The sequence below is a fragment of the Aquiflexum sp. TKW24L genome, from assembly GCF_023502205.1.
In the GTDB taxonomy this organism is placed as follows: Bacteria; Bacteroidota; Bacteroidia; order Cytophagales; family Cyclobacteriaceae; genus Cognataquiflexum.
The window spans coordinates 1-57,671 of sequence record NZ_JAMFLG010000023.1 but is presented as its reverse complement, the minus strand read 5'-3'; the positions used below and the strand labels follow the sequence as shown (position 1 = coordinate 57,671).

At 40.1% G+C, this 57,671-nt stretch carries 53 protein-coding genes and 1 tRNA gene (1 of these 54 running past the window's edge); 25 read left to right on the top strand and 29 right to left on the bottom strand.

Annotated features, from left to right (window positions below; genetic code table 11):
- Positions 1–1,207, bottom strand: partial view of an adenosylhomocysteinase gene (gene ahcY / locus M3O96_RS14985; RefSeq protein ID WP_249721857.1) — the 5' portion only. Its footprint begins 113 nt before the window's first position; only the first 1,207 of its 1,320 coding nucleotides appear in the window; the start codon lies at positions 1,205–1,207; the stop codon falls past the left edge of the window.
- A 78-nt stretch (positions 1,208–1,285) separates the two neighbouring features.
- The gene (locus tag M3O96_RS14980; protein ID WP_249721856.1) at positions 1,286–2,041 is read right to left on the bottom strand and encodes a biotin--[acetyl-CoA-carboxylase] ligase; all 756 of its coding nucleotides are present in this window, start codon (positions 2,039–2,041) and stop codon (positions 1,286–1,288) included.
- Positions 2,042–2,131: 90 nt separating this feature from the next.
- Between M3O96_RS14980 and rsfS the strand changes: the two genes are divergently transcribed.
- The 4 genes from rsfS to M3O96_RS14960 all read left to right on the top strand — a co-directional run bounded on the left by rsfS (position 2,132) and on the right by M3O96_RS14960 (position 6,265).
- Positions 2,132–2,479, top strand: coding sequence for a ribosome silencing factor (rsfS, locus tag M3O96_RS14975; protein WP_249721895.1), 348 nt, complete (start codon positions 2,132–2,134; stop codon positions 2,477–2,479).
- Between the two features lie 59 nt (positions 2,480–2,538).
- Complete coding sequence (ftsH, locus tag M3O96_RS14970; RefSeq protein WP_249721855.1) at positions 2,539–4,596, top strand: ATP-dependent zinc metalloprotease FtsH; 2,058 nt, start codon at positions 2,539–2,541, stop codon at positions 4,594–4,596.
- A gap of 80 nt (positions 4,597–4,676) precedes the next feature.
- Complete coding sequence (locus M3O96_RS14965) at positions 4,677–5,438, top strand: UDP-2,3-diacylglucosamine diphosphatase (RefSeq protein ID WP_249721854.1); 762 nt, start codon at positions 4,677–4,679, stop codon at positions 5,436–5,438.
- Entirely contained in the window at positions 5,435–6,265 is an 831-nt protein-coding gene (locus tag M3O96_RS14960; RefSeq protein ID WP_249721853.1) for a hypothetical protein, read from the top strand. Before M3O96_RS14965 ends, M3O96_RS14960 begins: the two co-directional genes overlap by 4 nt.
- Before the next feature lie 52 nt (positions 6,266–6,317).
- Here M3O96_RS14960 and M3O96_RS14955 read toward each other — a convergent pair whose 3' ends face one another.
- Positions 6,318–6,746: an FKBP-type peptidyl-prolyl cis-trans isomerase gene (locus tag M3O96_RS14955; protein WP_249721852.1), complete on the bottom strand. Its 429-nt coding sequence runs from the start codon at positions 6,744–6,746 to the stop codon at positions 6,318–6,320.
- Between the two features lie 217 nt (positions 6,747–6,963).
- Between M3O96_RS14955 and M3O96_RS14950 the strand changes: the two genes are divergently transcribed.
- Together M3O96_RS14950 and M3O96_RS14945 are read left to right on the top strand one after the other, a co-directional pair.
- On the top strand, positions 6,964–8,346 hold the full coding sequence (locus M3O96_RS14950; protein WP_249721849.1) for a sigma-54-dependent transcriptional regulator: 1,383 nt from the start codon (positions 6,964–6,966) through the stop codon (positions 8,344–8,346).
- A complete protein-coding gene (locus tag M3O96_RS14945; RefSeq protein WP_249721847.1) occupies positions 8,336–9,679 on the top strand; it encodes a sensor histidine kinase in 1,344 nt (447 codons plus the stop codon). Before M3O96_RS14950 ends, M3O96_RS14945 begins: the two co-directional genes overlap by 11 nt.
- Before the next feature lies 1 nt (position 9,680).
- Here the strand turns inward: M3O96_RS14945 and M3O96_RS14940 are convergent, their stop codons facing one another.
- Entirely contained in the window at positions 9,681–10,130 is a 450-nt protein-coding gene (locus tag M3O96_RS14940) for a hypothetical protein (protein WP_249721844.1), read from the bottom strand.
- Between the two features lie 226 nt (positions 10,131–10,356).
- Between M3O96_RS14940 and M3O96_RS14935 the strand changes: the two genes are divergently transcribed.
- From M3O96_RS14935 to rnhB, 4 genes are all read left to right on the top strand, one after another.
- Positions 10,357–11,205, top strand: coding sequence for a UDP-2,3-diacylglucosamine diphosphatase (locus M3O96_RS14935; protein WP_249721841.1), 849 nt, complete (start codon positions 10,357–10,359; stop codon positions 11,203–11,205).
- A gap of 4 nt (positions 11,206–11,209) precedes the next feature.
- A complete protein-coding gene (locus tag M3O96_RS14930; protein WP_249721838.1) occupies positions 11,210–12,352 on the top strand; it encodes a glycosyltransferase family protein in 1,143 nt (380 codons plus the stop codon).
- A gap of 227 nt (positions 12,353–12,579) precedes the next feature.
- On the top strand, positions 12,580–15,252 hold the full coding sequence (locus M3O96_RS14925; protein ID WP_249721894.1) for an MGH1-like glycoside hydrolase domain-containing protein: 2,673 nt from the start codon (positions 12,580–12,582) through the stop codon (positions 15,250–15,252).
- On the top strand, positions 15,227–15,826 hold the full coding sequence (gene rnhB / locus M3O96_RS14920) for a ribonuclease HII (protein WP_249721836.1): 600 nt from the start codon (positions 15,227–15,229) through the stop codon (positions 15,824–15,826). The genes M3O96_RS14925 and rnhB overlap by 26 nt, the downstream gene beginning before the upstream one ends.
- On the opposite strand, the gene M3O96_RS14915 is transcribed toward rnhB, so the two are convergent.
- The 9 genes from M3O96_RS14915 to M3O96_RS14875 form a co-directional block, all read right to left on the bottom strand.
- Positions 15,823–16,368 carry a DsrE family protein gene (locus M3O96_RS14915; RefSeq protein ID WP_249721833.1) on the bottom strand — a complete coding sequence of 182 codons (546 nt, stop codon included), beginning with the start codon at positions 16,366–16,368 and terminating at the stop codon, positions 15,823–15,825. The genes rnhB and M3O96_RS14915 overlap by 4 nt on opposite strands.
- Positions 16,369–16,416: 48 nt before the next feature.
- The gene (locus tag M3O96_RS14910; protein WP_249721831.1) at positions 16,417–17,760 is read right to left on the bottom strand and encodes a hypothetical protein; all 1,344 of its coding nucleotides are present in this window, start codon (positions 17,758–17,760) and stop codon (positions 16,417–16,419) included.
- A 16-nt stretch (positions 17,761–17,776) separates the two neighbouring features.
- Complete coding sequence (locus tag M3O96_RS14905) at positions 17,777–17,974, bottom strand: hypothetical protein (RefSeq protein WP_249721830.1); 198 nt, start codon at positions 17,972–17,974, stop codon at positions 17,777–17,779.
- Between the two features lie 122 nt (positions 17,975–18,096).
- Positions 18,097–18,180 (bottom strand) — tRNA-Leu (locus M3O96_RS14900).
- A 112-nt stretch (positions 18,181–18,292) separates the two neighbouring features.
- Positions 18,293–19,174, bottom strand: a complete 882-nt coding sequence (locus M3O96_RS14895; RefSeq protein WP_249721829.1) for a bifunctional 5,10-methylenetetrahydrofolate dehydrogenase/5,10-methenyltetrahydrofolate cyclohydrolase — start codon at positions 19,172–19,174, stop codon at positions 18,293–18,295.
- Positions 19,175–19,232: 58 nt separating this feature from the next.
- Positions 19,233–19,526, bottom strand: coding sequence for a four helix bundle protein (locus tag M3O96_RS14890; RefSeq protein ID WP_249721893.1), 294 nt, complete (start codon positions 19,524–19,526; stop codon positions 19,233–19,235).
- Positions 19,527–19,690: 164 nt separating this feature from the next.
- A complete protein-coding gene (gene lepA / locus M3O96_RS14885) occupies positions 19,691–21,484 on the bottom strand; it encodes a translation elongation factor 4 (protein ID WP_249721828.1) in 1,794 nt (597 codons plus the stop codon).
- Between the two features lie 66 nt (positions 21,485–21,550).
- A complete protein-coding gene (locus M3O96_RS14880; RefSeq protein ID WP_249721827.1) occupies positions 21,551–21,883 on the bottom strand; it encodes a DUF5615 family PIN-like protein in 333 nt (110 codons plus the stop codon).
- 26 nt (positions 21,884–21,909) lie between these two features.
- On the bottom strand, positions 21,910–22,134 hold the full coding sequence (locus M3O96_RS14875) for a DUF433 domain-containing protein (protein WP_249721826.1): 225 nt from the start codon (positions 22,132–22,134) through the stop codon (positions 21,910–21,912).
- 91 nt (positions 22,135–22,225) lie between these two features.
- On the opposite strand from M3O96_RS14875, the gene M3O96_RS14870 reads away from it, so the two are divergent.
- Positions 22,226–22,771: a DUF4924 family protein gene (locus M3O96_RS14870; RefSeq protein ID WP_249721824.1), complete on the top strand. Its 546-nt coding sequence runs from the start codon at positions 22,226–22,228 to the stop codon at positions 22,769–22,771.
- A 1-nt stretch (position 22,772) separates the two neighbouring features.
- Here the strand turns inward: M3O96_RS14870 and M3O96_RS14865 are convergent, their stop codons facing one another.
- On the bottom strand, positions 22,773–24,695 hold the full coding sequence (locus tag M3O96_RS14865; protein WP_249721821.1) for an AAA domain-containing protein: 1,923 nt from the start codon (positions 24,693–24,695) through the stop codon (positions 22,773–22,775).
- Positions 24,696–24,766: 71 nt separating this feature from the next.
- Here M3O96_RS14865 and M3O96_RS14860 point away from each other — a divergent pair, with 71 nt between their 5' ends.
- The gene (locus M3O96_RS14860; protein ID WP_249721819.1) at positions 24,767–25,360 is read left to right on the top strand and encodes an acyl carrier protein phosphodiesterase; all 594 of its coding nucleotides are present in this window, start codon (positions 24,767–24,769) and stop codon (positions 25,358–25,360) included.
- Positions 25,357–25,818: a hypothetical protein gene (locus M3O96_RS14855; RefSeq protein ID WP_249721817.1), complete on the top strand. Its 462-nt coding sequence runs from the start codon at positions 25,357–25,359 to the stop codon at positions 25,816–25,818. The genes M3O96_RS14860 and M3O96_RS14855 overlap by 4 nt, the downstream gene beginning before the upstream one ends.
- A 60-nt stretch (positions 25,819–25,878) precedes the next feature.
- On the opposite strand, the gene M3O96_RS14850 is transcribed toward M3O96_RS14855, so the two are convergent.
- The 4 genes from M3O96_RS14850 to M3O96_RS14835 all read right to left on the bottom strand — a co-directional run bounded on the left by M3O96_RS14850 (position 25,879) and on the right by M3O96_RS14835 (position 30,136).
- Positions 25,879–26,418 (bottom strand): inorganic diphosphatase, encoded by a 540-nt coding sequence (locus M3O96_RS14850; protein WP_249721815.1) that lies wholly within the window; start codon positions 26,416–26,418, stop codon positions 25,879–25,881.
- Between the two features lie 133 nt (positions 26,419–26,551).
- Positions 26,552–27,643, bottom strand: coding sequence for a hybrid sensor histidine kinase/response regulator (locus M3O96_RS14845; protein ID WP_249721812.1), 1,092 nt, complete (start codon positions 27,641–27,643; stop codon positions 26,552–26,554).
- Positions 27,636–29,750, bottom strand: a complete 2,115-nt coding sequence (locus M3O96_RS14840; RefSeq protein ID WP_249721810.1) for a sensor histidine kinase — start codon at positions 29,748–29,750, stop codon at positions 27,636–27,638. Before M3O96_RS14840 ends, M3O96_RS14845 begins: the two co-directional genes overlap by 8 nt.
- Complete coding sequence (locus M3O96_RS14835) at positions 29,747–30,136, bottom strand: hypothetical protein (protein WP_249721808.1); 390 nt, start codon at positions 30,134–30,136, stop codon at positions 29,747–29,749. Before M3O96_RS14835 ends, M3O96_RS14840 begins: the two co-directional genes overlap by 4 nt.
- A gap of 209 nt (positions 30,137–30,345) precedes the next feature.
- Between M3O96_RS14835 and M3O96_RS14830 the strand changes: the two genes are divergently transcribed.
- Positions 30,346–30,810 carry a response regulator gene (locus tag M3O96_RS14830; RefSeq protein ID WP_249721806.1) on the top strand — a complete coding sequence of 155 codons (465 nt, stop codon included), beginning with the start codon at positions 30,346–30,348 and terminating at the stop codon, positions 30,808–30,810.
- Between the two features lie 3 nt (positions 30,811–30,813).
- On the opposite strand, the gene M3O96_RS14825 is transcribed toward M3O96_RS14830, so the two are convergent.
- The 3 genes from M3O96_RS14825 to porX are packed head-to-tail and all read right to left on the bottom strand — an operon-like array spanning position 30,814 to position 34,018.
- Positions 30,814–32,028, bottom strand: a complete 1,215-nt coding sequence (locus M3O96_RS14825) for an alanine dehydrogenase (RefSeq protein WP_249721804.1) — start codon at positions 32,026–32,028, stop codon at positions 30,814–30,816.
- Positions 32,009–32,452: a tRNA (adenosine(37)-N6)-threonylcarbamoyltransferase complex ATPase subunit type 1 TsaE gene (gene tsaE, locus M3O96_RS14820; protein WP_249721802.1), complete on the bottom strand. Its 444-nt coding sequence runs from the start codon at positions 32,450–32,452 to the stop codon at positions 32,009–32,011. The genes M3O96_RS14825 and tsaE overlap by 20 nt, the downstream gene beginning before the upstream one ends.
- A gap of 6 nt (positions 32,453–32,458) precedes the next feature.
- Positions 32,459–34,018 (bottom strand): T9SS response regulator signal transducer PorX, encoded by a 1,560-nt coding sequence (gene porX / locus M3O96_RS14815; RefSeq protein WP_249721799.1) that lies wholly within the window; start codon positions 34,016–34,018, stop codon positions 32,459–32,461.
- 63 nt (positions 34,019–34,081) lie between these two features.
- Here porX and M3O96_RS14810 point away from each other — a divergent pair, with 63 nt between their 5' ends.
- From M3O96_RS14810 to M3O96_RS14785, 6 genes are read left to right on the top strand one after another with little or no spacing between them, the layout of a single operon-like run.
- Positions 34,082–35,308 (top strand): HD domain-containing protein, encoded by a 1,227-nt coding sequence (locus tag M3O96_RS14810; RefSeq protein WP_249721797.1) that lies wholly within the window; start codon positions 34,082–34,084, stop codon positions 35,306–35,308.
- A 16-nt stretch (positions 35,309–35,324) separates the two neighbouring features.
- Positions 35,325–36,347 carry a UDP-3-O-(3-hydroxymyristoyl)glucosamine N-acyltransferase gene (lpxD, locus tag M3O96_RS14805; protein WP_249721795.1) on the top strand — a complete coding sequence of 341 codons (1,023 nt, stop codon included), beginning with the start codon at positions 35,325–35,327 and terminating at the stop codon, positions 36,345–36,347.
- Between the two features lie 39 nt (positions 36,348–36,386).
- A complete protein-coding gene (locus M3O96_RS14800; RefSeq protein ID WP_249721793.1) occupies positions 36,387–37,781 on the top strand; it encodes a bifunctional UDP-3-O-[3-hydroxymyristoyl] N-acetylglucosamine deacetylase/3-hydroxyacyl-ACP dehydratase in 1,395 nt (464 codons plus the stop codon).
- Positions 37,778–38,557, top strand: coding sequence for an acyl-ACP--UDP-N-acetylglucosamine O-acyltransferase (lpxA, locus tag M3O96_RS14795; RefSeq protein ID WP_249721791.1), 780 nt, complete (start codon positions 37,778–37,780; stop codon positions 38,555–38,557). Before M3O96_RS14800 ends, lpxA begins: the two co-directional genes overlap by 4 nt.
- Positions 38,558–38,569: 12 nt before the next feature.
- The gene (locus M3O96_RS14790) at positions 38,570–39,196 is read left to right on the top strand and encodes an ABC transporter ATP-binding protein (RefSeq protein WP_349630853.1); all 627 of its coding nucleotides are present in this window, start codon (positions 38,570–38,572) and stop codon (positions 39,194–39,196) included.
- A gap of 58 nt (positions 39,197–39,254) precedes the next feature.
- Entirely contained in the window at positions 39,255–39,746 is a 492-nt protein-coding gene (locus M3O96_RS14785; RefSeq protein WP_249721788.1) for a hypothetical protein, read from the top strand.
- Between the two features lie 53 nt (positions 39,747–39,799).
- Here M3O96_RS14785 and M3O96_RS14780 read toward each other — a convergent pair whose 3' ends face one another.
- Positions 39,800–42,187, bottom strand: coding sequence for an endonuclease MutS2 (locus M3O96_RS14780; protein WP_249721787.1), 2,388 nt, complete (start codon positions 42,185–42,187; stop codon positions 39,800–39,802).
- On the bottom strand, positions 42,184–42,513 hold the full coding sequence (locus M3O96_RS14775; protein WP_249721786.1) for a DUF4296 domain-containing protein: 330 nt from the start codon (positions 42,511–42,513) through the stop codon (positions 42,184–42,186). Before M3O96_RS14775 ends, M3O96_RS14780 begins: the two co-directional genes overlap by 4 nt.
- Positions 42,514–42,658: 145 nt before the next feature.
- On the opposite strand from M3O96_RS14775, the gene M3O96_RS14770 reads away from it, so the two are divergent.
- The 3 genes from M3O96_RS14770 to M3O96_RS14760 are packed head-to-tail and all read left to right on the top strand — an operon-like array spanning position 42,659 to position 45,462.
- Positions 42,659–43,537: a DUF58 domain-containing protein gene (locus M3O96_RS14770; protein ID WP_249721785.1), complete on the top strand. Its 879-nt coding sequence runs from the start codon at positions 42,659–42,661 to the stop codon at positions 43,535–43,537.
- Positions 43,530–44,429, top strand: coding sequence for a hypothetical protein (locus M3O96_RS14765; RefSeq protein WP_249721784.1), 900 nt, complete (start codon positions 43,530–43,532; stop codon positions 44,427–44,429). The genes M3O96_RS14770 and M3O96_RS14765 overlap by 8 nt, the downstream gene beginning before the upstream one ends.
- Positions 44,416–45,462 carry a vWA domain-containing protein gene (locus M3O96_RS14760; protein WP_249721781.1) on the top strand — a complete coding sequence of 349 codons (1,047 nt, stop codon included), beginning with the start codon at positions 44,416–44,418 and terminating at the stop codon, positions 45,460–45,462. Before M3O96_RS14765 ends, M3O96_RS14760 begins: the two co-directional genes overlap by 14 nt.
- Before the next feature lie 5 nt (positions 45,463–45,467).
- Here the strand turns inward: M3O96_RS14760 and M3O96_RS14755 are convergent, their stop codons facing one another.
- From M3O96_RS14755 to M3O96_RS14730, 6 genes are all read right to left on the bottom strand, one after another.
- Positions 45,468–46,547: an alkane 1-monooxygenase gene (locus M3O96_RS14755; RefSeq protein WP_249721779.1), complete on the bottom strand. Its 1,080-nt coding sequence runs from the start codon at positions 46,545–46,547 to the stop codon at positions 45,468–45,470.
- Between the two features lie 79 nt (positions 46,548–46,626).
- Positions 46,627–47,256 carry a DUF2189 domain-containing protein gene (locus tag M3O96_RS14750; RefSeq protein ID WP_249721778.1) on the bottom strand — a complete coding sequence of 210 codons (630 nt, stop codon included), beginning with the start codon at positions 47,254–47,256 and terminating at the stop codon, positions 46,627–46,629.
- 154 nt (positions 47,257–47,410) lie between these two features.
- Entirely contained in the window at positions 47,411–48,778 is a 1,368-nt protein-coding gene (locus tag M3O96_RS14745; protein WP_249721777.1) for a cystathionine beta-synthase, read from the bottom strand.
- Positions 48,779–48,877: 99 nt separating this feature from the next.
- Positions 48,878–49,762, bottom strand: a complete 885-nt coding sequence (locus M3O96_RS14740; RefSeq protein WP_249721776.1) for an ROK family protein — start codon at positions 49,760–49,762, stop codon at positions 48,878–48,880.
- Between the two features lie 84 nt (positions 49,763–49,846).
- Positions 49,847–52,177, bottom strand: a complete 2,331-nt coding sequence (locus M3O96_RS14735) for a glucosamine-6-phosphate isomerase (RefSeq protein ID WP_249721775.1) — start codon at positions 52,175–52,177, stop codon at positions 49,847–49,849.
- 265 nt (positions 52,178–52,442) lie between these two features.
- The gene (locus M3O96_RS14730) at positions 52,443–53,900 is read right to left on the bottom strand and encodes a DUF294 nucleotidyltransferase-like domain-containing protein (RefSeq protein WP_249721773.1); all 1,458 of its coding nucleotides are present in this window, start codon (positions 53,898–53,900) and stop codon (positions 52,443–52,445) included.
- Positions 53,901–53,951: 51 nt separating this feature from the next.
- On the opposite strand from M3O96_RS14730, the gene gnd reads away from it, so the two are divergent.
- Both gnd and M3O96_RS14720 read left to right on the top strand, forming a co-directional pair.
- The gene (gene gnd / locus M3O96_RS14725; RefSeq protein WP_249721771.1) at positions 53,952–55,865 is read left to right on the top strand and encodes an NADP-dependent phosphogluconate dehydrogenase; all 1,914 of its coding nucleotides are present in this window, start codon (positions 53,952–53,954) and stop codon (positions 55,863–55,865) included.
- Positions 55,866–56,218: 353 nt separating this feature from the next.
- A complete protein-coding gene (locus M3O96_RS14720; protein ID WP_249721768.1) occupies positions 56,219–57,592 on the top strand; it encodes an amidohydrolase family protein in 1,374 nt (457 codons plus the stop codon).
- Positions 57,593–57,671 lie beyond the last annotated feature (79 nt).

Genomic DNA, 57,671 nt, shown 5'->3' with positions numbered 1-57,671 from the left:
CTGCTACTTTTTCGTCAAGGTGCTTTGGCAAAACATATACGCCGGGCTCATACTGATCTGTATTTACCCAAAGTTCAAGCTGTGCCAAAGTCTGATTGCTGAATGAATTGGACATCACAAATGAAGGGTGTCCAGTCGCACAACCCAAGTTTACCAATCTTCCTTCTGCTAGTACGATGATCTCTTTTCCTTCCAAAGTGTAAAGATCTACCTGAGGTTTGATGACATCCTTGGTATGACCATAGGTTTTGTTGAGCCAAGCCATGTCAATTTCATTGTCAAAGTGGCCGATGTTACAAACTATGGCTTTGTCCTTCATTGAAAGGAAATGTTCCTTGGAGATAATGTCTTTGTTACCGGTAGCAGTCACTATAATGTCTGCTTCTTTTACAGCATCTACCATTCTTTTGACTGCAAATCCGTCCATTGCAGCCTGCAAAGCACAGATTGGATCAATTTCGGTGACGATTACCCTAGCGCCTGCACCTTTCAGTGAAGCTGCAGAACCTTTTCCTACATCACCATAACCTGCCACAACAGCGACTTTTCCGGCCATCATGATATCAGTTGCTCTTCTGATTGCATCGACGAGTGATTCTTTGCAACCATACTTATTGTCAAATTTCGACTTGGTAACAGAATCATTCACGTTGATTGCAGGCATTGGAAGGGTGCCATTTTTCATCCTTTCATAAAGTCTGTGCACACCTGTCGTAGTTTCTTCAGAAAGTCCTTTGATACCTGATACTAATTCAGGGTAGTTGTCCAACACCATATTGGTAAGGTCTCCACCGTCATCCAAGATCATATTCAATGGCTTTTTATCTTCGCCAAAGAAAATGGTCTGCTCAATACACCAATCAAATTCCTCTGCGGTCATACCTTTCCAAGCATAAACAGAAATACCTGCTGCTGCAATTGCGGCTGCGGCATGGTCTTGGGTCGAAAAAATATTGCATGAGGACCATGTCACCTCTGCACCCAATGCCGTCAAAGTCTCGATCAGTACCGCGGTCTGAATAGTCATGTGAAGGCAACCTGCGATTCTTGCTCCTTTCAATGGCTGAGATGGTCCATATTCTTCTCTGATAGCCATCAATCCCGGCATTTCGGCTTCTGCCAATTTAATTTCTTTCCTTCCCCAAGCTGCAAGGGAAATATCTTTCACCTTGTATTGGACAAATTTTTCTGATTTGATTTCAGACATAGTTGTATATTTTAATGTATTGAATTTCAATTTTAAAATGCAAAGTTAGGGTTTTTGTCCCAAAATAAAATTTGCCTATTACAAGAAAATGACTTCTTTCAGTCCATAAAAAGCGACCACGCCGTTTCTTTTTTCGATAATAATTTTTCCGTTTTCATCAATTCCTTTGATTTTACCTTCAAAAATTATTCCGTCATCATAATAAAACCATTCTTCAAATCTATATAATCGGGATAGGTAATCAGATTTAATCTTTTTTATTTCCCCCTTTTTCAAAGCCATGTAACCTTTTTCTATTTTGGCCACAAGCAATCTGATTAATTCCCACCGGTCGACATTTTGACCTGTAAGTAGTTTCAACGAAGTCACTTTTGGAAGTTCAAAAACAGTTTGATTCACATTGAGCCCAATTCCGATCACGGAATGCTCAATTCCCTTTTGGTTAATAATATTTTCAATCAAGATTCCCCCTAATTTACCATCAGACTGATGAAGTATGTCATTGGGCCACTTTATTTTCAGATCTGCGGAATATTCTCCAAGTAGGTCAACTACTGCCAAACTGATAATCATATTAAGGTAAAATTGTTCGGATGGAGCCAAAAAATTAGGCTGTAACAAAAGGGAAAAAGTAATGTTCATATTTGGTTTAGATACCCATTGGTTGCCTCTTTGACCTCTTCCTTTGGTTTGGTTGTCTGTAATTACCATACTTCCCTCGGCAATTTCGCGTCTACGCAATCTTTCTAACACTTCATCATTAGTTGAATGACACTCTGTCAGGAAAATGACATCTTTACCAAGAAATACGGTATTGGCAAGGATTTTATACATCTTAGATTAGCTTATTTGAAAAGCAATGAAGAAATTTGTTAGCTCTTTAACTATTTATAATTTAATTTGCAATATTACCTTAAATAAATGATGACAGCAGAAGAGCTGAGCAAAATTATCGTAAAAGGAATGCAGGAGAAAAAAGCTTCCAACATTGTAGTGATGGATTTAAGAGGTGTAAAGAATGCTTTCACTGATTTTTTTGTTATCTGCTCGGGGAATTCTGACACTCAAATCGAAGCAATTTCCGACTCGGTGGAAGAAGTTACCCAAAATTTCAAAGAAAAACCATGGAGAAATGAGGGTCGGCAAAACAATCAATGGATATTGATGGATTATATCAACGTCGTTGCTCATATTTTCTTGAAGGAACAAAGAGAGTTCTATGGTCTGGAAGAATTGTGGGGAGATGCCAAATTTAAAAAAATTGATTCTTGAGGGTTGTTCAAACCTTAAGGATCTAAAACCGTTTTACAAAAAGTTTGAAACACAAAATAATGGCTGAAAACAAAAAAAGTAAGAATTTCATGCCCAAGACACCTGACAAGCCTAATATTCAGCTTTGGCTGATCGTAACGGCTGTAATCGTGTTGGTGGGAATAACCTGGTTTAACCAGAGGAATACTGTAATCAATATTACAAAAAGTAGGTTTGAGGATGTATATCTAGCCAATGATGTGGCAAAGGTAATGATCATCAGAAATCAAAACAGGATCGATGTGACCCTGAAGCCTACTGCTTTAGAAAATGAAAAATATAAAAGTGAGCTTGAGGCAAATAGCCCATTCTTCAATCCTACCGGACCACACTATACCATTGAAGTGGCAAGTGCGGAAAAGTTTGAAAAAGATTTCGAGGAATTAGAAAGTAAAGTTCCGGAAGATCAGCGTATTGGATATAGTGTCAAAAATGAGGAAAGCTGGTCGAATTGGTTCGGTAGCTTTGGGTTTTTGATCATTCTTTTTGTTTTCTTTTGGATTATGATGAGAAGGATGTCAGGACCAAGCGGTCCGGGCGGACAGATATTCAACGTTGGAAAATCCAAAGCACAGCTTTTTGACGCCGAAAACAAAGTCAAAATCACTTTTGACAACGTGGCAGGTTTGGATGAAGCCAAAGAAGAAATTCAGGAGATCGTAGAATTTCTTAAAAACCCGGGGAAATTCACCAAACTTGGTGGTAAAATTCCTAAGGGAGCATTGCTAGTAGGACCTCCAGGAACAGGAAAGACTTTGTTGGCAAAAGCCGTAGCCGGTGAGGCAGGCGTGCCATTCTTTACTTTATCAGGCTCTGACTTCGTCGAAATGTTCGTCGGTGTTGGTGCAGCTAGGGTAAGGGATTTGTTTAAGCAAGCAAAGGAAAAAGCACCTTGTATTATCTTCATAGATGAAATAGATGCCATAGGAAGATCTAGAGGTAAAGGCCAAATGCCCGGATCCAACGACGAAAGAGAAAATACATTGAACTCTCTTTTGGTCGAAATGGATGGATTCGGAACAGATTCAGGTGTAATAGTACTTGCAGCCACCAACAGACCGGACGTTTTGGATAGTGCACTATTGAGACCAGGAAGATTTGACAGGCAGATTAGCATAGACAAGCCGGACATCGTAGGCAGAGAGGCAATATTCAAAGTTCACCTTGCACCAATCAAAACCGGTGATGACATCGATCCTAAAAAACTTGCTGCCCAGACCCCTGGTTTTGCAGGTGCTGAAATCGCAAACGTATGTAATGAGGCTGCATTGATTGCTGCCAGAAGAAGCAAAACGGCAGTTGACATGCAGGATTTTCAGGATGCCATTGACAGGGTTATTGGGGGACTTGAAAAGAGAAATAAAATTATTTCTCCTGAAGAAAAGAAAATCGTTGCCTATCACGAAGCCGGACATGCTGTTGCTGGTTGGTTTCTAGAACATGCTGATCCTTTGGTCAAAGTAAGTATTGTACCGAGAGGAATTGCAGCATTGGGTTATGCCCAATACCTTCCAAAGGAGCAGTTTCTGTATCAAACGGAGCAATTGATTGATGAAATGTGTATGACTCTTGGAGGTCGTGCTGCAGAGGAAATTATCTTCAGCAAGATCTCTACAGGAGCTTTGAGCGACTTGGAAAGAGTAACAAAAATGGCTTATTCCATGGTATCTGTCTATGGAATGAATGACAAGATCGGAAACGTATCCTTTTATGACAGCAAGTCTGCTGACTACAGAATGACCAAACCGTATTCTGAAACCACTGCAGAGACTATCGATGAAGAGGTGAGAAAATTAGTAGCCTCTGCTTATGAGAGAACCAAAGATTTGCTCAGAGGAAAGAAAGGAGAATTAGAAACATTGGCAAAAGAGTTGCTAGAAAAAGAAATTCTATTCCAGTCTGATCTCGAAAAATTAATAGGTAAAAGACCATTTGCTAAGGAAACCACTTACGAGGCATATACCAAAAAGCCTGAGAAAGTAGAACCAAAGAATGGTAAACCTGAGGAAAACGGACATACCAAGTCTGACTCTCTGAAAGAGGAAACGCCTGAGGAGATAAAAGAAACCGAAGATTAATTCAAAATCAAATAACTAAAAGCCTCCAAATTGGAGGCTTTTTTATTTTCCTGCTAACTTTGCTTCTTACTCTATTACCAATGAATCTTAAACTTCAAGAAAAAAAGATATTTTTTGCCTCTGACTTCCATCTGGGAGCCCCAGATGAAAAAAGCAGTAAGGAAAGAGAAAAAAAGATAGTCAATTGGCTCAACGAAATAGAGGATGAAGCAGCAGCAATATTTTTGGTTGGAGATCTTTTTGACTTTTGGTTTGAATATGAGCATGTAGTCCCTAAAGGCTTTATCCGTTTTTTGGGGAAAATCGCCGATCTTCGGGAGAAAAACATTCCGATTTTCTTTTTTACAGGCAATCATGACCTTTGGATGAATGATTATTTTACAAAGGAACTCGGCATACCTGTATATACCCATCCCATTGAAGTGACAATCGAAAAACACAAATTTCTCATCGGGCATGGAGATGGACTAGGTCCAGGTGACAAATCATATAAAATATTAAAAAAGGTATTTACCAATCCTGTCTGTCAATGGGCATTTAAATGGCTGCATCCCGATATTGGAATAAGGATTGCCAGCAAGTGGTCGAGCAACAGTAGAATCACAAATGTGGCAAAAAACGAAAATGAATTTAAGGGAGATGATGAGTGGCTTTGGGCATATTGCAAGCAGGTAGAGCAAAGCCAACATTTTGACTATTACGTTTTCGGTCACCGACATTTACCTTTGGATTTACAGGTTGGACCTAAATCCCGCTACTATAATCTTGGAGAATGGGTTAACCATTTCACTTATGGTGTATTTGATGGAAATCAGTTTGAAATCAAAAAATTCGGAGCATGAAATTTTTCCCTATCATATTAGCGATTCTTTTGATGAATGGGCCAATGGCTTTTTCTCAAGAAAAGGAATGGGGAAAATATCAAGAAATCAATTTTCCGAGAATAGATAAAGTATCCCTGGATAACCAAGGATTCATTTTTTTGACTGATCCTGAAGGAAATTTGTATCAATACAACAAATCAGGAATCGTTGTCAATAATTTTTCTCCACCTAGACAGGGCCGGGTCAGCCACCTAGAAGCAGCCTGGACGATCAATTTATTCACGTTTTCCACTGACCTGCAAGAATATAGAATCTTGGATAGGTTTATGAATCCTATAGCTGAAAATCGGATTCCTTTGAACTTAATAACCTTAGCAAAAGTCGCCACAATCGGCAACAACAATATCATTTGGGTATTTGATGAAGCTGATCTTTCCTTAAAGCGATTAGATTATATGAGAAATGAAATTCTCCAGAATCAGCCTTTGAATTTGATCCTAGAACGGTCCTCCCTCGAAATCACTGAAATGAGGGAATATCAGAACATGCTCTTTTTAAATATCAAAAAGGAAGGAATTTTTATTCTTGACAATCAAGGAAATCGGATTAGAAAAATCCAGGCTTTTCCAAGCAATAACTTTGGCTTTTGGAAAAGCAACATTCTATTTATAGAGAAAGAAAATGTGATTTCCAAAGATTTTCAATCTGAAAATCAAGAGGAATTTCAGCTACCTGATGATTTCAGAGCTTTGGGAATCCTAATGAATAACCAAATGGTTTTGCTATTTAATTCTACCCAAATCCGGATTTACCAGAGAAGCGAAACACCTTTGGGTGGCAAATAAAAAGGGAAGCATGGATCACTTGCTTCCCTTTTTCAATTAATTAAGTATCGGATTAACCAATTTCTACCAAAGTAATATCAAAAATAAGGTCCTCACCTGCCAATGGATGGTTGGCGTCCAACACGATTTTTTCTTTATCGACATGGACTACTTTCACTGGCATTGGCTGACCTGCCTGATTCTGAAGAGAAAGTTCCATTCCGATTTCAGGTTTGATATTCGCAGGAACCTGATCCATAGGAATATCTAACAACATATCGTCTCGTTTTTCACCATATGCCTCTACAGAAGGAATGGTGACACTTTTCATCTCCCCGATAGCCATACCATTTACGGCGGCATCGAATCCTTTAATCATATTCCCATCCCCAAGTACGAAGCCTAATGGCTCTCTGTTGGAGGAAGAATCAAATACGGTTCCGTCTGTAAGTCTACCAGTGTAATGCACTTTTACAGCGTTTCCTTTAATTGCAACTGACATAATGTATCTTTTTTTTTTACAATCGTCAAAGGTAAGACTTTTTGTTATGGGATAAAAAGCCAAATCAATTTGAGGCGGACAGTGTCCGGTTATGTGATATACCTGTTCATAATTGAACATATTTCTATTATATTTACAGGCTCTCAACCTGATAAAGCCCATTTTGATGGATGGCATCATTTTCTCATACAGCTCCATACCAATAAATTCAAATAATATGGAAAACCAAGCACTAGGAAAAATCCTGATCATAGATGACAATGAAGATTTGCTTTTTGCAGCAAAAATGTTTTTGAAAAAACATGCAAAAGACGTCACTATAGAAAAAGACCCGAGGCGCATCCCATTTTTGGTTAATAACAATTCTTTTGATGTGATTCTTTTGGATATGAATTTCACAGATGATACCACCTCTGGAAAGGAAGGATTTCATTGGCTAAAACAGATCAAGGAAATAGATCCAAAAGCGGTTGTGATTTTGATTACGGCATTTGGTGATGTGGAGATGGCTGTCCGGGCACTCAAGGAAGGTGCTACCGACTTTATTCTAAAACCTTGGCAAAATGAAAAACTCCTTGCCACGCTCAGTGCAGCTTCAAGGCTAAAGGAAAGTTACAATCAAGTCGAAAAACTTTCAACCAAACAAAAGCAGCTTCAGTCCGAACTCAAAAAACCTTATGCAGATATCATTGGTGCGAGTGCATCGATGAAAAATATCTTTTCGATCATAGACAAAGTTGCCCAGACCGATGCCAATATTCTGATTTTGGGAGAAAATGGAACAGGAAAGGAACTGATCGCAAGGGCAATCCACGACAGGTCAAACAGAAAAGATGAGATTTTTGTAGGGGTTGACATGGGATCGATTACGGAGACACTATTCGAAAGTGAGCTTTTTGGACATAAAAGAGGGGCTTTTACAGATGCCAAAGATGATAGAGCAGGCCGGTTTGAAATTGCAGACAACGGAACCCTTTTCTTAGATGAAATCGGAAACCTCAGCATGCCTCTCCAGTCCAAGCTCTTAACAGTATTGCAGCGAAGAGAGGTAACGAGGATTGGTTCAAATAAGGCCCTCCCCATTGATATCCGACTGATTTGCGCTACCAATATGCCTGTTCATGAAATGGTAATGGAAAATACTTTCCGGCAGGATTTGTTGTATCGGATCAATACCGTGGAAATTTTCCTTCCACCACTCCGAGAGCGACAGGATGATATTCCCACCCTTGCCAACCATTTTCTAAAATCTTATTCCCACAAATACCGCAAAGATTTCAAGGGCTTTACTCCAGCTGGGCTTCAACTATTGCAGAAATACAATTGGCCAGGAAATATCCGTGAACTTCAGCATGCCATCGAAAGGGCCATCATCATGGCAGAAGGAGACATGCTTGACAGCAGGGATTTCTTTTTTCTCTCCGCCAAACCAACCAATGAAAAAATAGCCGCCACCGCTACCTACAACCTCGATGAGATGGAAAAAAGCACCATCCAAAGAGCCATTGACAAAAACGGCGGAAATATATCAAAAGCAGCAAAAGAGCTTGGGCTTACCCGGGCTTCTTTGTATAGAAGATTAGAAAAATATGGATTATAAAATCGGTCTCCTTGGCAGGATAATCCTCCTTGCAGTTTCTTTGTTTTTGCTTTCTTACTTCATCCTTAACGGAGCCGGGGTTTTTGCCATTTCCCTCTTTATTATCTTGGTTTTAGCCCAGACTATTTTCCTTTTGGGATATGCCGAAAACTCCTTCAAAAAAGTCCGCCAGTTTCTCAACAACATCAAACAGGACAATTATGCCAATGTCTATCCTGTGAAATTTGACGGAACTGACACAGATGACCTCCATATAGAATTCAATGCTATCCTGGCCAAACTTAAAGAAGACCAAGCAGAAAAGGAGGCTAATTATCAATATTTCAGGTCTGTTTTCCAGCACCTAAGTATCGGGTTGATCACTTTTGATGAAGAAGGCAAAGTACAGATCGTCAATACTGCGGCAAAGAGGATGCTCAGCATTCAGCAGTTGGTAAATATTGCAGACGTTGAAAAGATCAACAAAGAACTTCACATCGCTATCCATACGCTCAGAACAGGCGGAAGTGAATTGATCAAAATCGCCCATCCTGATGGGATCATGCAGCTTTCAGTTTATGTGATAGAGCTTGTGTTGAGGGATGTCAAGTTCAAATTGGTATCACTTCAAAACATCCAAAGTGAACTTGAGGAGAAGGAAATGGAAGCATGGCAGAACCTTGTTCGGGTTTTGACACATGAAATCATGAACAGCATAGCTCCGATTTCATCATTGGCCTCCACCGTAAAAGGAGACATTGAATCCAAAATAGATGCCAATGCTATCATAGATCCCAGCGATCTGGAAGATTACCTGATGGCAATCTCAACCATAGAAAAGAGAAGTGAAGGCATGATCAATTTTGTCAGTGACTTTAGAAGTCTTGCCCACATCCCCACACCAAAATTTCAGGCCATTCGAATTAAATTACTTTTTGACCAATTGGAGCTATTGCTTCAAAACCAATTCGAAGCCAACCAAATCCAATTCAGAAAGAGGGTTGAACCTCCCGATTTAATACTCTTTGCAGATCAGACGCTGATAGAGCAGGTGTTGATCAACTTGATCCAAAACGCCATCCAAGCGGTGGAAGAAACAGTTACCAGAATCGTAAGGATGGAAGCATTTATCGATGAAAGCGGAAAAATAATCATTGAGATCAGTGACAGCGGCAAAGGCATTGAAGAGGAGGCCCTTGGCAAAATTTTCATTCCGTTCTTTACTACCAAAAAGAAAGGCTCAGGTATCGGTCTGAGCCTGTCAAAGCAGATCATGCGGAGGCACAAAGGCAATATTCAGGTGAAATCAAAATTGGGTGAAGGCTCCACATTTAAGTTGATTTTTAACGCTTAGATTAAATTTTTCTGAAAATAAAGCCTGGTCCATCACATGCAGACCAAGAAGTATTAACAAGTAATTTTTCATTGGAAATATAAAGGTTTTCCATGCCAAAATCACAGTTGGCAGCGAGTTCGGGATTGGAGTCAAAAGTCAGAACGACTTCCAGTAAAAAATCCGATTGCGTAGAATTACCTATTTCATATCTTCCCAACGCTTGGACTGGCAATGTGGAAAACCCATCACTGGTCTCGGTTTTTGTAAATGTTCCATCGGTGTCAAACCGATAAGTCACTTTATAATCTGAATCTAATTCTGGATTATCCGGGTATAGTGGAGGCCATGAAACAAAAGTTTCCACTAACTCCCAATTTCCTATCAAAATAGAAACAGGTTCATTGGATTCTTTGTTGCAGCCAACTGTTATAACCACCAAGGTTATTAGAGATAGTAAGTGCTTTTTCATAAAATTTACGTTCGGTATAAATCGCATACGTGAAATGTTAGAGTTAGTTTGAATTTTAATCAAATACCCGGCCTTTTCTTGGATAAACTTCCTTGCCCCATTTTAACCTTCCCTTAACCATTTCTTTACAATCCAAAACTAAAACACTAAAATAATCTCAATTTCATAACATCCTATTCATAACCAATTTATAAGCACTTTTTAGATTTGAAAAACACAAATCCATTTGAAAACAAATTTCAAAACTATCGTTATCTCAGATGTCCATCTAGGCACTAAGGGATCAAAGGCCAAAGAGGTGGCACGGTTTCTCAAGCAATATACTTGCGAGAACCTCATCCTCAACGGCGACATCATCGATGGCTGGCAACTCAGAAAGTCCGGCTCTTGGAAGCGAAAGCATACGCGGTTTTTTAACAGAATGCTCAAAATGATTGAGAAGGACCACACCAAGGTGTATTATCTCCGAGGCAATCATGATGACTTTCTGGATCAGATTCTTCCCCTTCAAATTGGAAATCTTTCGATTCAAGCCGATATGATTTATGAAAGCTGCGGAAAGAAATATTTTATCACACACGGGGATATTTTCGATAGTGTCACTACCAATCTCAGGTGGATTGCATACCTCGGAGATATGGGATACACTTTTCTTCTTTGGCTCAATAGACTGGTAAATTATCATAGGCGAAAAAGGGGAATGCCATACTTTTCATTGAGCCAATTTGTGAAGGGAAAGGTAAAAACAGCCGTGGCCTATGTCGATCAATATGAGGAAGAACTGGCTAAAATGGCCAAAACCAAAGGATGTGACGGAATCATCTGCGGTCATATTCACAAAGCCGAAAACAGGACCATTGATGGAATTACCTACCTCAACTCAGGAGATTGGGTGGAGACTATGAGTGCTTTGGCGGAAGACCATGATGGAAACTGGCAGTTGATTTTCTACAATGAGATAGATTTCAGGGTAAAACCTGAACCTAGAGAAACTCCAACAGAAAACATACCTGAATTGAAACTTGTGGCCTTCCACAGAATTGATAATGACATCAACCTTCCAAATTTCTTCTAGTAAATTGAAGTTCTTATTTATCATCCAAGGCGAAGGCCGCGGCCATATGACCCAGGCGATTTCGATGTCTCAAATTCTAAATGAAATGGGGCACGAGGTCAGTGTAGTATGTATTGGAAAAAGTCAAAGAAGAGAAATTCCTGAATTTGTTTCGAGGAATATCCATGCTCCAATCTACCTTTTTGACAGCCCAAATTTTGTGACAGACAAATCACAAAAGTCAATTAACCTGAGCAAAACCATTTTGGGAAACCTGCTAAAGTTTAAGACTTTTAAAAAAAGCCTTGAGCAAATTGACCAATTGGTAAAAAAACACCAACCGGATGTCATTTTGAATTTCTATGATATTCTTGGCGGCTTATACAATGCCCTTTACAGACCTGAATGCCAGTTTTGGGTGATCGGTCACCAATACCTGATCCATCATCCCGAGTTCCCGTTTGCCTCGGGGCAGCCACTCCAAAAACTGCTTTTCAAGATCAATACCCATATCACTTCACTCGGGGCTGATTCCATCCTTGCGCTTTCTTTCAGAAGCTTGCCATCACATCAAGTCAAAAATCTCCATGTTCTTCCGCCTTTGTTGCGAAAAGAAGTCAAGAACCTTCAACCTCGTCAAGGTGACTTCTTCTTAGCCTATATGGTCAATCCAGGATATGCTGAAGAAATTATTTTGGAAGCCCAAAACAATCCTGAAATCCAAATTGAAGCCTTTTGGGATAAAAAAGGCGAACCAAAAATTCGGCAACTTTTGCCTAACCTTATTTTCCATAAGGTAGATGACAAACTGTTTTTAGAAAAAATGGCTGCCTGCAAAGGAATGCTCACGACAGCGGGGTTTGAGTCAGTCTGCGAGGCGATGTATCTTGGAAAATATGTGCAGATGGTTCCTGTAAAAGGTCAATATGAGCAGGCATGTAACGCCTTGGATGCCAAAATCTCAGGAGCAGGAATCATAGCCAAATCATTTGATATTCAAAAACTTGAGCGGGTTTTGATGTTCAATTCCCCCAATAAAATACAAAATCAAAATTGGATCGATAGTTTTCAATCAAGATTCGAAAATGCTTTAAAGCAATCTTTTGAAAAGGACTTGCAGGAAAATAATTACACCCTTGACCTTAAAAAGGGAATTCCTGCACATTAAGTCTTCAATTAATCTCCTTCTATCAAAATTTAAATGACCTTTTTCTTGAATCAGGTATTTTTTCTACCCAAAAAAATATAATTCCGCTATGTAATTCACTGATAAAGTGTCATTTAAAACGACAACATTAAAAAAGTTTTTTACATATAATCCACTTTGACGTTTTTTTCAGAAGCACAAATCCTAAAAATTGGTAAATTCGATTTTTGCAATTTGGAATGGCATACATGAATACTGAGAAATTACGGCTTGAAGAAGACCGACAAGGTAAAAAGGATTGGAAAAAATGGGGCCCTTATCTGACAGAAAGGCAGTGGGGTACAGTAAGGGAAGATTACAGCCCAAATGGTGCTGCTTGGGACAATGTCACCCACGATGAAGCCCGAAGCAAGGCATATCGATGGGGTGAAGAGGGTATTGCAGGAATATCCGATGACAAGCAAAATTTTTGCATCGCCTGGGCTTTTTGGAACGGAAAAGATCCAATAATTAAAGAACGTCTATTTGGACTGACAGGACCACAGGGAAACCACGGAGAAGACGTCAAGGAGCTCTATTATTACCTTGATTCCACTCCTACCCACAGCTATATGAAAATGCTGTACAAGTATCCCCAAAATGAATTTCCTTATTCCCTGATCAAAGAGGAAAATAAAAAGAGATCAAAAAATGATCCTGAATTTGAATTGATAGATACAGGGATTTTTGACGATGATGCCTACTTTGACATTTTTATAGAATATGCCAAAAAGGACGCTGAAGATATTTCAGGGTATGCTACGATCCACAATAGGGGCAAAGAAGATGCTGAAATATGGGTAATGCCTACTTTTTGGTTTAGAAAAACATGGCATACTGGACACGAGCCATTTATGCCAAAATTATCTCTAGAAGAAGAAAATACGGTCAAGGTATTTTCCCCTAACAATGGCAACTATTTCATCAGCTTGGATGGGGAACCAGAGATTAGATTTTGTGATAATGAGACCAATAGAGAGCGGCTCTACAATATATCAAATGACAGGAAATACCTCAAAGATGCCATCAATGACTATGTAGTCAACAGGTATTCCCAATATCTCAATCCACACGGATTTGGAACCAAGGCGGCGGCCATATATAAATTAACCATTCCTGCGGGGGAGTCAACTGTCGTGAAGTTTAGGATGATGCATCAAAAATCATCCTCTGTCATAGACGAATGTAACGAAATCCTGAAAGAAAGAAAAAAGGATGCCGATGAGTTCTATGCTGATATCCAACACCGTGTCAAAGATGATGACATGAAGATGATCCAACGGCAGGCTTACGCAGGTATGATGTGGAGTAAGCAATTCTACTATTACAGTGTAGAGCGATGGCTAGATGGTGACTCCGGAAGGTATGTACCCCCGAAGGAAAGAAAAAAGGGGAGAAACAGCGGGTGGAGACACTTATATAACCAAGATATTATTTCCATGCCCGACAAATGGGAATATCCATGGTATGCCGTCTGGGATTCTGCATTTCATTGCATCCCTATTTCGAGGATTGATCCTGATTTTGCCAAAGGGCAGTTATTATTGTTTTTGAATGAATCCTACATGCACCCCAATGGGCAGATTCCTGCCTACGAGTGGAATTTCAGCGATGTCAATCCGCCTGTCCATGCCTATGCAGTCCAAAGGGTTTATCAGATAGATAAAAAGACGAGGGATGGAAAAGGAGACCAAGAGTTTTTGGAAAGGGCATTTCACAAACTCATGATCAACTTTACATGGTGGGTCAATCAAAAAGACAGTGACGGAAAGAATATTTTCGAAGGGGGATTTCTTGGATTGGATAATATTTCTGTCATAGACAGGTCGCACGCCCATCATTACAAAGGAAAATTGGAACAGGCAGATGCCACCTCTTGGATGGCCATGTTTGCCCTGAATATGATGCGGATTTCATTGGATCTCTGTGAATTCAATAAGACTTATCAATTCACTGCCATGAAGTTTTTGGAGCATTTCCTACACATTGCAGGGGCTATGAACCACATTTCGGAAGACAATATCAGTCTATGGAATGAAGAGGAAAATTTCTTTTTCGACATTTTCCACCTACCCGGAAAAGAGCCGAAAGTCATGAAGGTAAAATCAATCGTGGGCATCATTCCCTTGTTTGCGGTGGAATCTATCCGCGTCGACATGTTTGACAGCTTGCCGGAATTCAAAGAAAGGCTCGACTTTTTCTTGAAGGAAAAACCAAAGCTTGCCTCACTGATATCCAGCTGGATTCAACCGGGTTTCGAAAAAAGAAGGCTTTTTGCCCTACTCAGAGGACACAGGATGAAGAGTATTTTAAACAAAATGCTGGATCCAAATGAATTTTTGAGCGATTATGGTGTTCGGTCTTTGTCAAAGTTTCATTTAAAAAAGCCTTATAGTGTCAGGTTAAATGGAGACCAACTTACAGTCAGGTACACGCCGGGAGAATCTGACTCGCTGATGTTTGGAGGGAATTCCAATTGGAGGGGACCAATTTGGTTTCCCATAAATCACTTAATCATTGAATCACTACGAAAATTCGATTACTACTATGGGGGTGAATTTTCCATTGAATACCCTACCGGTTCTGGAAATTATGTCACGATGGGCCTGATTGCAAAAGAACTTTCTTTGCGCTGTATCAAGATCTTTTTGAAAGATAAAGACGGCAATAGACCTGTCTATGGTAAGTATAAAAAGATGCAGGAAGATCCTCATTTTAAAGACTATATATTATTCTACGAGTATTTTCACGGGGACAATGGAAGCGGGATTGGGGCTTCACATCAAACCGGATGGACAGGATTGGTCGCTGAGATGATCTATAAATATTATAAACCTGAAATACAAAGGACGGAAAATGCTGATTCCTTTTTTAGAATCTGATAGACTTGAAGCAGGTTGCGATGAAGTAGGCAGAGGGTGTCTCTGTGGGCCAGTAGTGGCCGCAGCAGTAATTTTGCCTTGCGATTTTGCAAATGAATTGGTCAATGATTCGAAAAAACTGACAAAATCGAATCGTCAAACCTTGGTGTCGGAAATTAAATCCGCAGCCCTAGCCTGGGCAGTTGCCGAAGCAAGTGTAGAGGAAATTGACACAATAAATATCCTTCATGCTTCCTTTTTGGCGATGAGCAGGGCTGTGGAGCGGCTGAATACCAAGCCTCATCATTTATTAATTGATGGCAACAGGTTTAAATCCAACCTTGACATTCCCTATACCTGCATCATCCAAGGGGACGGCAAATTTGCAAGCATTGCGGCAGCTTCTATACTTGCGAAAGTTTACCGTGATGAAATGATGGAACAATACTCCCAAGAATATCCCGGATATGGATGGGAAACAAATGTGGGTTACCCCACGAGAGTACACCGCGAGGGAATTTTGAAAATGGGCTTGACCCCATTGCATAGAAAATTCTTCAGACATTTGCCTGAGCAATTGGTCTTGGATCTTTAAAATCGTATCAACATGTATCCCTGAGGAACGTAGGTGGTAAGGGTGGTGAGCATGGACAGGGCGATTTCTGTCCCTTCCCACATATCGGTTGTCTTCATGTTCCTCGCAATCAGCGATTGACCACAGATATAGAATTCAACTCCCGCATCCTTCAAAGCCTCAAAAACCGGCAAATTTGGATTTTTTACACCATTAATTTTTTGATATTCCTCATCATTAAGGATGCTGAAAATAGCACTTCCATGGACTGCAACTTTCACTTTGATGTTATCTTTTGGGACTCCGGCTATTCCATGTAGATTGACCATGCGGGCGATATTGTCTACCATCCTGTTGATTTGCTTTGGATCGTCTGCAGCTGAAACAAGGTCAATAATGATTTTATACTCTGCTGTGGGATCAGGTCTTTCTGTCGCTTCGGGAATTTCATATATTCCACCAAAACCTTTTACAATCGGAAATTGTGGTGTTTGGCAAAATGCGGATATTGAAATGAAAGTCAGGATTAAGGTGGTAAGAAAGGTTTTTGCAGATCGGAACATGATGGTGGGGTCGTTTATTCTGAAAAAATAAGCAAAAAGCAATCCCCCTCAAACTTCTATTTTTCGGATCACGTGCTTGGATTGACCATTGATAGTTTCGATTCCCGATACGATAAACTTATTCTCCTTCCAATGGTAATATTTGATCTCAACCCATTCAGAATCATTTGGCTTCACTTGCAGATAATCTTGAGCCTTTAGTAACCCTGTGAGTTGGCCATCTTTTACCTGATAAAATTTGTAACCCGGCAAAACGTTGATTTTTGGGTTTCCTTCGAATAGGAAGTACAGGTCCTTATCATTCAAGGCCAGTGTGCTGTTGTCAAAAGCCCCTCCAAAATCATAAAAAACCTTCACTGAAGTATCATAAATATGTGATCCATTTTTGTCAAGCACGATAAAATGGACAAACTTCCTTGAAACTTCAGGTGAACTTGCAGCCAATGCGACAAACTCCCTACTCGAATATGTCTGGTATACCTGCATGTCTCTTCGGAGATTTTTGGCGTTTTTTCTTAGACGTGGATTTTTCTTATAATCAAAAAAACCTTCCAAAGATCGCATCGGATGCATTGTTGTACGTTGCTCCAAAAAGTCATTGATCCCAACATGGTAATATCCCGAAAACTGCTCCCCTTGTTTCTTGGCATAGGTGCCCGCTATTCTATAACCTGTATCACCGGATGGAATCAACTTTGCCGACTTGAAAATAAGTTTTTTTGTTCCCGGGGGTAAAATCTCCGTCTCGTACAACTTTGAGCCTGCAGCATTAAATCCAACCATTTTAAGGGATTGGTTTCTGAAGTCACCTTTTTTATGAACTAGGATGTCAAAAATCCCATCCTTAATCTGTACATCCCAAATCCGGGTTTTAGGATAATACAATTCCGATAAAGAAATCAGTACGCCAGTTCTGTAATCATACAGTTGGACAAAATCCCCTGTATTTAGCGATTCTACTACCAAAATCGAATTTCCAAAAATCTTGAATCGGCCTATTGTTCCAAGGCTTACTGAAAAAGGAAAAAACTCAACTTCACCGTTTTGTGTATTTATTTTTGTTAAAAATTTAAAATTACTGCTATTTGTGATTAACAGGTAAACTATGTCGCCTTCTACCTCATGATGGACATTATTGAAACCCCTACCGATGCTATATTGCTCAAAATGCCTGTTATTGAATTCCCCATCCTTAATGGAAAGTGTAAGGAGGCCTAAATTGGCATCCAAAGCGTAAGAAAGTACAAAATCTTGAGAGGGAACCACGCCAATATTAATCCCAGGCCATGGTGAACTGTTTGGAGGAATAATATAATCCTGCCCAAATGCCATTGACGAAAACAAAAGCAAAAAAAACTGAATCCTAAAAAACGTGGTAATTTTTTCTGACATATTGGAATTTACGGTTTCAAAACAAAATTGTTTTTAGGTAAATTTTTGAATCAAGAACTAGGCGCTGGACTTTCTTCAGTTTTTCCTTGGGGCCTTGGTACAAAAAGGGGGACACGCGCTTGATAGCCTCTATAGGCAGGATATTTAGAAGCGCTGATTTCTTCGCTGAAATTGGAGCTTCCATCAGAAGAATCGCCGTTTGGAGAATTTTCATAGAAAAGGATTTTCTTTTCAAAAAAAGAATAAATTCAAAAAATAAAAACAAGGTTATCTTCTAAAATTAAATCGAAACGAAGATCAAAATGAAAAAAGCCCCGGAAAAAATCCGAGGCCATGTGCGCACGAGAAGATTCGAACTTCCACACCCGTAAAGGCACCACCCCCTCAAAGTGGCGTGTCTACCAATTTCACCACGTGCGCGTTTTTTGAGGTCTGCAAAAGTAGAAAGGTTTGCTATTCCCTGCAAGGGTTAATTTAACTTTTAAAGGGTTTTTGGCTAAAATTTAAAACACCAATTACCTTCAAATTGAAATTAATGATAGATTTTCTTTTCGGCTGCCAATAGAGTATTGTAAAGCAGAGATGCAATGGTCATCGGCCCAACTCCACCAGGAACAGGAGTAATAGCAGATGCTTTTTGGGCAACTTCAGCGTATTTGACATCACCGATCAACTTAAATCCTGACTTTTTTGAATTGTCTTCGACTCTATGGATGCCAACATCGATCACCACTGCGCCTTCCTTGACCATTTCGGCAGTGACAAATTCAGGTTTTCCTAAAGCTACGATCAGAATATCCGCCGTCTTGGCGATTTCGGGCAAGTTCTTGGTTCTGCTATGGGTGAGGGTTACAGTGCAGTTTCCCGGATATTCATTTCTAGCCATCAGGATACTCATCGGCGAACCTACGATATGACTTCTACCAATGACAACGCAGTGTTTTCCGGCAGTTTCAATTTTATACCTTTTCAAAAGCTCCACGATACCATAAGGAGTAGCTGCTACATAAGCCGGCCATCCCAAAGCCATCCTGCCGACATTGGAAGGAGTAAAACCATCCACGTCTTTTTCAGGCTTGATTTTGTCGGTTACTTTCTCCACAGAAATATGCTTAGGTAAAGGCAGCTGCACAATCAAACCATCAATATCAGGATTTTGGTTGATGTCCTCCACGACTTGAAGCAACTCTTCTTCGGAGACATTTTCATCCAGTCTTACTAAGGTAGATTGAAACCCAACCTGCTCGCAGGATTTGACTTTGGCTCCCACATAAGTTTGGCTGGCACCGTCACTGCCCACGAGAATGCCTGCCAAATGGGGGATTTTTCCACCCTCATTCTTTATTTCTGCCACCCTTTGGGCAATTTCTGCCTTTATCTCCTCGGAAGTTTTTTTACCATCAATTACAATCATTGATTTTACGAATTACGATTTTGGATTTACGAGGCCTTTGAGAAATTTTAAAGTAAAATTATGACCTTGAAGTTTTTAGACTTGCCACTATTATTGCTACAATCTCATCGGCTTCTTTTATCAACCGTTTAATCTCAGTTGTTAATTCCTGATTGGAATTAATTTCTTCAATTACTTCAAGAAAAAATTGACTTTCATCCCATTCCTCCTCTACAATTTTCAATTTATTAATAAAATCCGCCTTTGACTTTGCTCTACTAACCGCCCGATAATTAGCAGCACCCGAACTTGAACACCTGATTAATTGATTAACAAAACTGTTATATTCTCTCGAATGAGGCAATTGGAACATAATCTCCAAACGTCAATGGCAAATTGCTTTGTCCTCTGTTTCATTTCGAGCTTCATTGTCATCCTAAATTATTTAGTCAATTTTTTAAAAAAAACTCAACGATAACAAATCACCAATGAATTCCAATTCAACCCCGTAAATCGTAATTCGTAAATACTCAATAGTTAATCAAGCTTCAGTACCGCCATAAACGCTTCCTGAGGGATTTCGACGTTTCCGACTTGCCTCATACGTTTCTTTCCTTTTTTCTGTTTTTCGAGAAGCTTACGCTTACGCGAAATATCACCTCCATAACACTTGGCCAAAACGTTTTTACGCATCGCTTTCACAGTCTCCCTTGCAATAATTTTGGCACCTATGGCAGCCTGAATTGCAATCTCAAACATCTGTCTCGGCACCAATTCGCGAAGTTTTTCGCAAAGCCTTCTCCCCCATTCGTATGCCTTGTCTCTATGAACGATGGCAGATAAGGCATCAACAATTTCACCGTTAAGCATCACATCCAATCTCACCATTTGGGACTGCTTGAATCCGATCATTTCATAATCGAGCGAAGCATATCCTCTAGATATGGTTTTGAGCCTGTCAAAGAAATCAAAAACAATCTCAGCCAAAGGCATGTCAAAAGAAAGTTCAACACGGTCGGAAGTCAGGTAAACCTGGTTTTTGATCAATCCTCTTTTGTCCATACACAATTGGATCACCGGACCGACAAACTCCGCCGCCGTAATGATGATGGCTTTGACATAAGGTTCCTCGATATGCTTGAAAAGCGTCGGATCCGGCATGTCAGAAGGTGCATTGATCAGCTTGTATTCGTTGTTGTTCATCAGGGCTTTGAACTGAACAGACGGCACGGTTGTGATGACTGTCATGTCAAACTCACGCTCCAAGCGCTCCTGAATGATCTCCATGTGAAGCATTCCCAAGAACCCACAACGGAATCCAAAACCCAAAGCTGCAGAAGTCTCCGGTTCCCAGACCAAAGAAGCATCATTGAGTTGGAGCTTCTCCATAGAAGCTCTCAATTCCTCAAATTCGGTAGTTTCGACAGGATAAATCCCAGCAAAAACCATTGGCTTCACATTTTCAAAGCCTTTGATAGATTCAGAACAAGGATTCTTTACATGGGTGATCGTGTCGCCCACTTTTACCTCCTTGGCTACTTTGATACCGGATATCAGGTAACCCACATTTCCCGCATACATGGTTTGTTGCGGAATCTGATTGATCCCCAAAATTCCTATTTCATCGGCAAAATACTCTTTGCCTGTATTGACAAATTTGATTTTATCGCCCTTGTTGATCGTACCATTAAAAATCCTAAAGATAACCTCAACTCCTCTAAAGGAATTATAGACCGAATCAAAAATCATGGCCTGAAGCGGTGAATCGATATTCCCCTTTGGAGCAGGGATTTTTTCAATCACTGCATTGAGGATGTCTTCTATTCCAATCCCTTCTTTTCCTGAAGCCAACACAATATCTTCCCTGTCACATCCAATGAGCTCTATGACTTCATCTGCCACCACTTCTGGATCTGCTCCCGGAAGGTCAATTTTATTCAGCACCGGGATGATTTCGAGGTCATGACCGATCGCCAAGTAGAGATTGGAAATAGTCTGGGCTTCAATGCCCTGCGAGGCATCCACAATCAAAAGCGCTCCTTCACAGGCAGCAATTGACCTCGATACTTCGTAAGAAAAATCCACGTGTCCCGGGGTATCGATCAGGTTGAGGGTGTATTCCTCACCTTTGTAATTATACTTCATCTGGATCGCATGGGACTTGATGGTAATCCCGCGCTCTCGCTCGAGGTCCATGTTGTCCAACAACTGATCCTGCATCTCTCTGTCGCTCACCGTATTGGTAAACTGCAGGAGACGGTCTGCCAATGTACTTTTCCCATGGTCAATGTGGGCAATAATACAGAAATTCCTAATTCTTTGCATATCCATTCAGGGCGCAAAAATAGATAAAATTGTGGGTAAAATTGGTATAGAAATAAACTATCCAAAAGAAAATCAATTTATCTCGAGGTAACAGTCTTCATCTTGTTTTAAAAACTCTTGAATCAATTCTATGTTTGAAATTATTTTTTGAATAATAACTTGGATAGACATGTTACCAAATTTTAATCGGATTACTTTAGGTGGACATCCATTTAGCACACTCAAAAAATAAAAATCTGAATCTTTTGTAAGGATGGAATAATTCGATTTTCGAGACCAATCCCAGATTTGCTGATCGGATTCAGTCAGTTTCTTAAAATCAGAAATATGGGTGATCTCAGTAAAAAACTGAATTAACGGCTTTTTTATTCGCCAGCTTAGATTTTCATCAATTAGAATTTTCATTTTTTGGTCAAAAAGAAGGAATGAATCTAACCTGAAATATGAATTTTCTTTTCGGCATCTGCGGCGTATGCCAAACTTGCCATAACATCTTCCCTAGTCAATTCAGGAAAATCATCCAAAATTTCTTCGATAGACATGCCTGAAGCTAAGTATTCCAAAATATCATACACGGTGATCCTCAATCCCCTTATACAGGGTTTCCCGCTTCTTTTCCCAGGTTCGATGGTGATGAATTCCCTATAGTCTAGCATAACGATTTTTCTTAAATGTACGCACTTTCTCATTTATTGTAAAAAACCAACCTTTCTTATTTTCTTTGCAACATCAATTAACACTTGAAAAATGAGAGCAGTTGCAGAAAAGAAAAAAGCCCAAAATATTCCTGAATACATCATTTATATGTACCAAATGGAGGATTTATTGCGGGTCTATAATTTCAACATGGAGGATATCCGGCAATATGTGATCTCCCACTACCCTATTTCGGAAGGAGAAAAAACAGAGGCGGCGGTTTGGTTTAGCGATATGGCATTCGATATGAAAAATGCCAAAGTGGAAGAAACCGGCCATCTACCCCAAACCCAAGAATTGGTAGACAAACTCGCCGCCATTCATTGGTCTTTACTCAAAACCGACAAGGATTACTTTGATCTGTTTCAAAAAGCAAAACCTCATTTCATCCGTCTCTTCCTCGAAGCCGGAGAAAATGCCCCGAAACATGAGATCCAAATTGCCTTGAATGCCATTTACGGACAGCTATTGGCAAGGCTGAGAAGTAGGGAAGTTCCTACCGAGATACTGGAAGCTACGGATACTTTTGGTGATTTGCTCAGCTATTTGAACTGGGTATATTTCAACCAAGAACAATTTAAAACAAGACAAAACTGATTTAATCCAAGTATTCATAAACACTTTTATAGCAACCATTCGCATCAATGTAATCAAAGAATGAGTTGTAAAATGGATGGATGCTCAGCGTCGCGCTGTCCCCTACAACTATCAATTTTCTTTTTGCTCGGGTCAGCGCCACGTTCATTCTTCTTGTATCCGCCAAGAAACCGATTTCTCCTTTTGCATTGGACCTGACAAGGCTGATGACGATAATATCCCGCTCCTGTCCTTGAAATCCATCAATCGAGTCGATGGTCAACAGTTCAGAGAAAGAGCGCAGGTTTGGGAATTCATAGGATTCAAATACCAGTTCATTAAACCTTCTGACCTGGGCGCGATAGGGTGCGATGAGTCCGATATTCCATTGTTTGGTTTTGATTTCTGCGATTCCGGTTCTTTTGAGGAGATTTTCTAGGTATCGTAATGAAAATCTAGCTTCCTCCAGATTGAAAGTACTGAGTGACTCTTCCTCTTGTTGTTCTGTAAATCCACTCCCTGCTGTATCAATAAATTCTAAAACCGGTTCATCGGGAGTAAGAAAATGTTGGAGTGTATTTTCGGCGGCCCTCAATCCGCTATGATAAAAGTACTTGCTCGAAAAACCCATGATCAGTTGTGGCATTCTATATTGAAGGGAAAGCATTTTGGAAGCTTCGGGTTTTCTTTTGATCACTTTTTCAAATAGTGTTTCGCTTAATCCATTTTTGGCAGCTTCGTAAGATTTGATCGTAGGTGGCAGCTGACAATGGTCACCTGCCATCACGACCTTTGCCGCTTTTTGGATCGGAATCCAAGTAGCTGCCTCTAATCCCTGTGCAGCTTCATCTATAAATACAATCGGGAAACTCATCCCCTTTAGAGCCGAGTTGGCCGCTCCGACAAGCGTACAAGCAACCACTTGGGTATCTTGAAAAATATCATACATAATATAATCCTGGAGACTTTCTGCTTCATCCTTACAGCGGTTGGCTTCATCAAACATCCGCCGCCGTTGCATCCTTTCCTCTGGTCCAAAAGTCCGTTTATGTTTTTGGCCAAGCTTTCTATAATCATCCGCTGACTTTTTGAGCCGCTTCAAATCTTTATAGCTATCGTGTAGGGCAATTTTGGCATCTAAAGTTTGAGACAGGATGTGATCCTCCACCCTTGCAGGATGACCTATGCGAAGGGTTTTAACGTTGAGTTCCAATAATTTTTCCACCAAATAATCCACAGCGGAATTGCTAGGCGCACAAACCAATACCTGTTTGTGTCCTTCTAGCGCCTGGACTATTGATGCGACAAGCGTAGTGGTCTTTCCAGTCCCTGGAGGTCCATGGATAATGGCAACATCTTTGGAGGCGCTGACTATGTTTAATGCTTCGTTTTGGCTGGAATTAAGTTGGTCTACTTTTTTTGAAACAATTGGATTCAGATCTGGAACTTTCTCCCCTAATAAAACTTCTTTTAATTCTCCCAATCTTCCTTTTTCCGATTTGATAACGGCCTTCAAAGCTGATTCCATTTCCCGGTAGCTCGCCTCATCAAAAAGTAAATCCACACCCAATTTACCTTGATGCATCCATTCAGGTACATCTTCAGCTTGTAAAGTCACTATCATTATGTCTTTTTTCACCTGATTGATCACACCATTGATTCGTTGATTTTGAAATTGGGCCTGGTTTGAAAAAATCGAAACAGACTTTCCTGATTGGAAAACATGAGGTGTGCCCATGTCAAATCTTTCCAGTTCAATTATCAGCCTTTCCCCAAAACCGATTTTAGATCTCTTTAATTGGACAGGATACCAACAAACCCCTTCTTCCTTTTTATCTGAAATTGAAGTGTACAAAAACTTTTTCTTGTACTGAATCAAGTCTTCTTCCCATTCCTGTTTCAAAAGTTTTAAAGAATTTTTTAATTCTTCCTGAATATTTCTCATCTATTATTACATTTAAAACTGAAAATAACTTATAATCTATCTCTCAATCCAAACAGTCTAAACATAATTACGTGAATTTTCTAGCCCATGCTTATTTGTCCTTCGGGGATCCCAAAGTCCTTGTCGGAAACTTTATCGGAGATTTTGTCCGTGGAGATATTGAGAACACCTATGACAAGGACATTGTTGTCGGCATCAAACTTCATTGGAGTATAGATAAATTTACCGATTCACATCCTGTGGTAAAAGAAGCCCAAGCGATATTGAGACCCGAATATGGGAGATATTCCATGGTAATCACGGATATGTATTTTGATTATTTTTTGGGTAGGTATTGGAAAAACTACCACCATGTGCCCTTGGACCAATTTGCTGAGGAGGTTTATACCACCATTGATGAATACGCGGATTCTTTGCCAGAGAAATTTTTGCAGACTTTCGGCTATATGAAGTATTACAATTGGCTAGCAGGATACGGAGAACTTGACGGCATCAGAAGAGCCATGACAGGAATGGCCAAAAGAGCCAAATTCAATTCCAAGATGGAAACTGCCCATGTTTTCTTGGACCAGCACCATGAATACCTGAAAGTTCATTTTGGTGATTTCTTTGAAGATATTGTGGCACACTCCAAGAAAACGCTCAAAGAATTACGTGAGACATGATCCAAAGCAGACCAAAATCAAGTACTCTTTTTGCGCTGGGACTGATTGTAATTGTCCAGATTTCTGGCTTGATATATATTCTCAACCATTTTGCTACCAAAAGGACATTTGCACTTGCCATTTATCTGATTGCAACGGTCATTCTTACCTTGGTAATTGTCTTGCTTTTGGTCAAAATGATGGCTGCTTATAAATTCATTTCTATCGGAAATGACAAAATCATCACAAAAATTCCGCTTCAAGGCAAAGAAAAAACTTATACCCTTGCCCAGGTTTTGGTTTGGGAAGAAGAATCGGTCATCACCAATAAAAAAGAATTTAAGCAACTTACAATCGTGTTTGAAGACAAAAGCTCATTTACCATCAGTAACCATGAACATCTCAATTACGATGAGTTTTCGAAATACCTACACAAAAAACTCCCTAAGAAAAAAATAGCTGAGCGGAAAAAATCGTAATATTTTATTTGGCTATTTAAAAAAATTAAAAAAGCCCGGATTTGACACCCGGGCATTTTATTATCTTTTGGTTCTAAAATTCAAATCATAAAGGGCAATGCTTTCATGTATAATTTTGAAAGCTTCCTCTTTACCCAAAAAATCCTCCACCTTAACTTCCTTATTTTCTAATTTTTTGTAATCCTCAAAAAACCTGTGTACCTCCTTCATCAAGTGGGGAGGAAGTTCATCGATATCATTGATATAATTGACAGACTGGTCTTCAGAAGCTACAGCAATGATTTTGTCATCAGCTTCTCCACCATCCACCATCCTCATGACACCAATCACTTTTGCTTTGACCAAAGTCATGGAAGGAATATCTATCTGGGAAATAATGAGGATATCCAAGGGATCTTTATCATCACAGAAAGTCTGTGGAATGAAACCATAATTTGCAGGATAATGGACAGCAGAAAACAAAACCCTGTCCAACAAAAGCATTCCGGTTACTTTATCCAGCTCATATTTACCTTTACTGCCTTTGGGGATTTCTATTACGCCCATTACAAATTCTGGCGCATCTTTACCTATGTTGACATCATGCCAAGGATTGATCATATCTAAAAACTTTATTGTGTGGAAAATGAAATAAAAACCAAAGAAACAGGAAAATCGCGTTTAATTCAAACAAAATTAACCCAACCCAGACTTATACTCTTCTTTAAAAAAAAAATTGATCTATTTTCAATGTTTAGTCTAGAATCAAACTTGGTAATGTCACTGTCACTTTTGTCCCGATGTCTACAGTTGATTCCAATTTGACCTTACCTCCCATCTGAATAGCCGATTCCTTGACCATATATAACCCAAGTCCTGAACCTACATTTTTTTGAGTAGCTCTTTGGAACAGGTTGAATACATCATCAATCAACTTATCCTCGATTCCGACTCCATTATCCTCCAAAATAATGGTGGCAATATTGTCCGCCACATTGATATCAACATTGATAAATTTTCCTAAACTGTTTTCTTTTTGAAATACTACTGCATTATGAAATAGGTTGTTTAAAATCACACGGATTTTGGAATCATCAGAATTAAATGTTGAGTTTTGGTTGATGTTGATATTGATCGCAATTCCTTCCATATCCCATTTTTGCCTGTAGATTTCTAATTGCTGTGTCACGACTTCGTCAAAATCAATTTCGCTGACTTTATTTTCAATTTTTGTCGACCTGTAGAAATCCAGCATTTTGTAAATAAATTCATCAAGCTTATCTGTCGCAGTATCTATCAGATCGAAATATTCCAAGACGGAAGGATCTTTTGCTTCCATTTTTGCAAGCTTGGACACACCTGAGATGCTCATCAGCGGCCCTCTCAACTCATGGGAAAGCGAATACACAAACTGGTTCATCTCAGAATGAATTTTCTGCAGACGCTCATTTTTATCTTTTAGCTCCTTCCTCGCAAAATAAATGTCACCGGCAGTTTTGATAGCATTTCTTATCTGCTCAATATTCCAAGGCTTGTCTATAAACTTGTATACCTGCCCCCTATTTATGGCATCGATGACATCGGCGATATCAGAATACCCTGTAAGAAGGATCCTGACAGGATCAGGATTGATTTTCATCAACCTTTCAAAAAACTCCACCCCATCCAATCCCGGCATTCTCTGATCGGCGATCACCACGTGTAGTTCCTCTTTCTCTGCGATTTTCAGACCTTCAAATGCATCAATGGCTGTAATGACCCTATATTCTTTCCTCAAACTTGCCTTGAAGGAGTTCAGGTTATTGTCTTCGTCATCAATATAGAGTACTATAATCTTGTCAGTCATTCTGCTCGGTATTTTGATAAGTTGGAAGGGTAATGATAAAATTGGTTCCTTTGCCTTGCTCCGTACGAACTTCAAGTGTCCCTTTGTGGTTTTCGATGATGGTGTAGACAATTGAAAGGCCCAGACCTGTACCTTTTCCTACTGCTTTGGTTGTAAAAAAGGGTTCAAAAATCCGCTGTTTAACTTTAGCCGGCATGCCAAACCCATTGTCTTCTATTTCTATTCTGATTTTTTCTCCGGTGTGAATTGTTCTAATCGTAATCTTTGGTTCTGAAATTTTATCCAGATTATCCAATAAGGCATGAATGGCATTGGTGATGATATTCATAAAAACCTGATTGAGTTTCCCGGGCAAGCATTCAATGATCGGGATATTTCCAAATTCCTTGTAGACTTGGATTTTCCCTGCCATCGAGCTATTGAGCAAAATCAAAGTACTGTTGATGCCGTCATGGATATCAACTCTTTTGACATCTTGTTCATCGACCCTAGAAAACAGCCTTAATCCTTTGACAATCTCCACTGTTCTTTTTGCTCCTTCTTCCATTCCCCTCAACAACTGATCTATCTCCTTCAGAATATAATCAAACTCTATGTCTTCTTCGATTTGCTGAAGATCTTTTTTGGCGGAATCTGTGAACTCAAGCTTTCCTTTCTCCCTGTAAGCATTCACTATCTCCAGCAAATCGTTGATATCTCTCTTCAGTGGAGAAATGTTTGAGCTTACAAAGTTGATCGGATTATTGATTTCGTGCGCTATTCCTGCTGTCAATTGTCCCAATGAAGCCATTTTTTCTTGGTTGACCAACTGGGTCTGGGTATTTTGGAGATTGTGGAGGGTATGTTCGAGCTCTTCTGTCCTTTGCTTTACTTTTTCCTCCAGAAATTCATTTTGCTCAATTATCCGGCTCTCATGTTCTTCCAATAATTTGAGTTTTTTAATTTGCTCAATATCATTTTCCTTTTTTTGGTCATTGATCCTATCAGCCAAGGCAAATGACAAAAGAATCACCCCCAAGGTGGCTCCAAATGGCATCAAATAAAAATAAGGCTGAGAAAAGGGAATCAACCCCATCTGAGTAAGTACATAGAGGTATATACCTACCATAAAAACGGACCAAGCTATCAAGAAAAACCTTGCCGGCTTAAATCCACTTTTTAGGATGAAAATTGACATTAAAAATACATATGGAATTACAATCGCTTGCGTGACCAAAAATACAGCATAAGAAATAGCCAATAAGCCCAAAATATTACCGATCAAAATCAACCCATAAACTCCATAAATTATCGACAGCCCCTTATCCAATTTGGGTAGGTATTTCTTTGTTTTAAGAAAAGACTGGACAAACCAAATCGCACATATACTCCCAGTAACTGAGAAAAGCACATTTGACCTCAAATTCATCCAAACCCAATTTGGCCAAAGCCATTCTTGTGCAAAACCCAAAATGGCTGACTGCCCTACCCAAACGAGTAAGATATACGACACATAAATGAGGTAAGTATTGTCATTGAGAGAGAAATAAAGAAATAGATTGTAAAAAAACAGGCCAAAGAATACTCCTGTAAATATTCCAAAAATGATATTCTCAAAATTAAGCAGGTCATTGAGGGTCTGCACATCTGCTATACTTGCTGAAACCATCCTCTTGCCACTACTCCTTATTTTTAGGTAAATTTCATCAGACACGCCCTCTTCTATTTCAAGGTCAAAAATTACTTTCCGTGAAGGAATGATCCGATCATAGAAATCATGAATTCTGCCACTTACCTGATTTATTTTCACTTCCCCGTCCCTGACCAAATAATAATAAACTTCATCTATATTTGGATTATTGATCACGAGGTACTTTTTCTCATTCTGTTTGCCAAGTGATTCAAATTCAAACCTTAACCACACTGTCTCTTCTCCCAAACCGAAGTTAGGGTTTTTGGAGTAGATCGGAAAAAAGTTTGTATTGGAAATCACTTCTGAGATGTTATAATCACCATTTGGATCCATCAAAAATTCAAAATTGGAAACATCCACCATACCGGGAGTATTATCCAATTGAAGAAGCGGATTGCTCAAAAGTAGTAATATATTAACGAGGAAAACGATCATAAATTCAAGTTTGGAATTGGTAGTTTTAAATCACTTCCAAAGCTGATTGTATGTCCAGGTGTTAATTCCTTATTAGTCCATTGATTATTAGGGCTAAAATAATTCCATTTATCATCTTCCAAAAAAGAAACAAACCAGGCAGAATCAATCTTTTCGGCCCTCCTTATGAAAAGTCGGTAATACTTAAAAATAAACTTTAATGGTTTCATGAATTTTATAAAAGCGATGGAAGACGATATTGATTTTAAAAACATTAACAGACCAGTTTGTGTCCCATTCCAAATCCAAGATAACCTCATTAACAAAATCCAAAAAGAAGGAAAATGCAAACTCATAAATAAAATTTCATTCTGAAGGTGTAAATCAAGCATTGAAGCCAATCTCATGTAGAGGCAGTAAGGGTGGGTATCAGCAGTAAAGTTATGTGAATCAACCAATAATCATAATAGAAGTGTAAAAAAAATTATAAAAAAGGAATTTTATACCGACATTTGGACAATTCCTTAAAAGGAAAAAATTTTTTTGATTAAAATTAACATTAAGTTGAATATATACTTAAACTTGTACCTAAAGTTTCACCACAAGTAAATATTAAATGCCCGAATCACCCAGCGATAAAATCAGGATACTCTATGTAGATGATGAAGAAAACAACCTTCAGGCATTCAAAGCTACATTTAGAAGAGATTACAAAATCCACCTTGCGCTTTCGGCCCAAGAAGGTAGAGAATTATTAGAATCCAATGAAGTGGACATTATAATTACTGACCAAAGGATGCCTGACGAAACCGGGGTGGATTTTTTGGCTTCTGTTATTCCTGACCATCCTGAACCTATTCGGATCCTCTTGACAGGTTACACTGATATACAAGCAGTCATTGATGCCATCAATAAAAGCCAGGTTTACCACTACCTGACCAAACCTTGGGAAGAAGATTACATGCGGACGGTCATCAAAAATGCCTTTGAGGTATTTTCGCTAAGAAAAGAAAACAAAAAGCTTATGGAAGATCTTGTTGAGACTAACAAAAATCTTGAGGTGATGATTCAGCAAAAATAATTTTTAGTACCGTGCAGCAAGGAGCAATAACAACTCCTTGTGTGTCATGGAAAATTTCCTTGCTAAGTAAGCATTTGTTAAGCTTCCTCTATAGGTGTAAACTCCTTTCATAAACCACTTATAATTAAAAATCATTTCTTCTGCCCCTCCCAGATCAGCCATATGAAGCAAAATGGGTGTAAAAATATTGCTCAGCGCACAAGAAGCAGTTCTTGACACCCTGGATGCGATATTGGGTACGCAATAATGTATTACTCCGTATTTGACAAATGTAGGGGCATCGTGGAAGGTCATTTCTGAAGTTTCGATACAGCCTCCCTGATCGATAGACACATCTATGATAACGCTACCTTCCATCATCGCCGCCACCATTTCCTCACTAACCACTATTTTGTTCCGGCCTTTTTCGGCTCTCAGGGCACCGATGACTACATCTGCTTCTTTGATTGCATTTCCTAAAGTATAATTATCTATTGTGGAAGTAAATACTTGCTGACCAAGTAAGTGCTTGATTCTTCGGAGCTTATAGATGTGATTGTCAAAAACCTTGATACTCGCTCCCAATCCCAAAGCCGTCCTTGCTGCATATTCAGCTACTGTTCCGGCACCGACTATAACCACCTGAGTAGGCGGAACTCCCGTAATGCCTCCCATAATCAATCCTTTCCCATTGTTGACACTGCTTAGGTACTCGGCTGCAATGAGCATCACTGTACTACCCGCAATTTCACTCATGGCCCGGACTACCGGCATACCTCCTACCTTATCCTCAAGGTTTTCGTAAGAGACCGCAGTAATTCTTTTTTTATTTAAGGCATGTATGTAATCAGCATTTTGCTTTCCCAATTGGAGTGCAGAAATCAAACACGAACCTGATCTCATGAAATTAATTTCTTCTTCTGTGGGAGGTTCTACTTTGATAATAACCTCTGCATCGAATGCTTCCTTGGCAGAATAAACAACTTTGGCACCCGCATCGGAGTACTCTTTGTCCGTAAATTTTGATTCTTTACCTGCATTGGTTTCTACCAATACCTGAAGACCATTATTGACCAAGAGCGCAACAGCATCAGGGGTCAAAACCACCCTTTTCTCTTGGGCAGCCGTTTCCATCGGCACGCCAATGAGTAATGAATTTTGAGATTGCTTAATTTTCGCTACTGCTTCTTGGGGATAAATCCCAACTTCTTCCCGTATTTCAACCATTTGCTTCCCCATTAATAATCCTGTTTAAGGTAATCACCCTTCCTTCCAAACTATCCACTTCAATTTGGACATGGATGAAGTCAGAAGGGATGTATTCTGCGATTTTTTCAGCCCACTCTATCCAACAAAGCCTACCACTGTACAGGTAGTCATCAAGACCTATTTCCAAAACCTCCTGAGGATCTTCGATTCTATAAAAATCGAAGTGGTAAAAAATGTCTCCGCTTGTGCTTTGATATTCATTGACCAGTGAAAAAGTAGGACTGTTCACCCTGTCTTTCACTCCGAGTATTTGTGCTATTTCCTTGATAAGAGTAGTTTTACCGGCTCCTAGTTCCCCCTTGAAAATCCAGATTCTGTCAAAACTGCCAAACTCTATAATTTTAAGGGCGGCTGTATGAATTTCTTCAATACCGGAACAATAATGCTTTTCCAAATTTAATTAAATATTCTTTGGTACGAGTCGGATAAATGGAACTATCATTTCTTCAAGAGATACACCCCCATGCTGGAAAGTATCTTTGTAGTAATTTACATAATAATTGTAATTGTTTGGATATGCAAAGAAATAATCTTCCACCGTAAAAACATAGCTCGTAGAAACATTGATCCTTGGAAGTTTGGCATCTTCAGGTCGGGCAATTTCAAATACCTTCCCACTTTCGAAATTCAGATTTTTACCTTGTTTGTACCTAAGATTGGTTGTTACATTTTTGTCACCTATGATTTTATAAGGCCTGTTGACCCTTTTTGTACCATGGTCAGTGGTGATAATCACATCCGCTTTTGCTCCATGTATTTTCTTAAATAAGTCAAATAAGGTAGAATGCTCAAACCAGCTTTTGGTCAAAGACCTGTAGGCCGACTCATCAGGGGCAAGTTCCCTCACCATTTTGATATCCGTTCTGGCATGTGACATCATGTCCACAAAATTGTAGACCAAAACATTCAGGTCATTGTTTAATAGCTGATGAAAATGATCCAAAATAGCTTTTCCTTGATACACTTGAAGGATTTTATTATAGCTGAATTTGATATTCATTTTATTACGGTGAAGGTTTTCAGACAAAAAATCTTCCTCATGGTTATTTTTTCCTTCATCTGTTTCTTCCCCTTCCCAGAGTTCGGGATGAAATCTAGCCATTTCAGAGGGCATCATGCCACTAAATAACGCATTTCTGGAAAAAGCTGTAGTCGTAGGCAAAATACTGTAATAGGTGCTTTCTTCAGTAGTGTTAAAATATTCAGAGATCAATGGCTTGATCACTTCCCATTGATCAAGCCTGAGGTTATCAATAACAACAAAAAACAGAGGTTTTCCCTGTATTACATGGGGAAAAACCTTCTCTACCATTAACCTGTTAGAAAGGATAGGTTTTTCAGACTTTGGATCATTGATCCAGTCGATGTAATTGTTTTTGATGAATTTTGCAAAGGAGGCATTTGCCTCTGTTTTTTGGGTGTCAAGGACATCCTGCATGCTTTTATTCTCAGTTACATCAATTTCCATTTCCCAATAAGTGAGACGTTTGTAAATATCCGTCCATTCCTGATGGGTGGAAGCATCACCGCAGGCCATACTTATATTCATAAAATCCTGCCTGTAGGACAAGTTGGTTTTTTCGGTGATCAGCTGCTTATTTTGCAAGATTTTTTTAACTGAAAGCAGAATTTGGTTTGGGTTGATGGGCTTGATCAGGTAGTCTGCGATTTTTCCCCCGATGGCATCATCCATGATATGCTCTTCCTCACTTTTGGTGATCATCACGACAGGAACCTGTGGTTTGAGCATTTTAATCTGCTGCAAAGTTTCCAGCCCGGTCATTCCCGGCATCATTTCATCCAAAAAAATCACATCATAATTGAACTTCTCGACCATTTCTATGGCATCAACACCACTGTTGACAGTAGCGATTTCATAGCCTCTTTGCTCTAAAAATAAAATATGGGGTTTCAATAGATCTATCTCGTCGTCCGCCCACAGGATTTTGAACCTTTGCATAATATTTGGTTTACTTCTTTTAAATTTATAATTACTTTTGAGACCTATCAAATGTCAACGACATTGAAACGCCATAAAATTCTGAATGATCCTGTTTATGGATTTATTACCATACCCAGCGAATTGATTTTTAGCATTATTGACCACCCTTACTTTCAGAGGTTACGTCGTATCAAGCAACTAGGTTTGACCGATTATGTCTATCCTGGCGCATTGCATACCAGATTCCATCATGCCATAGGAGCCATGCACCTGATGAGTATCACCCTAGACAATCTCAGACATAAAGGTATCGAAATTAGCGAGGAAGAATACGAAGCCGGCCTGATTGCTATTTTGTTGCATGATATAGGCCATGGCCCCTTTTCGCATGCACTGGAATTTACCATCCTTCAAAATATCCCTCATGAAGCCCTTTCGCTCCTTGTGATTCAGAAGCTTAACAAAGAATTAAACAACCAACTTGACCTCTCCATAAAAATATTTAAAGGAGAATACGAAAGAAAATTTTTCAATCAACTTGTATCTAGCCAGCTTGATATTGATAGGCTGGACTATTTGCAAAGGGATTGCTTTTTTACAGGAGTATCAGAGGGAGCGATCGGTGCGGACAGGATTATCAAAATGATGGACATCAAAGATGACCGGCTTGTAATTGAAGAAAAAGGAATTTATAGCATTGAGAATTTCCTGAGTGCACGCAGGCTGATGTATTGGCAGGTTTATCTTCATAAGACTACTGTAAGCGCCGAAAAAATGATGATCAGTTTGATCTCCCGGGCAAAAGACTTGGTTCAAGATGGCGTAAAACTATTAGCTACCGAAGAATTGCTTTATTTTTTAAACTCGAATTACACTTTAAAGGATTTTGAAACAAATGACAATCCATTGGAAAATTTCCTGGTACTGGATGACTTTGATATATGGGGCGCTATCAAGCTTTGGAAAAGCCATGGCGATTACATTTTGAAAAATTTGTCAAAAATGTTTCTGGAGCGGAATCTTTTCAAAATAAACCTTCGAAATGATGAATTCTCATTTTCCGAAATCGAAGAAGAAAAAATGCGCTTGATGAAAAAGCTTTCGATTCCCGAAAGCGACCTTTCTTATTTTTTTAACCATGGGGTTTTGAGCAATCATGCCTACATCAATACTGAACAGATTTTTATCTTAACCAAAAAAGGGAATATCATTGATGTAGCGCTGGCAGCGGATCTTCCAAATATCAAAGCAATGAGCAAAATAGTAAAAAAACACTACATCTGTCATGCCAAAAGTTTAACTTTATAAGCCCTAAATCTAAAATATGGAATTTTCACTCGGTCAAATAGCAGAATTAATAGGCGGAAAAGTAGAAGGAGACAGCACCCTGAAAGTAAGTCGCCTAGATAAAATACAGGAAGGTTTGCCGGGCGGAATCAGTTTTTTGTCCAATGATAAGTATGAGTCTTTCATCTATGAAACCAAATCAACTGCAGTCATCGTATCTGAGAATTTTGAACCACAGAAGCCGCTTGAAACCAATTTGATCAGGGTAAAAAATGCCTATGAAGGCTTTACAATATTATTGGAAGCTTATGCTTTATTAATTAAATCCGGGAAATCGGGAATTGAAGAACCTTCATTTTTTGATAAATCAAGTACGATTGGCAAAGATTTTTATAGGGGAGCTTTCTCCTATGTAGGTAAAAACTGCGACATCGGGAATTCAGTAAAAATCTATCCCAATACATTCATCGGTGACAATGTGAAAATCGGTGACAACACCATCATTCATGCCGGAGTCAAAATCTACGACAATACGCAGATTGGTAAAAATTGTGAATTTCACCCCGGTGCTGTCATTGGAGGAGACGGTTTTGGATTTGCTCCTTTGCCGGATGGTAGCTATAAAAAAATTCCCCAATTAGGGAATGTAGTCATTGAAGACAATGTCAGCATCGGTAACAACACTACCATTGACTGCGCCACAATGGGTTCAACATGGATTAAAAAAGGAGCAAAAATTGATAATCTTGTCCAAATCGCACATAACGTAATCATTGGAGAAAACACGGTAATAGCAGCCCAGACGGGTATTTCCGGTTCCACAGAAATAGGCAAAAATTGTGTTATTGCAGGAAAGGCGGGAATTGTAGGACATATTAAAATAGCCGACAATACCACAATTGGTGCTAATACAGGTGTTTCCAAAAATATAACCCAGTCAGGACAGACTCTTTTTGGTTATGTAGGATTCGATATCAAAGATTTCTTAAAATCTTACAGTCTTTTTAAAAAACTGCCCGAACTAAACGACAGAATCAAAGAACTCGAAAAAAAACCATAAATTTACGCTTCGCAAAATGAAGGAGATTAAAAGGATCGGATGAGAGTCAAACAGCATACTATAAAAAAACAAGTTACCGTATCTGGAGTTGGCCTCCATACAGGGGTGATTTCAAACATGACATTTTTACCTGCCCCACCAAACCATGGATATAAATTCCAAAGAGTAGACCTTCCTGGTATGCCGGTTGTGGATGCTGATGTAGACAATGTTGTGGATATTTCCAGGGGTACCACCCTAGAACAAAACGGAGCAAGAGTATTTACAGTAGAGCATGTCCTAGCTTCTCTTGTTGGATTGGAAATCGACAATGTCATGATCCAATTAGACGGTCCGGAACCTCCCATCATGGATGGTTCCTCTATTCAGTTTATTGAGGTTTTGGAAGAAGTAGGCTTGGAGGAACAAAATGCCCTTCGCAGATTTTTTGAAGTACCGGAAAGTATCACCTACAGAGAGCCTTCCAGAGAAGTCGAAATGGCTGCTTTGCCGCTAGACGACTACCGTGTCACCGTGATGGTGGATTATAACTCCCCGGTTTTGGGTAGTCAGCATGCATCTATCACCAGTATCAGCCAATTCAAAACCGAGATTGCATCCTGTAGGACATTCTGTTTTTTGCATGAACTTGAAATGCTCTACAACCAAAACCTCATCAAAGGTGGTGACTTGAACAACGCCATAGTAGTAGTTGATAGAGTAGTTGAAGAAAAAGAATTAGCGCATCTCGCAAAGATGTTCAATAAAGATAAAGTAGAAGTCCGCAGAGAAGGAATACTCAACAATGTAGAGTTGCGTTATAAAAATGAGCCTGCCCGACATAAATTGTTGGATGTGGTCGGTGATCTTGCTTTGGTCGGAAGACCATTAAAAGCGCAGATCCTGGCAGCGAGGCCTGGTCATGCGGCTAATGTTGCATTTGCCAAAAAGATCAAAAGAGCGATGGAAAAAGCAGGGTCGGTTCATATTCCCCATTATGATCCCAAATTGCCTCCTGTGATGGACATCAATCAGATCAGTAATATTTTGCCACATAGATATCCCTTCCAATTATTGGACAAAATCATTTATCTGGATGAAACAGTGGTGGCCGGCGTTAAAAATGTCACTATCAATGAACCCTTTTTCATGGGACATTTCCCAAACAACCCTGTAATGCCAGGTGTTCTCCAAGTGGAAGCAATGGCACAGACGGGAGGGATTTTGGTTTTGAGCACTGTGGATGATCCGGAAAAATATTGGACCTATTTTTTAGGTATAGAAAGTTGCAAATTCCGTAAAATGGTGCTTCCTGGAGACACTTTGGTCTTCAAATGTGAGTTGCTTGCTCCCATCCGTAGAGGAATTGCAAAAATGAAAGGAGAAGCTTTTGTGGGAAACACCCTTGTTTGCGAAGCAATAATGACAGCAAGTATAGTCCGAAAAGAATCATGATCAGTCCTCTATCCTCCATACACAAAAATACTATCCTGGGCAAGGGTGTGCATATCGATCCTTTCACGATGATTCACGAAAACGTAGAAATCGGAGAAGGGACATGGATCGGTTCGAATGTAACCATTTTTTCAGGAGCAAAAATCGGTAAAAACTGTAAGATATTTCCCGGAGCTGTCATCGCAGCTATACCACAAGACCTTAAGTTCCAAGGTGAAGAATCGACTGTGGAAATCGGGGACAATACTACAATCAGAGAATGTGTTACCATCAGTAGGGGCACCATTGATAAAAGGACAACAAAAGTCGGCAGTAACTGCCTTTTGATGGCTTACGTGCACATCGCCCATGATTGTTTGGTGGGAAACAATGTAATCATCGCCAATGCCGTCCAGGTAGCAGGTCATGTTTCTATTGACGATTGGGCTATTGTAGGTGGAAGCAGTGCCATCCACCAATTTGTAAAAGTCGGAATGCACTCCATGATATCTGGCGGATCTTTGGTGAGAAAGGACGTTCCTCCATTTACCAAAGCTGCCCGCGAACCATTAAGCTATGCCGGTGTAAATAGCTTGGGATTAAGAAGAAGAGGGTATTCAAGTGATTCAATTAGCCATATCCAAGAAGTATACAGGTACTTATTTTTAAATTCTTTGAACAACAGTCGTGCTCTCGAGGAAATCGAAATCAACCTACCTGCTACCAAAGAACGGGATGAAATCATCAACTTTATCAGATCCTCCGAAAGGGGTGTGATGAAAGGATATATCAGCTGATCCGTCATGGAGATGAAGCTGAATCAGGTATCCAAAAGATACCAGTTTGAATGGATTTTTAAAGACATCAACCTTCATATTCCATCCTTTTCCCATTGGGCCATAACCGGAAGTAACGGTTCCGGGAAATCAACTTTATTGAAATGCCTTTCAGGGATGAATCCTCTCACCCAAGGATCAATCTCTTATTTTTCGGAAGGAATGGAAATCAATGGAAATGAAATATATAAGTCCCTCGTCATGAGCGCGCCATATATGGAACTCCCTGAAGAGTTTTCATTGCGTGAACTCCTAGAGTTCCACTTCAAATTTAAGAGTCCGGCCGGCAATCTTAACTTGGAAGAAATGATGGAAATCATGTACCTGAAAAGCCACCATAACAAACCTATTTCTCAGTTTTCTTCGGGAATGAAACAAAGATTAAAGCTTGGTTTGTGTTTTTTTTCAAAAAGTAATTTGGTTCTTTTAGACGAACCGACCTCCAACCTTGATGAGCAGGGAATATCCTGGTATTTGGAGTTGGTAAAACAATTTTCGAAGGACAGAACACTTTTTATTTGTTCTAATGATCCAAAGGAGTATTCCTTTTGTCGCCATGAAATCAAAATTGAAGATTTCAAGATTAAACAAAAACTTTGATTATTAGACTGATTTATTAATTTTACAGAATTCCATTCATTTACATTATATGCAGAATATGCAAAAACAAATATCTCGCTTCCTACTTTTAGGATTATTGACCTTTGGAATATTTTCCTGCAAGGACAAAAAAGACGATCCGACCCCAAACAAAACCCCTGAAGAATTGGCAATTGAAGAACTCACAGGCGGTTCATCTCAGATTTGGACAGTTGCGGGTGGTGGCACAGTAATCCGTGACGGAAGGTCTGAAACCAATATCTATCAGACTTTCGAATTGACACTTGCTGCAAATTCATCGAGCAAAACTTACACTACAATCAATAGCAATGACCTTTTTGATGCCAATGGAAATTGGTCTTTTGTTGCAGGGGGACTTGATAAGATTTTGCTAACAGGATCAAAACCTGTGGCCAATAACCAAATTTCATGGACCCGAACAGGAAACGACTTAATCTTAAGATTCAGTATCGTAGCTCCAGGAGCCCGTCAGTTAGGCACAGCTGCTGTATTGGGAAACTATGTATTTACGCTCAAAAAGAAAGCATAAAATACCTCATAAAATTCAAAAGGGCATCCCAAAAAAAATTGGAATGCCCTTTTTTATGCTTTCAGGGTTACCAATGTCACGCCTGCACCTCCCCGGTCAGCGTGTTCATCTTCAAGCTTAGCTACCTGATTCATATTCCTCAAAAGGTTGCGGGAAATCTCTTTCAGAATTCCGTTGCCTTTGCCATGGACAATTCTCAAGTCTTTTAGTCCAAGCATATAGCCGTCATCGACAAACGCCTGAACCAAAGGCAGAATCTCTTCTCCTCTCAATCCCCTAATATCCAAGTTGGGTGAAAATTCAAGCATTTTGCTATTTGTATCAAATCCGGTCCTGCGGGCAAGGGTTTTCTTTTCCTTTTTCACTTCAGATAGAGAAATCTTTTGAAGTCTGTTGAGTTTGACTGTGGACTTTAAGTCTCCAATACTGATTTCCGCTTCCTTTTTCTTCAAAGCCAAAACCTGCGCTATAGCGCCATTGTCAATCAATCTCACAAAATCACCAACCTCGATTTCTCCCTCCAAGTCTTTGATTTCAGGAACTACCACTACTTTTTTCTCCGGCTTGACTTTGACTTTCAAGTCTTCAATTTCTGTACGGAGCTGTTTGGTGATTTCCTTGTCTCCTTTGCTTTTTTTAATATCAGAAATCGTGTTTTCAATTTTTTTATTTACCTCATCCAAAAGCGTTTTGGCTTCAGCTTTTGCTTCCTGAATGAATTTCTTCTTATTCTGATCAATGTTATCTTTCAGGTCTGTATATTCTTTGACTTTCAGATCCAGAACCCTTTCTTTCTTTTTATTTTCGTTGACCAGTTGTTCATAGTTAGCAAGTTGGTTTTCGAGCTTGGTAAGCATCTTGTCGTATTTGACACGGTCTTCCCCAATATGGGTTTTTGCATATTCGATGATATCCTTTGAAATACCAATTTTGGATGCGATTTCCAAGGCAAAGGAACTTCCCGGTTTTCCTAGATCCAATTGGTACAGGGGCTCCAGTTTATCGACATCATAGCGCATGGCGCCATTTACCAAGCCTTGATTTTTGGAGGCAACCTGCTTCAGATTTCCATAATGGGTTGTCAAAACACCGTATGCCCCAGTTTTATTCAATGCTAGCAAAATTCCTTCGGCAATGGCTCCGCCAAATTGCGGTTCGGTACCTGTTCCGAATTCATCGATAAAAAGAATGGTCTTCTTATCGGCAAACTCAGTAAAATACTTCATGCTCATCAGGTGCGAGCTATAGGTACTGAGGTCATTTTCGATATTCTGCTCATCTCCGATATCGATGAAAAAATTATCGAACAGCGAACAGGTAGAATGGCCGTCCATTGGAACCAAAAGCCCGCATTGCAGCATGTATTGGACCATGGCTACGGTTTTCAACGTGACGGATTTACCACCTGCATTTGGTCCGGATATTACCAGTAACCTCCTATTATGGTCTAAGGTGATGTTGAGCGGAACAACTTTCTTATGCTGCTGCTTCAAAGCAAACTCCAGCAATGGATGTCTTGCATTACTCCATTCCAATTGTCTCTCCTTTTTCAGAAGTGGCCGGGAGGAATGGGTCTTGATCGCAAACTTGGCCTTAGCACGGATGAAATCCACCATTCCGAGGAAATGATAAGCTCGCCGGAGTTCAGGAATATTTGGCCTCACCGTATCGGTAAGCTTGGTCAGGATCTTTTGGATCTCCCTTTTTTCCATGTATTCCAAGTCCTTCAACTCATTGTTGATATCCAAAACCTCAGCAGGTTCGAGATAGACCGTCTGCCCCGTGGCAGATTCATCATGGATAAATCCCTTTATTTTTCTTTTGCTTTCAGCCAAAACTGGAATCACCATCCTGCCTCCACGGATCGTCACAGAGGCATCCTCGGGAGTCAATCCTTTGGCTTTTGCATCCTTGAAAATCCTGTCCAAAACCTTTCTCAACCTGTTTTCTTCATACAAAATCTGGGACCGGATCAGGGAAAGTTCTTGTGAGGCATTGTTGCGGATTTTTCCTTTTTCATCGATTATCCGCTCTATGGCTTTAAGGATTGTATTGTCCAAAGCCACCAATCCAAGCAAATTAAAGAGGTTGGGATAGGTTTCTTCATGTTCTCTAAAAAACTCAATGCAGCGGCTTAAGGTGAAAAGTGAAAGCCTCATTTCATGGAACTCCTCTTCGTAAAGAAAGCTACCTTCGATTTTTGCCTTCTCGAGGTAAGGATAGATATTGGTAAAATTGGAAGAGGGAAATAATTCTCCTGATTCGAGGATGGATTTGAATTCGGATGTTTGGTCTAGAAGCTTTCCGACCAAGTTTGGATCCTTCGAATAACCCATTTTATCCACAAAATCCATCCCAAGGGGGCCGGTACATGCTTCTTTCAGCAATTCACGGATTTTTGTAAAATTGATTTTCTCTTCGAGATTTTTAGGGTAAATCATTGGTTGGGATTAGGTGTTATTGCTTTTTCTACGACATGAAGGGAGTCAATCGTCCTGGCATATAACCTGTCCATCGTCTTTATGTCCAACATGTAATATTCCAAGCTCTTTCTGAAAACAGAATCTGGGATATGATGTTTCAAAAAAACCTCACTTTCCAAATATGGGTATAATACCCTGGCGGAATCATAATGAATCGGAAACGAAGAAACCAACCCTTCTGCCAAATGGATGTCGATGAGCACTTCTACCATTTTATCTTCAGATAGGATCCCTTCGGGGACTTCTTGCTTGCTGCAGGCAAAACCTACAAAAAACAAAAACATTATAAACATTTTATTTTTCACAGCCCAAAATTAATCAAATCTAACAATGCACAAGAAAATTGATTGGTTTACCTTTCGTCTGATAGTCACATATCGTTTTTTAATTCAATTATCAACCTTAATTTAGGCCTTTGAAAACTCAGCCATGAACGAACTGCTCAAAAAACTCAGAAGATACGAGATTATGATCCGGAAGGTGGTCAACAACCAGCTTCAGGGTGACTATCAATCCATCTTCAAAGGAGCAGGATTGGAATTTGATGACCTGAGACCATACCAATACGGTGATGATTTCCGGACGATTGAGTGGAAAGTATCTGCCAAAGGGCATGGCACATTTGTCAAAACATTTAGGGAGGACAAAGACCAATCTGTCTATTTCCTCATAGACATCAGTGGGTCGCAGGATATCGGTCAGGAAGGGAAAAAGAAAATAGATATCGGAAAAGAGATTGCAGGCGTTTTAACTTTGGCTGCTGTATTTGAAGGAAGCCAAGTCGGTTTGATTTCTTATTCTGACCAAAAAGAAAAAATCATCCTTCCAGGAAAAGGACCAAAACAAGGAGTGAAAATCATTCAGGGCATCTTTGGGCACAAAAACATTTCCCAAAAGACCAACCTGACCGAAATGTTCAACTTTGCGCTGAACCTCATCAAGAAAAGAAGTATTATCATCGTCATTTCTGATTTCATTGATGAAGGCTATGAAAGACCTTTCAAAGCTTTGGCACAAAAACATGATTTGGTAGCCGTACAAGTGACCGACCCAAGAGAATCGGCACTACCGTCACTGGGTATTATTCCTGTGTATGACAAAGAAGAAGGCAGGACCACTTGGGTAAATACTGCTTTTGGAAGTTTTTCCAAAAAAATAGCTGATACATTTACTTCCGAACGGGAGCATCTCAAATCAATTTGTAAGAAAAACCAGATCAATTATTTGGGCATCAGTACCAAAGAGGATATCGTTATTCCTTTGATAGAATTATTCAAAAACCGTAATCGGACAATGAAACGTGGGTAAAGTATTCCTATTCCTAAGTATAATCAGTTTCTTTTTATTGCCACTGAAAGTCCACTCTCAGGACCTTGAGGTGGAAGGGTATTTCATGCAGGATTCTGCCATGCTTGGCGAAAGAGTCGCTTACATCCTTAAAGCAAAATCAAAACCAGGAGTAAATATTGTTTTCCCGGATTCGACACATAATTTCTCCCCATTTGTCCTCTTAGAGAGAAAATCATTTATTTCGTCTACTCAAGAGGATGTCACTGTAGATTCGGTTGTTTATTATGTAAGCAATTTTTCACTTGATCCTGTAGCCCAACTTTCTTTACCGGTGTATGAAGTATTCAGGTTCGACAGTTTGGTTCACAAACCGTTGGAAGCTGGCTTGGCATTGAAGCTAACTATAGATCCCTTGCCGGAAGAGCTAGGATTTAAGGACAACAACGTCTATCAGCCCATCCCAACTGAGTTCAATATGGTGGTTTTGCTCATTGTATTGGGTGTGATCGCAGTTGTAGCAATCATTGTCATGGTCATTTTTGGTAAAACGATCAAAAGACAATGGGAGAATTGGAGAGAAAAGCAAAAATATAAGCGCTTTGTCAAAAGATGGAATGCCGCCGAAAATTCATTTGCTGCCACTCCAGATATGGCCCAAGCAGATGAACTTCTTGGTCTTTGGAAGACCTACATGGAACACCTCAATGACGAGCCTTTCAGAGAGTGGACTACGACTGAGATTTCCGAATTCCTTGATAACAAGGAAATCATCAAAGATTTTAGAGCCATCGAAATGGTAATCTATGCTGGCAAAGAAGGAAAAGACATCACCGAAACCTGCAATAACCTGAAAGATATCTGCACAGATTCTTTCAAGAAAAAGATAACAGAACAAGATGAATCCAAATAATATCGCTGACTTTTTTTCTTGGTTCTGGTTTTTGCCTGAGACCTTCAAGACTTTTGAATGGGAAAATCTTTGGGCGCTGCACCTCTTATGGATCGCACCATTGATAATGGGTTTGAGAAAGTTTGTGAAATTCCTCAAAAACCCTGTTCTCGAACTTTCATTGCCGGGTACAGTATCGCAAAATAACCCTTGGACCTACCTCCGGTTGATTCCAGGACTGATGTTTATCCTTGCGGTATGGATGATCGTCATTGCATTAGCCCGACCGCAAAAAAGCAATGAAAGGGTTGAGCAATCCACCGAGGGGATTGACATCATGATCGTATTGGATATTTCAGAATCGATGGACCTTCAGGATTTCAAACCCAACAGGCTTGAAGCCGCCAAAGAAACCGCAATTGACTTTATCAACGGGCGTTTTGGAGACAGGATCGGGATGGTGATATTCTCAGGAGAAGCTTATTCGCTAGCACCATTGACCACGGATTATGCCCTACTGACTGACCTGGTCAAGGACATTTCATTCAATATGATGGATGCAAAAGGCACTGCCATCGGATCTGCTTTGGCTGCCGGCACCAACCGGATGCGGGAATCAGAATCCAAGAGTAAAGTCATGATCCTTCTGAGTGACGGTGAGAGCAACGCCGGTAATGTCGATCCACTTTTTGCTGCGCAATTGGCTGCGGCTATGGATATCAAGATCTACACTATTGCGGTGGGCAAAGACGGCATGGTTCCTTATGGCGTGGACTTCTTTGGAAGACCTCAGATGGTCGAAAGTTACTTGGATGAATCCACCCTTCGGGAAATCGCAGGAATCGGCAGCGGAGAGTTTTTCAGGGCTTCTGATGACAATGCCTTGGAGCAGATTTTTGACCAGATCAATGCCATGGAAAAAGCTGAAATCCTCGAATCTAGGTATAAGGAAACTACAGATTACTACCGGGTATATCTCTTTTGGGGAATCCTGTTGTTCCTAGCTTGGCTTGGATTGAAAAGTACCTTCTTCAATAACTTCTTGCTGGATTAAAAAACTCAAACCCCCACTTTCTCCTTCCAATCTTCCAACCTCCTATCCATCACTTTAAACCACAAAGGTGGAAACAAAGCCAAAATAATCATGGCCGAATAGCCTTGAGGCAATTGGGGACTTTCGTCATAATGGTTCAAAACCTGATAGCGCTTATACGCAAAGGCATGATGGTCAGAATGCCGCTGTAGCTGGAACAATAAAAAATTGGAGACCAAATGACTTGCATTCCAAGAATGCAAAGGAGTTACTTTTTCATACCGGCCGTTCGGCAATTGCTTTCTTGCCATCCCATAATGCTCAATGTAATTTACCAATTCCAATAAACTGAATCCAAAGAAACTCTGGGCAAAAAAGAAAACAGGCACTTCCCACACAAACCTGTCCTGCATGAATGAAAACCCAAGGGTAAAGATCCCAACAAAAGCCAATGGAAGGAGTATAAACCGGATCATCTGATTTTGGCTTGACCATACAGAAAGTCCTTTTTTGTGAAGTCTTTCCTTCTCCAGATCAATGGCGCTCAAATAACCGTCTTTGACAGACCTCCACCAAAAGCTGTAAAAAGTCTCGCCAAACCTGCTTGTAGCCGGGTCATTCGGAGTTGCCACACGGACATGATGTCCCCTGTTGTGCTCAATAATAAAATGCATGTAACAGACAGTCATCAATAAAACCTTGGCGTAAAACTGCTCCAAAGCTTCGGCTTTGTGGCCCAATTCATGGGCTACAGTAATTCCTATTCCCCCGGTTACCAAGGCCATCCCGGTGGAAAAAGCCAACCATTCAGCCAAAGACAAAGGATTATTTGCCACAGCATAAAAACCCCACATCAAAACCGCCAGCTGCACATATACCCAAATGAATGTCACAAAGCGATAGAACCGCTCTTTAGAAACATCTGAAATTTCATTTTCGGAGATATTGACACGATCGGTGCGGATGAGATAATCTAGAAAAGGAACCAAAATAAAAACAAATGCATGGATCATCATCAAATTCCACCCACCCAAATAAAACCCGCCAATCAATAAGACAGGCAGAATAAAGGCTGCGTAAAACCCGACTTTCTTGAGGTGCTTCATAGGCGGAAGTTAGGAAATGGGAAGTGAAAATAAAACACATTCATTCTACCCAATCTTAGAAAAGAATTAATTCCGATGATTATTCTGAAAAAATATCCTTTGTCAAATCTTCAAAAAGGATGTAGGTAGCATAGAAAGTAATGGGAATAGTCACAAACAAACCAACAAAAAGGGTTACAAAACCTAATAAGTTGAGGACAATCAGGATTAAGGTAAAAACAAAAAATTTCCACCATCGGACAGTGATCAATTTCCTACTTTCTTCCAATGCTGTCCAAAAATCATAGCCTCCAAACAAAGCCATCAAAACTGCAAAATTGTACGCAACAGCGAGGTAAATCCCTGGAACCAAAAATACAAACAATCCCAAAGCCACCAAAATCTGCCCAATCAGCCATATGGAGAAAACAGGCATGTAAAAACTAAAGCCTTTGAAAAAATCCGGATAGATTACCGGCAATCCCAAACTGATCCTATTGGCTGCAAGGTAAAAACCTGAATACAACGGTGGTGCCAAAAACAGTGCAAAGACAAAGGTAAATTTCTGAAGATATATGACAGCCATCAACTGCAAAGAAATGATGAGCATGGTATAAGCCACACTCAAAATCGGTTGCTTGAGAAACATTTGCCAAGCCCTTTGAAATATGTCTTTGAGATCAAAATCGTAGCCTTTAACCCTAAGCTGTTCTAATTTTTCCTTACTCATTTATTAGACAAGAGATGTGAGATATGAGACTTGAGATTTGATACTTGAGAAAAATTCGTACCTGAGTATGAAGGAGATTATTCAATTATTTAAATCCATTGATCATCAAGAAACCGATACAATTAACCAAATAACCAATTAATCATTCACCCCCCTACTTTGTCATCGCTTCCAAGATATCATGTTTGGTGACGATATGGATCTGATGGTTATCATCTCTTACCAAGACGGCTTTCTCTTTATCCAACATCGAACTCAACACATCCAAGGTGCTGTCCAAAGCCACAAATTTCATGGAGGCTTCCATCACATCGGCGACTGTTGCGTCTTTGAGTTCAGGGTTCTCAATTATTTTTGTCAACAATTTGCTGTCAGTCAGTGAACCCACGACTTGACCATCCTCCAAAACAGGGATTTGAGAAACGCTTTTCCCATTCATCAAGTGGATAGCATCCTTTACCTTGTCATTCTTGTGGGACACCACCAATTGGTAGCTGCCATTTCTCGAACCGATAATATCTCGGGCTGTTCCAAAAGTTTTATTTTCAAGGAAACCATGGTTTCTCATCCAATCGTCATTGTAGATTTTGCCAAGGTATCTTGTCCCATGATCAGGAAGGATAATCACCATGCGGTCTCCCTCTTTCAGGTTTTCTTTAGCATATTCCAAAGCGCCATGGACGGCAGATCCACAAGACCAGCCGACAAAAAGTCCTTCTTCCCGTGACAGTCTTCTTGTCATGACTGCCGCATCTTTATCTGTTACTTTAATAAAATTGTCGATGAGCGAAAAATCGACGTTTTTTGGTAAAATGTCTTCACCAATACCTTCTGTCAAGTAAGGGTAAACCTCATTTTCATCGAAGATTCCTGTTTCTTTGTATTTTTTGAAAACTGAGCCATAGGTGTCAATTCCGACAGTAATGATATCCGGATTTTGCTCTTTGAGATACTTCGCAGTACCGCACATAGATCCTCCAGTTCCCACGCCCGCTGCATAATGCGTGATTTTCCCTTCTGTATCACGCCAGATTTCGGGTCCCGTAGTCTCGTAATGAGCCAAAGAGTTAGACAGGTTATCGTATTGGTTTGGATAGTAGGAGTTTGGAATATCCTGATTCAATTTTTTGGCTACTGAATAATAGGACCTTGGATCCTCAGGCGTGACATTCGTCGGGCATACAATCACCTCCGCACCAACTGCCTTAAGGATATCAATTTTTTCTTTGGACTGTTTGTCAGCCATGGTAAAAATGCACCTGTATCCTTTGGCAATGGCTGCCAAAGCCAAACCCATTCCGGTGTTACCGCTTGTACCTTCTATGATTGTTCCTCCAGGTTTCAAAAATCCTGCTTCTTCAGCATCTTCGACCATCTTGATGGCCATTCTGTCTTTCATCGAATTTCCGGGATTGAAATATTCAACTTTGACGAGAATTTCACCTTTGATGCCTTTGTTCAGTCTGTTCAACCTTACCATTGGGGTGTTTCCGATGGTTTCAATAATGGAATTATAAATCATAATATTCAGGTTATAAAGCCCGAATTTACGAATATTTTTAAACCTCAACCATTTCTAACCGAGGTATCCAAATTTTATTTCGAAAAGATCAAGCGTAAATCAGGTGGCTTTGGCCACAGGTTCGACTTGGGCAGCATATTCATCCACCAATGCAACAGCACCGTGAATGGCTGTCTCATCAAGATCAGAAATTAAAATCTTGAGGTTTTGGCTGACTGAAGGATATTTGAATGTGGCGATGGTGGCCTTCATACTTTCTTGAAAATAAGGATATGCCTTTCTTATAGAACCGCCAAGCACAATCGCCTGGGGAGCCAAAGTGTATAGGATATTTTTGATCAGTTCTCCCAAATGATGCCCATACTCTGCATAGGCCCTGATGGCTTCGGGATCACCTTCCTTGGCTTTTTTTGACAAAGTTTTGGCCTTAGAGCCATATTTGGCATTGAAAAATTTACTGCTGCAATAAAACTCAAAGTCTTGGTCAAGGTAGGGTGCTGAGCACCATTCTCCTGCAGCACAATTGAATCCACAATATAAATGGCCGTTGGCAATGATTCCTGCGCCTAAGCCGGTACCAAGGGTAATACCCACCACATGCTTGTACATTCCTGCTGCCCCAAATTTGTATTCACCCAAGGCAAAGCAATTGGCATCGTTGTTTATGTAAACTGGTTTTGAAAATCTTTGTTCCAAAAAATCCCTCAAATAGACCCTTCTGAAGGAAGGTATATTCTCCAGGTTGAGCACAAGTCCTAGATCTGTATTGATCAATCCCGGAATTCCTATTCCAATGGCATAAAAATCATGATGACTGTAGGATGAAATCAATTCTGCGATAGTCTCCAAAATAAAATTCTGGCTTTCCTGAGAGGGAGTGGCAATCGTCCGGATATCTATCAATTCAGAACCAACAAGAACTCCTGCTTTGATGTTGGTGCCTCCAATGTCAAGTCCAAGAATAGGTTTTTCAGTTTTCAGCATAGGTCTAAGGTTTTTAAGCTTTAAACAGAAAAAGAAGAATGATTCTTTCATTCTCCTTTTTCCAAAATATAGGTTTGCTATCGGTTAATCTAGCATACCCTCTATGGATTTTTCAAGTTCACGTGCGTGGGCCAAAAACTCTTCCACATTCATGTCTTTGAAAAAGATCAGCCCATGACTGGATCTGACTTTTGCTGTTTCATGAAGGTAAAAATAATTTTTTCCCAAAAGTAGCTGAATATCGTCAAGTTGTCCTACCCAGGTCCGTTTCGCAACAGTTGAAAATTTCCCATTATGGGAGTAGCTTGGGAAAGAGGCATTCACTTGGCTGAGATAACAGTTGGAAAATGAGTCCTCCATGACAGACATGTCTCCCAAAGAAACGGGAACGATCACATTGGCTTCATGAGGCTCAAACTTAAACCATACGTTTCGATACCCGATGATCCTCAACTTGCTCAAGTCTTTTTCTTCACTCCATTGTCTGACAGCCTCGGCGGTCGCCTGAAGCACTTTGTAGTGTGTATCCGGACCGGAACCTTCTGGATCAAGAGTCAGACTTATTTTGGTGGGATTGACTTTTCTGAACAATTCCACTATAGGAACCACATCTCTTTTTTTGTCAGGTTGCTCTGTGAAAATATCTCCTGTATAGAAACCTAATCTCAAATGGTGGACATTTTTGACCTGCACACCAAAGTGCGCCCAAACCAGTTCCTCTTCAAATTCCCTGATCATTCCTTTCAGTTTTTGGATCTTGGCAGGGTTCTTTTCCCCGTCATAAGAGTTGCGAAGGATGCTGATGATGTCATTGATCGTCTCTCTCAACTTTGCGGCGGACTTGACTTCAAAGACATCGACTACGGCACGCACGACCCGGTGGCAAAGTCCTCTGATCCTTTCATCCAAATCTTCTGAGGCCACATTGGTCAGGAAATGATAGACGTCTTTGTCTGTCTTCAATTTATATCCCACCTCAAAGAAATCTTCAAACCTCACCATTTGGATTTTACCATCATCCAATAATTTCTTGGTCTGAAGAAGCGTATCAATCACGAATGTATTGGTGACTGCCGTGAACCCGGATGTCAAAACTGAGAAATGTGCCTCATTGGTGTTTTCGTGAAGCTGATTGGTAATATGTGGCAAAATCCCCAAAGAGATATCATCATGGTGGGGTCCTGTATGCAGCAGCACCTCATCCTTTTCTTGGGTCGTACCTCTTTTCAATTTGGCAATAGTACTTTCCATTACCTGATTGACAGTCTCTTCAGACAATCCCGGGATCATCGACGTGTATTTGTCAGCCTTCAGGTCTTCCATTTTGAGACGGTGACCATATTTTTTTATTTTTTTGCAAAGGTCAACAATAGATCTCTCTGTTTTCTCCCAAGTCCATTCACCTTGTCGGTAGTACGAATCCACAGAATCTGTTAACTTTACCGCAGCACCTTTGGTCAGATAAAAACGACCATTTTTCAGCTTTTGCAATACCGTAGCCGGGTACACATTGTCCAGAGGCGTCTCCAACGAATCTTTTACAATCTGTGCCTTAGACTCTCCTGCTGCAATGATGATTCCAACGGCATTGGGATTATAGACAATGGTGTCCAAACCGATGGTAATCACCAATCGATTTGCCGAAACCTCAATTCCACCCAAGTCTCCAGCTGCTACTGCCTGAGTTTCAAAATTGGTTTCTGTCAATCTTGTGGTAGAGAAAAGGTGAGAACCACGGGTATTGAAAGCGATGTGACCGTCAGGCCCGATACCTCCCAAAAAGAAGCCTATCCCACCAGCATCTCTTATCCGCTGCTCGTACTGCCCACACCAATGGTCAATTTTATAAATCGACTCTTGTTGTATTTTTTCTAGATTATTGATTGGATCCCTGAATCTAAGAGAAAGGTCCACTTTCAAGTCAGGAAAAACTTCCCTGAAATGTCTCTCTCCAGCTAATGGAATCTCATCGGAATTGATCAGGATGGCTTTTTCTTTGCTCAATCCAAATCCTTCGAGGTAGAATTTATTTACATAATCGAAAAAACTGTTCTTTTGCTTGGAAGAAATCGGATAGAATTCGTCAATCTGCACAAAAGTCAAATCCTTTAGAAACGGCTTTTTGACAGCTCCAAGTCCATATTTCTCTCTAGTCTCTTTCCCTTTTTTGGTATCCCAGTTCTCGAGCAAATATTGAGTCCATTTGATGAAGTACTCCGGAGTTTTACCTGTAGGCAAACTGATGACTCCCTGCGGGTTTTGAGAAACCCATTCCAAAAACCTGCATGCGGTGATAAGCCCTAGCTTTGGGAAATTATCAACCATAAGATAGGGAATCAGCGTACTGATTTTGTCAACACCGGATTCTTTTTGGAAAGCTTTTTCTACTTCTGAAAGTGGATAGTTGCTGAGCATAGGACTGTTTTTTGTTTCAGACTTTTTTGAAATTATTGATAATTTGAGTAACGCTATTTTTTGGACATCAAAAGAACTATAGCCAATTTTAATTTGGTATATTTTTAATCATGTAGAATAAATCTTCCAACTCGATGAAATTACCTTGTGTATTAAACTTAATTAATTATAATACACCCGATGACTCTTCTACGCAAAAATAAAAAAACTTTTACCTTAAATCATAGACTTTTATAAAAATTTTAAAAAAGATATACAAATTTTGCTAAAATATATTTTTAGTAAATTCAATTTTAATTTTCAATTGAAATTCCTTGATGACTTTAAATATTTCCACCAAGGTCACCATTTGGACTTTGGTCAGCTCATCGATACTGACATGGTTGGTCGGATTTTCCTTGTTTTCCATCAATTGGAGAGATTGCTTTTCTAGCCTCAGGCCCATGAGGTAATAATAAGCATGCGAAAGTTCTTTTGCTTCTCTGTCTGTAAAGATTTTTTGCTCCTCCAGCATTCTGATCCTATCTCCGGTATTGGTTTCAAAAATCCTGTATTTCAAGGCAAAAATCCGGACAAGATCCACGATCGGAGTCATTGTTTTCTTAATATTGAAATGCTTCTCCCCATCAATTTTATAGGTTTTTATATTTTTGAAAAAAGTCAATGGCGGCTCAAACTGAAGTGCATTGGTCCCCATATTGATATAAAACTTCTCGGAGGGATTTTCAAGTTGGAGGTCCATGAATTTTTTCAAATCATCCAATAGTCCAAATTCACCAAAAATCGGCCTGCAATCAAAAAAAGTTGAATACTTCATGACAGTTTCAGGAGTGGATTCCTGAATCCAGCTTTCATAATTCCGCTTCCAATGCGATAAAGAATGCGTCCATTTAGGGTTTTTTGCCATAAATCCTCCTTTACAAAACACAAAACCTACCTGATCTAAGGCGAAAGAAACCCTTTCAGAAAAATCCAAAAAATACTCCCTCACCATTTCCCGATGTTCATTTGCCTTATCCTCATAGATGATAGCATTATCCTGATCGGTTTTGAGGGTTTGTTCGGCGCGTCCTTCACTTCCGAGTACAAAAAATACAAACTTGGCTGGAGGCTCTCCGATTTCTCTTATGGTATTTTCGATAATTCTCAGTGCGATGGTATCCGCAACAGTGGTGATGATCTGATTGATGATCTGTGATTTGAGCCCTTTCTCGATCAGCTGATGGATAAGTTCAGGTACTTGCTCCCACTTTTCTTTCAGTTCATCTGTATCAATGGATTGCTTCACAGATTGTATAAATACAAATGGTCCTTGGGCCTGTTCGGCGAGGATTTTGTTTCGGCTGATCCATCCGACAAAGGTCTCTTTCTCTTTGACCAAAAGATATCGGGTCTTAGTTCTGAACATCATGAGCAAAGCCTCATATAGAAAGGCTGAACTTTGGATATACACAATATTTCTGTCCATTATTTCACCCACATGGGTATCAAACGGTAGCTGATGAGCGATAACCTGATCCCGAAGGGTGATGTCTGTAACAAATCCAATGATCTCATTGGGTGATTCACCGATAAAAAAGCAGGAAATCTTGTCCCTAGCCATCAGTCGTGCAACCTCAAAAACAGGTGTAACGACCGGAAAAACTGATAAATTTCGGAAATGCAGATCTCCTACTTTTTTGCTGTAGATGTGGTCAATATTATTTTCAGCTATGGTTATCATTCCTTCCAAAAGTCTTCATGGTGAAAATAATTAAATTTCTTAATTTCGGCTATGATAATTATTGTAACAGGTGTCTCGGGAAGCGGAAAAACAACTTTGGGCTCCCAACTAGCTAAGAAACTTAGGCTGCCTTTTTTTGATGCGGATGACTTTCATCCAAAAGCAAATGTAGACAAAATGACACAGGGAATTCCCCTGACAGACCACGACAGACATCCTTGGCTGACGCACCTTGCTGACAACATCAAAACATGGGAATCAGCAGGCGGCGGAATCCTCGCCTGCTCTGCCCTACGGGAACACTACAGGCAAATCCTCCAAGTAGTTCCTTCAATAGTATGGCTACACCTCACTGGCAGTAAAGATATTTTGACTGAAAGACTTTCGCTCCGCAAAGGCCACTACATGAATCCGGACTTATTGGATTCCCAATTAGATACTTGGGAAGAACCCGAATATGGACATCGAATTGACATCTCAAAATCTCCAGATGAAATTGTGGAAGAAATAATGAAAATTGAAGATATCAATAATACTCCACTTCATTTTGGAGTCATCGGAATGGGCGTAATGGGAAAGAGCCTTGCCCTCAACCTTGCTGATAATGGAATCCCGACCGCCGTTTATAACCGTCATGTTGATGGAAAAGAAGAGAAAATCGCTTCGACATTTGTAGCTGAAAATTCAAATTTTCCACTTCTGAAAGGTTTTGATGGTTTGGTGGAATTCGTCTCTTCTTTGGAAAAACCTAAGAAAATCCTTTTAATGATCCCTGCCGGCAATGCGATTGACATGCAGATCGCCCAATTACTCCCTATGCTTGAATCTGGAGACATCATCATTGACGGGGGAAATTCCTACTTTGAAGATTCGAAGAGAAGGTACGAAGACCTAAATGCTAAAGGTTTTCATTTTATTCCTATGGGAGTTTCCGGAGGGGAAGAGGGAGCGAGAAAAGGACCGTCTTTGATGCCAAGTGGCAATCAGGAAGCCTATGACTTGGTATCCCCTTACCTCAAAAAAATCGCCGCCAAAGACAATAACGGCGCGCCCTGTGTAAGCTTTATCGGCAATTCGGGTGCGGGGCATTTTATCAAAATGGTCCATAACAGCATCGAATACGGGGAAATGCAGACTTTGGCAGAAACTGTCCACTTGATGAAATATGGGCTGAAACTGTCCTATCCTGAAATTTCAAGAACACTAAAGTCCTGGACCAATGAAGGTCTGAAAAGTTACCTGCTAGAAATTACCGCAGACATCCTCCTTGCCAAGGAAGGTAAAAACTTTCTCCTCGATCAGGTTTTGGACAAAGCCGGACAAAAAGGAACAGGCTCCTGGTCCTTGACCACCGCATTGAAATACAATGTTGCCTATAGTCCCCTCTCAGAAGCTGTCACAGCAAGGATGCTGTCCGGCAACAAAGAGGAACGTGAAGAATTGGCTGCTTTTTATGGTCACCGCTTCGGGGCTTTTGGAGAAGACAAAGTCATCCTGATCGAGAAATTGAAAAACGCTTACGCCCTCACCCGTATCATCAACCATGAAGTGGGATTTGAATTGATGAATCAGGTCTCCCTGACTGAAAACTGGAACCTCAATATGAGTGAGATATCACGGATTTGGACCAATGGATGTATTATCCGTTCGACGCTGATGGAAAACATGGTTGCTTTGTACAAGGAAAACAGTTCCTTGCTGAAGGCCAAACAGATGAGAACCAAAATCAAAGAACTCCGACATGACCTTTCTTATATCGTTGGATTGGGACTGCAGCACAACTTTGCTTTGCCTGTGATGTCCGGGGCGATCAATTATTTCTATGGGAGGATTACTACCGATTCATCCGCAAACCTGATTCAGGCACAAAGGGATTACTTTGGCGCACACACCTATCAGCGAAGAGAGGATCCCAACGGACCTTTTCACCATTCAGACTGGAAGGAAAGTATAGGGAAGGGGTAGGTGGTTAATAGGTTAATGGTTATTTGGTTATTTGGTTATTTGGTTATTTGGTTAATTGGTTAAATATCCATGAATTCAAGAAAACCGGATATCTATTGAGATAATGGGCAACTTGGCCTAGGAAGGGAGGAAAATGCGGCGCAGCCACATTTTCCTCCCTTCCACTGAAAAATAAACAATCGGACACCGAGCGAAGTCGAGGTGTTATTTAAAATAAATTCTGCTACTGTTGTCATTGCGGACAATCATATTGGTGTTCTAAATAATAGATTAAATTTAATCAAAGCTCCAAATCAGCGCTCCAATATCCATGAATATCTTAATATCAACTAGAATCAATTAATGATCAAATCATGAAATCAATCCAAAAATATTTCCTAACCCTTTTTTTGGTACTAATAGTATTCCTTCAGGCAAATGCGCAGGAATTTATCGTCACCAATGTCCATGTCATCAGCATGCAAAATGACAAGGTGCTCAAAGACCAGTTTATACATATCAAGGGAGATAAGATAGTCGGCATATTCTCCAAAAACGACTTAAGTAAATTTGAGAAAATAGAAAAGATCGACGGCAAAGGTGCCTATGCATTCCCTGGTTTGGCTGAAATGCATTCGCATATCCCCATAACAGAAACGGGCGATTTTTCATATATGCAGGATGTCATGTGGCTTTACCTTGCCAATGGAATTCTCAATGTCCGCGGAATGATCGGCCATGATTCCCACCTTAAACTCAAAAAAAAAATAGCTTCGGGAGAAATTACCGGACCGAGGATTTTTGCAGCGGGACAATCTCTCAACGGCAATTCCGTCGCAGACCCTGAAAGCGGTGCCAAAATGGTCCGTGACCAAAAAGAGGCAGGTTTTGACCATCTCAAATTACACCCCGGTTTGGATATGCCCAAGTTCCTCGCCATTGCCAATACCGCCAAGGAAGTGGATATCAAATTTGGCGGACACATTTCCCTGGATGTTGGCTTGGTCAACTCCCTGAACAACGGCTACCGATCTGTAGAACACATGGATGGCTATATCGAGGCTTTGGTCGCTGACAAGTCCAAACTTGATCCACAGGTAGCCGGATCATTCAGTATGCTCGCCCTGAAATATGCGGACATGTCAAAGATCCCTGATTTGGTGAAGTTATCTGTGGAGAAAAAAGCTTGGATCGCTCCTACGTTGACTTTGTTTGAGCGCTTCTTTGGATACATTCCGGCTGATGAGTTTCGCCTGGAATCGGACATGAAATACATGCCCGGCCTGCAGGTACAGCAGTGGGTCAACCAAAAGAAACTCCTCGAAAACCAAGGCATGCTCAAGGAAGAAAATGTCAAACCCTATCTTGAATTCAGAAAAACCATGCTGATGGCCTTGCACCGTGGCGGGGTGCCGATCGTCATGGCCTCAGATTCTCCGCAGGTATTCAACGTTCCCGGATTTTCAATCCACAATGAAATCTCAGCGATGCAGGATGCCGGGATGAATCCTTATGAAATCCTAAAAACCGGATCTGTAAACGTGGCAAAGTATTTTGAACGGGAAGGGGAATTTGGGGTGATAGCAAAGGGTGCCTCAGCGGATTTTGTGTTGGTGGAAGGAAATCCCTTGGAAAATCTGTCCAATCTCCGAAACGTCCAAGGTGTCATGGTCCGCGGAGAATGGATTCCAAAAAATGTCCTCCAACAGGAATTGAATAGGATTGAGACAAAGAATTTGAGAAAATGAATTCATGAAACAAATATAAAAACTAGTCAGGAAAGCAAATCAAAAAATAAAGAAATTGGATATCTGATAGATATTCATA

Excerpts from the sequence above, each read along its gene's own strand:
- M3O96_RS14980 (WP_249721856.1), bottom strand. The coding sequence starts at position 2,041 with ATGTATAAAATCCTTGCCAATACCGTATTTCTTGGTAAAGATGTCATT.
- rsfS (WP_249721895.1), top strand. The coding sequence starts at position 2,132 with ATGACAGCAGAAGAGCTGAGCAAAATTATCGTAAAAGGAATGCAGGAG.
- ftsH (WP_249721855.1), top strand. The coding sequence starts at position 2,539 with ATGGCTGAAAACAAAAAAAGTAAGAATTTCATGCCCAAGACACCTGAC.
- M3O96_RS14965 (WP_249721854.1), top strand. The coding sequence starts at position 4,677 with ATGAATCTTAAACTTCAAGAAAAAAAGATATTTTTTGCCTCTGACTTC.
- M3O96_RS14960 (WP_249721853.1), top strand. The coding sequence starts at position 5,435 with ATGAAATTTTTCCCTATCATATTAGCGATTCTTTTGATGAATGGGCCA.
- M3O96_RS14955 (WP_249721852.1), bottom strand. The coding sequence starts at position 6,746 with ATGTCAGTTGCAATTAAAGGAAACGCTGTAAAAGTGCATTACACTGGT.
- M3O96_RS14950 (WP_249721849.1), top strand. The coding sequence starts at position 6,964 with ATGGAAAACCAAGCACTAGGAAAAATCCTGATCATAGATGACAATGAA.
- M3O96_RS14945 (WP_249721847.1), top strand. The coding sequence starts at position 8,336 with ATGGATTATAAAATCGGTCTCCTTGGCAGGATAATCCTCCTTGCAGTT.
- M3O96_RS14940 (WP_249721844.1), bottom strand. The coding sequence starts at position 10,130 with ATGAAAAAGCACTTACTATCTCTAATAACCTTGGTGGTTATAACAGTT.
- M3O96_RS14925 (WP_249721894.1), top strand. The coding sequence starts at position 12,580 with ATGAATACTGAGAAATTACGGCTTGAAGAAGACCGACAAGGTAAAAAG.
- rnhB (WP_249721836.1), top strand. The coding sequence starts at position 15,227 with ATGCTGATTCCTTTTTTAGAATCTGATAGACTTGAAGCAGGTTGCGAT.
- M3O96_RS14915 (WP_249721833.1), bottom strand. The coding sequence starts at position 16,368 with ATGTTCCGATCTGCAAAAACCTTTCTTACCACCTTAATCCTGACTTTC.
- M3O96_RS14910 (WP_249721831.1), bottom strand. The coding sequence starts at position 17,760 with ATGTCAGAAAAAATTACCACGTTTTTTAGGATTCAGTTTTTTTTGCTT.
- M3O96_RS14905 (WP_249721830.1), bottom strand. The coding sequence starts at position 17,974 with ATGAAAATTCTCCAAACGGCGATTCTTCTGATGGAAGCTCCAATTTCA.
- M3O96_RS14895 (WP_249721829.1), bottom strand. The coding sequence starts at position 19,174 with ATGATTGTAATTGATGGTAAAAAAACTTCCGAGGAGATAAAGGCAGAA.
- M3O96_RS14890 (WP_249721893.1), bottom strand. The coding sequence starts at position 19,526 with ATGTTCCAATTGCCTCATTCGAGAGAATATAACAGTTTTGTTAATCAA.
- lepA (WP_249721828.1), bottom strand. The coding sequence starts at position 21,484 with ATGGATATGCAAAGAATTAGGAATTTCTGTATTATTGCCCACATTGAC.
- M3O96_RS14880 (WP_249721827.1), bottom strand. The coding sequence starts at position 21,883 with ATGAAAATTCTAATTGATGAAAATCTAAGCTGGCGAATAAAAAAGCCG.
- M3O96_RS14875 (WP_249721826.1), bottom strand. The coding sequence starts at position 22,134 with ATGCTAGACTATAGGGAATTCATCACCATCGAACCTGGGAAAAGAAGC.
- M3O96_RS14870 (WP_249721824.1), top strand. The coding sequence starts at position 22,226 with ATGAGAGCAGTTGCAGAAAAGAAAAAAGCCCAAAATATTCCTGAATAC.
- M3O96_RS14865 (WP_249721821.1), bottom strand. The coding sequence starts at position 24,695 with ATGAGAAATATTCAGGAAGAATTAAAAAATTCTTTAAAACTTTTGAAA.
- M3O96_RS14855 (WP_249721817.1), top strand. The coding sequence starts at position 25,357 with ATGATCCAAAGCAGACCAAAATCAAGTACTCTTTTTGCGCTGGGACTG.
- M3O96_RS14850 (WP_249721815.1), bottom strand. The coding sequence starts at position 26,418 with ATGATCAATCCTTGGCATGATGTCAACATAGGTAAAGATGCGCCAGAA.
- M3O96_RS14845 (WP_249721812.1), bottom strand. The coding sequence starts at position 27,643 with ATGACTGACAAGATTATAGTACTCTATATTGATGACGAAGACAATAAC.
- M3O96_RS14840 (WP_249721810.1), bottom strand. The coding sequence starts at position 29,750 with ATGATCGTTTTCCTCGTTAATATATTACTACTTTTGAGCAATCCGCTT.
- M3O96_RS14835 (WP_249721808.1), bottom strand. The coding sequence starts at position 30,136 with ATGAGATTGGCTTCAATGCTTGATTTACACCTTCAGAATGAAATTTTA.
- M3O96_RS14830 (WP_249721806.1), top strand. The coding sequence starts at position 30,346 with ATGCCCGAATCACCCAGCGATAAAATCAGGATACTCTATGTAGATGAT.
- M3O96_RS14825 (WP_249721804.1), bottom strand. The coding sequence starts at position 32,028 with ATGGGGAAGCAAATGGTTGAAATACGGGAAGAAGTTGGGATTTATCCC.
- porX (WP_249721799.1), bottom strand. The coding sequence starts at position 34,018 with ATGCAAAGGTTCAAAATCCTGTGGGCGGACGACGAGATAGATCTATTG.
- lpxD (WP_249721795.1), top strand. The coding sequence starts at position 35,325 with ATGGAATTTTCACTCGGTCAAATAGCAGAATTAATAGGCGGAAAAGTA.
- M3O96_RS14800 (WP_249721793.1), top strand. The coding sequence starts at position 36,387 with ATGAGAGTCAAACAGCATACTATAAAAAAACAAGTTACCGTATCTGGA.
- lpxA (WP_249721791.1), top strand. The coding sequence starts at position 37,778 with ATGATCAGTCCTCTATCCTCCATACACAAAAATACTATCCTGGGCAAG.
- M3O96_RS14790 (WP_349630853.1), top strand. The coding sequence starts at position 38,570 with ATGAAGCTGAATCAGGTATCCAAAAGATACCAGTTTGAATGGATTTTT.
- M3O96_RS14785 (WP_249721788.1), top strand. The coding sequence starts at position 39,255 with ATGCAAAAACAAATATCTCGCTTCCTACTTTTAGGATTATTGACCTTT.
- M3O96_RS14780 (WP_249721787.1), bottom strand. The coding sequence starts at position 42,187 with ATGATTTACCCTAAAAATCTCGAAGAGAAAATCAATTTTACAAAAATC.
- M3O96_RS14775 (WP_249721786.1), bottom strand. The coding sequence starts at position 42,513 with ATGTTTTTGTTTTTTGTAGGTTTTGCCTGCAGCAAGCAAGAAGTCCCC.
- M3O96_RS14770 (WP_249721785.1), top strand. The coding sequence starts at position 42,659 with ATGAACGAACTGCTCAAAAAACTCAGAAGATACGAGATTATGATCCGG.
- M3O96_RS14760 (WP_249721781.1), top strand. The coding sequence starts at position 44,416 with ATGAATCCAAATAATATCGCTGACTTTTTTTCTTGGTTCTGGTTTTTG.
- M3O96_RS14755 (WP_249721779.1), bottom strand. The coding sequence starts at position 46,547 with ATGAAGCACCTCAAGAAAGTCGGGTTTTACGCAGCCTTTATTCTGCCT.
- M3O96_RS14750 (WP_249721778.1), bottom strand. The coding sequence starts at position 47,256 with ATGAGTAAGGAAAAATTAGAACAGCTTAGGGTTAAAGGCTACGATTTT.
- M3O96_RS14745 (WP_249721777.1), bottom strand. The coding sequence starts at position 48,778 with ATGATTTATAATTCCATTATTGAAACCATCGGAAACACCCCAATGGTA.
- M3O96_RS14740 (WP_249721776.1), bottom strand. The coding sequence starts at position 49,762 with ATGCTGAAAACTGAAAAACCTATTCTTGGACTTGACATTGGAGGCACC.
- M3O96_RS14735 (WP_249721775.1), bottom strand. The coding sequence starts at position 52,177 with ATGCTCAGCAACTATCCACTTTCAGAAGTAGAAAAAGCTTTCCAAAAA.
- M3O96_RS14730 (WP_249721773.1), bottom strand. The coding sequence starts at position 53,900 with ATGATAACCATAGCTGAAAATAATATTGACCACATCTACAGCAAAAAA.
- gnd (WP_249721771.1), top strand. The coding sequence starts at position 53,952 with ATGATAATTATTGTAACAGGTGTCTCGGGAAGCGGAAAAACAACTTTG.
- M3O96_RS14720 (WP_249721768.1), top strand. The coding sequence starts at position 56,219 with ATGAAATCAATCCAAAAATATTTCCTAACCCTTTTTTTGGTACTAATA.